Origin of the sequence: Sorangium sp. So ce204 (genome assembly GCF_051526795.1) — a bacterium.
Taxonomy (GTDB): domain Bacteria; phylum Myxococcota_A; class Polyangia; order Polyangiales; family Polyangiaceae; genus Sorangium; species Sorangium cellulosum_B.
This window is the reverse complement of sequence record NZ_CP150317.1, coordinates 8,315,690-8,373,360: the sequence shown is the minus strand read 5'-3', so window position 1 is coordinate 8,373,360 and position 57,671 is coordinate 8,315,690. Positions and strand designations below refer to the sequence as shown.

General features: G+C 70.7%; 42 protein-coding genes (2 of these 42 running past the window's edge). 26 read left to right on the top strand and 16 right to left on the bottom strand.

The genetic code is table 11. The features are described 5' to 3' along the window. The 4 genes from WMF22_RS31080 to WMF22_RS31065 all read left to right on the top strand — a co-directional run. A protein-coding gene (locus WMF22_RS31080) for a hypothetical protein (RefSeq protein ID WP_438032130.1) crosses the window boundary here: on the top strand, positions 1–458 show its 3' portion. The gene continues 358 nt to the left of window position 1, outside the view; 458 of the gene's 816 nt are visible here — the last part of the coding sequence; the start codon falls outside the window, past its left edge; its stop codon occupies positions 456–458. After that, positions 455–703, top strand: coding sequence for a hypothetical protein (locus tag WMF22_RS31075; protein ID WP_438032129.1), 249 nt, complete (start codon positions 455–457; stop codon positions 701–703). The genes WMF22_RS31080 and WMF22_RS31075 overlap by 4 nt, the downstream gene beginning before the upstream one ends. Before the next feature lie 42 nt (positions 704–745). Then, entirely contained in the window at positions 746–1,387 is a 642-nt protein-coding gene (locus WMF22_RS31070) for a hypothetical protein (protein WP_438032128.1), read from the top strand. Between the two features lie 77 nt (positions 1,388–1,464). Beyond that, a complete protein-coding gene (locus WMF22_RS31065) occupies positions 1,465–2,325 on the top strand; it encodes a hypothetical protein (RefSeq protein ID WP_438032127.1) in 861 nt (286 codons plus the stop codon). A gap of 74 nt (positions 2,326–2,399) precedes the next feature. On the opposite strand, the gene WMF22_RS31060 is transcribed toward WMF22_RS31065, so the two are convergent. Then, the gene (locus WMF22_RS31060; RefSeq protein ID WP_438032126.1) at positions 2,400–2,903 is read right to left on the bottom strand and encodes a DUF6368 family protein; all 504 of its coding nucleotides are present in this window, start codon (positions 2,901–2,903) and stop codon (positions 2,400–2,402) included. Positions 2,904–3,007: 104 nt separating this feature from the next. Between WMF22_RS31060 and WMF22_RS31055 the strand changes: the two genes are divergently transcribed. The 3 genes from WMF22_RS31055 (at position 3,008) to WMF22_RS31045 (ending at position 7,760) form a co-directional block, all read left to right on the top strand. Continuing rightward, entirely contained in the window at positions 3,008–4,153 is a 1,146-nt protein-coding gene (locus WMF22_RS31055; protein ID WP_438032125.1) for a multiheme c-type cytochrome, read from the top strand. Positions 4,154–4,161: 8 nt separating this feature from the next. Beyond that, complete coding sequence (locus WMF22_RS31050; RefSeq protein WP_438032124.1) at positions 4,162–5,661, top strand: hypothetical protein; 1,500 nt, start codon at positions 4,162–4,164, stop codon at positions 5,659–5,661. A 353-nt stretch (positions 5,662–6,014) separates the two neighbouring features. Then, positions 6,015–7,760 (top strand): hypothetical protein, encoded by a 1,746-nt coding sequence (locus WMF22_RS31045; RefSeq protein WP_438032123.1) that lies wholly within the window; start codon positions 6,015–6,017, stop codon positions 7,758–7,760. A 51-nt stretch (positions 7,761–7,811) separates the two neighbouring features. On the opposite strand, the gene WMF22_RS31040 is transcribed toward WMF22_RS31045, so the two are convergent. Then, complete coding sequence (locus WMF22_RS31040) at positions 7,812–9,236, bottom strand: proteinase inhibitor (RefSeq protein ID WP_438032122.1); 1,425 nt, start codon at positions 9,234–9,236, stop codon at positions 7,812–7,814. A 325-nt stretch (positions 9,237–9,561) separates the two neighbouring features. Next, positions 9,562–10,851 (bottom strand): CRISPR system precrRNA processing endoribonuclease RAMP protein Cas6, encoded by a 1,290-nt coding sequence (cas6, locus tag WMF22_RS31035; protein ID WP_438032121.1) that lies wholly within the window; start codon positions 10,849–10,851, stop codon positions 9,562–9,564. Positions 10,852–11,840: 989 nt separating this feature from the next. Here cas6 and WMF22_RS31030 point away from each other — a divergent pair. From WMF22_RS31030 to WMF22_RS31005, 6 genes are all read left to right on the top strand, one after another. Next, positions 11,841–12,902, top strand: coding sequence for a hypothetical protein (locus tag WMF22_RS31030; RefSeq protein ID WP_437293610.1), 1,062 nt, complete (start codon positions 11,841–11,843; stop codon positions 12,900–12,902). 666 nt (positions 12,903–13,568) lie between these two features. After that, positions 13,569–14,894, top strand: coding sequence for a chromosome partition protein MukF (gene mukF / locus WMF22_RS31025; protein WP_437293609.1), 1,326 nt, complete (start codon positions 13,569–13,571; stop codon positions 14,892–14,894). Beyond that, complete coding sequence (locus tag WMF22_RS31020) at positions 14,891–15,580, top strand: chromosome partition protein MukE (RefSeq protein ID WP_437293608.1); 690 nt, start codon at positions 14,891–14,893, stop codon at positions 15,578–15,580. The genes mukF and WMF22_RS31020 overlap by 4 nt, the downstream gene beginning before the upstream one ends. Next, positions 15,577–19,998 (top strand): chromosome partition protein MukB, encoded by a 4,422-nt coding sequence (gene mukB, locus WMF22_RS31015; protein WP_438032120.1) that lies wholly within the window; start codon positions 15,577–15,579, stop codon positions 19,996–19,998. The genes WMF22_RS31020 and mukB overlap by 4 nt, the downstream gene beginning before the upstream one ends. Next, positions 19,998–20,966 (top strand): Wadjet anti-phage system protein JetD domain-containing protein, encoded by a 969-nt coding sequence (locus WMF22_RS31010; protein WP_438037299.1) that lies wholly within the window; start codon positions 19,998–20,000, stop codon positions 20,964–20,966. Before mukB ends, WMF22_RS31010 begins: the two co-directional genes overlap by 1 nt. Positions 20,967–21,209: 243 nt before the next feature. After that, positions 21,210–21,830, top strand: coding sequence for a hypothetical protein (locus WMF22_RS31005; RefSeq protein WP_438032119.1), 621 nt, complete (start codon positions 21,210–21,212; stop codon positions 21,828–21,830). A gap of 10 nt (positions 21,831–21,840) precedes the next feature. On the opposite strand, the gene WMF22_RS31000 is transcribed toward WMF22_RS31005, so the two are convergent. Beyond that, on the bottom strand, positions 21,841–24,249 hold the full coding sequence (locus WMF22_RS31000) for an SUMF1/EgtB/PvdO family nonheme iron enzyme (protein WP_438037298.1): 2,409 nt from the start codon (positions 24,247–24,249) through the stop codon (positions 21,841–21,843). Between the two features lie 257 nt (positions 24,250–24,506). Here WMF22_RS31000 and WMF22_RS30995 point away from each other — a divergent pair, with 257 nt between their 5' ends. The 6 genes from WMF22_RS30995 to WMF22_RS30970 all read left to right on the top strand — a co-directional run bounded on the left by WMF22_RS30995 (position 24,507) and on the right by WMF22_RS30970 (position 30,260). Further along, positions 24,507–25,442 (top strand): FHA domain-containing protein, encoded by a 936-nt coding sequence (locus tag WMF22_RS30995; protein WP_438032118.1) that lies wholly within the window; start codon positions 24,507–24,509, stop codon positions 25,440–25,442. Positions 25,443–25,579: 137 nt separating this feature from the next. After that, positions 25,580–26,611: a CBASS oligonucleotide cyclase gene (locus WMF22_RS30990; protein WP_438032117.1), complete on the top strand. Its 1,032-nt coding sequence runs from the start codon at positions 25,580–25,582 to the stop codon at positions 26,609–26,611. Next, complete coding sequence (locus tag WMF22_RS30985) at positions 26,608–27,102, top strand: hypothetical protein (protein ID WP_438032116.1); 495 nt, start codon at positions 26,608–26,610, stop codon at positions 27,100–27,102. The genes WMF22_RS30990 and WMF22_RS30985 overlap by 4 nt, the downstream gene beginning before the upstream one ends. Next, entirely contained in the window at positions 27,099–28,013 is a 915-nt protein-coding gene (locus WMF22_RS30980; RefSeq protein WP_438032115.1) for an AAA family ATPase, read from the top strand. The genes WMF22_RS30985 and WMF22_RS30980 overlap by 4 nt, the downstream gene beginning before the upstream one ends. Further along, the gene (locus tag WMF22_RS30975; protein WP_438032114.1) at positions 28,006–29,223 is read left to right on the top strand and encodes an SAVED domain-containing protein; all 1,218 of its coding nucleotides are present in this window, start codon (positions 28,006–28,008) and stop codon (positions 29,221–29,223) included. The genes WMF22_RS30980 and WMF22_RS30975 overlap by 8 nt, the downstream gene beginning before the upstream one ends. Beyond that, the gene (locus WMF22_RS30970; protein ID WP_438032113.1) at positions 29,211–30,260 is read left to right on the top strand and encodes a trypsin-like peptidase domain-containing protein; all 1,050 of its coding nucleotides are present in this window, start codon (positions 29,211–29,213) and stop codon (positions 30,258–30,260) included. The genes WMF22_RS30975 and WMF22_RS30970 overlap by 13 nt, the downstream gene beginning before the upstream one ends. A 163-nt stretch (positions 30,261–30,423) precedes the next feature. On the opposite strand, the gene cmr6 is transcribed toward WMF22_RS30970, so the two are convergent. Genes cmr6 through cmr1 form a run of 6 tightly spaced genes read right to left on the bottom strand, consistent with a single transcriptional unit; the run spans position 30,424 to position 39,031 of the window. Then, complete coding sequence (gene cmr6, locus WMF22_RS30965; protein WP_438032112.1) at positions 30,424–31,263, bottom strand: type III-B CRISPR module RAMP protein Cmr6; 840 nt, start codon at positions 31,261–31,263, stop codon at positions 30,424–30,426. Continuing rightward, entirely contained in the window at positions 31,263–31,763 is a 501-nt protein-coding gene (locus WMF22_RS30960; RefSeq protein WP_438032111.1) for a type III-B CRISPR module-associated protein Cmr5, read from the bottom strand. Before WMF22_RS30960 ends, cmr6 begins: the two co-directional genes overlap by 1 nt. Next, the gene (cmr4, locus tag WMF22_RS30955; RefSeq protein ID WP_438032110.1) at positions 31,760–32,752 is read right to left on the bottom strand and encodes a type III-B CRISPR module RAMP protein Cmr4; all 993 of its coding nucleotides are present in this window, start codon (positions 32,750–32,752) and stop codon (positions 31,760–31,762) included. Before cmr4 ends, WMF22_RS30960 begins: the two co-directional genes overlap by 4 nt. After that, positions 32,749–34,068: a type III-B CRISPR module-associated Cmr3 family protein gene (locus WMF22_RS30950; RefSeq protein ID WP_438032109.1), complete on the bottom strand. Its 1,320-nt coding sequence runs from the start codon at positions 34,066–34,068 to the stop codon at positions 32,749–32,751. The genes cmr4 and WMF22_RS30950 overlap by 4 nt, the downstream gene beginning before the upstream one ends. Further along, on the bottom strand, positions 34,065–37,841 hold the full coding sequence (locus WMF22_RS30945) for a type III-B CRISPR-associated protein Cas10/Cmr2 (RefSeq protein ID WP_438032108.1): 3,777 nt from the start codon (positions 37,839–37,841) through the stop codon (positions 34,065–34,067). Before WMF22_RS30945 ends, WMF22_RS30950 begins: the two co-directional genes overlap by 4 nt. Next, positions 37,838–39,031 (bottom strand): type III-B CRISPR module RAMP protein Cmr1, encoded by a 1,194-nt coding sequence (gene cmr1, locus WMF22_RS30940; protein ID WP_438032107.1) that lies wholly within the window; start codon positions 39,029–39,031, stop codon positions 37,838–37,840. The genes WMF22_RS30945 and cmr1 overlap by 4 nt, the downstream gene beginning before the upstream one ends. A 200-nt stretch (positions 39,032–39,231) precedes the next feature. Between cmr1 and WMF22_RS30935 the strand changes: the two genes are divergently transcribed. Next, entirely contained in the window at positions 39,232–39,369 is a 138-nt protein-coding gene (locus WMF22_RS30935; RefSeq protein ID WP_437293601.1) for a hypothetical protein, read from the top strand. Between the two features lie 132 nt (positions 39,370–39,501). Here WMF22_RS30935 and WMF22_RS30930 read toward each other — a convergent pair whose 3' ends face one another. Both WMF22_RS30930 and WMF22_RS30925 read right to left on the bottom strand, forming a co-directional pair. Then, positions 39,502–41,091, bottom strand: coding sequence for an ATP-binding protein (locus WMF22_RS30930; protein ID WP_438032106.1), 1,590 nt, complete (start codon positions 41,089–41,091; stop codon positions 39,502–39,504). A gap of 99 nt (positions 41,092–41,190) precedes the next feature. After that, complete coding sequence (locus WMF22_RS30925) at positions 41,191–42,324, bottom strand: hypothetical protein (protein WP_438032105.1); 1,134 nt, start codon at positions 42,322–42,324, stop codon at positions 41,191–41,193. A gap of 492 nt (positions 42,325–42,816) precedes the next feature. Between WMF22_RS30925 and WMF22_RS30920 the strand changes: the two genes are divergently transcribed. Further along, complete coding sequence (locus tag WMF22_RS30920) at positions 42,817–44,241, top strand: peptide MFS transporter (protein ID WP_437293598.1); 1,425 nt, start codon at positions 42,817–42,819, stop codon at positions 44,239–44,241. A gap of 137 nt (positions 44,242–44,378) precedes the next feature. On the opposite strand, the gene speD is transcribed toward WMF22_RS30920, so the two are convergent. From speD to WMF22_RS30900, 4 genes are all read right to left on the bottom strand, one after another. After that, positions 44,379–44,738, bottom strand: a complete 360-nt coding sequence (gene speD / locus WMF22_RS30915; RefSeq protein WP_437293597.1) for an S-adenosylmethionine decarboxylase — start codon at positions 44,736–44,738, stop codon at positions 44,379–44,381. A 345-nt stretch (positions 44,739–45,083) separates the two neighbouring features. After that, on the bottom strand, positions 45,084–45,830 hold the full coding sequence (locus WMF22_RS30910; RefSeq protein ID WP_437293596.1) for a hypothetical protein: 747 nt from the start codon (positions 45,828–45,830) through the stop codon (positions 45,084–45,086). 166 nt (positions 45,831–45,996) lie between these two features. After that, positions 45,997–46,467 (bottom strand): PaaI family thioesterase, encoded by a 471-nt coding sequence (locus WMF22_RS30905; RefSeq protein WP_437293595.1) that lies wholly within the window; start codon positions 46,465–46,467, stop codon positions 45,997–45,999. Beyond that, a complete protein-coding gene (locus tag WMF22_RS30900) occupies positions 46,464–49,397 on the bottom strand; it encodes a 2-oxoglutarate dehydrogenase E1 component (RefSeq protein ID WP_437293594.1) in 2,934 nt (977 codons plus the stop codon). The genes WMF22_RS30905 and WMF22_RS30900 overlap by 4 nt, the downstream gene beginning before the upstream one ends. A gap of 144 nt (positions 49,398–49,541) precedes the next feature. Here WMF22_RS30900 and WMF22_RS30895 point away from each other — a divergent pair, with 144 nt between their 5' ends. From WMF22_RS30895 to WMF22_RS30875, 5 genes are all read left to right on the top strand, one after another. Next, positions 49,542–51,179 (top strand): glucose-6-phosphate isomerase, encoded by a 1,638-nt coding sequence (locus WMF22_RS30895; RefSeq protein ID WP_437293593.1) that lies wholly within the window; start codon positions 49,542–49,544, stop codon positions 51,177–51,179. A 450-nt stretch (positions 51,180–51,629) separates the two neighbouring features. Then, positions 51,630–53,867: a DUF2169 family type VI secretion system accessory protein gene (locus tag WMF22_RS30890; protein WP_438032104.1), complete on the top strand. Its 2,238-nt coding sequence runs from the start codon at positions 51,630–51,632 to the stop codon at positions 53,865–53,867. Between the two features lie 108 nt (positions 53,868–53,975). Further along, complete coding sequence (locus tag WMF22_RS30885) at positions 53,976–56,369, top strand: type VI secretion system Vgr family protein (protein WP_438032103.1); 2,394 nt, start codon at positions 53,976–53,978, stop codon at positions 56,367–56,369. A 108-nt stretch (positions 56,370–56,477) separates the two neighbouring features. Then, positions 56,478–56,933: a hypothetical protein gene (locus tag WMF22_RS30880; protein ID WP_437293590.1), complete on the top strand. Its 456-nt coding sequence runs from the start codon at positions 56,478–56,480 to the stop codon at positions 56,931–56,933. 33 nt (positions 56,934–56,966) lie between these two features. Beyond that, positions 56,967–57,671, top strand: the start of a protein-coding gene (locus tag WMF22_RS30875) for a DUF2169 family type VI secretion system accessory protein (protein ID WP_438032102.1). 1,938 nt of this gene lie beyond the right edge of the window; 705 of the gene's 2,643 nt are visible here — the first part of the coding sequence; the start codon lies at positions 56,967–56,969; its stop codon lies off the right edge, out of view.

Genomic DNA, 57,671 nt, shown 5'->3' with positions numbered 1-57,671 from the left:
TCGATCAAGCGTTCGCCCAGGCCCGCATCCCGTACTTCCCCATCGAGTATCATGGTTGGCACACGGGCCTCCAGGTCGTGATCCCGGCGCGTTTCGCGGAAGCTGCGACCGTTGTGCATCGACGGTTCGAGGAGGAGCGCCCTCGTCCTGCGCCATCCGTCGGTCGTGGTTGGACGTCGTCTGTCGAGCCGCAGCGCTTGTCCAAGCAGTACTCCAATCACCCATGGATATTTCGCCGATACAGCGAAAACCTCCCGGATGGACGGCGCTACGAAGCATTGCTATTTCGGGACGAGCATCATAAACATTTCGGAAAACGTGAATGGGTCGTGCCGGCAGCGGCGAATGGGCCGGACGCTCCAGCGTTGCGAAAGCTGGCATGGCGAATCGTCACTGATCCTGAATTTAGAAATGAACTGCTCTCGGACGACCCCGAGTTGAAGAATTTCTGGCGATGATGCTCGGCGAGGCACTGCCCAGCAACCCAGGAATTGGTGTAATCGTGGACAATCCTTCGTTCGAAGCTCCGCGGCTCGGACCTGCGGCGCGCGAAGCTGTGGCCGTTGGGCACGACATGGCCCTGGCGCCCGGCTCGCTCCTGATCATGCGCGCCAGCGTTCAAGAGGGGTGGCAGCATGCGGTCCTCGCCGTCGAGGCCGCGGGCCCGCGGATCAGCCTCACATTCCGGTTCCTGTCTCGTTGAAATGGCGGTAGCCGCCGGGGCGCGCCCCCGGAGGAGGAAGACGTGGCGAGAGGACGAACGCAGCGAACCGCGACCGTCGGCGTCGCCGAGCACGGTAACTCGGCGGTGCTCGTCACTCTCGCGCCCGGCGGCGAGCTCCTCGATCGCCGGCGCATCGACCTCACCGAGGGCTTGCCGACGCACCCGCATCACCACGAAGGGTCGTGGGCGGTGGGCCGTTACCTCAACACCCCGGGAGCGCGCTCTCTCTCGCTCGCCGACGCTGTGGCGCTCGTCGAGCGCGTGCGCGCGTCCGCCGCGCGCGGCGCGAGCGAGGGCCTCGAGGCGCTGGCCGCGGTGGTGCCCGTGCCGATCGCGCGCATCGCGATCCGCGTGTGCCCCGAGCTCCCGCCGACGACCGAGGAGCGGATCGCCGACAATCGCGCGCAGACCGTCGCCGACTCCGTCATGTATCGCGAGGCCCTCGCGGCCGCGGCCGAGGCGCGCGGCTGGTCCGTGCGCTGGTACGACCGCGAGCGCGTGTTTCGCGACGCTGCAACGGCGCTCGGCCGCGACGACGTGAACGATCTTCTGCACGCGATGGGCCGATCGATCGGGCCGCCCTGGCAGGCCATCCACAAGCTCGCGGCAGCTGCGGCGCTCGCGGCCACAGGGCATCCAGCGCCGCGGGAAACCACCGGATAGTTTCGGGAGCCGTTCCCAGAGCTTGAAATGGAAGCGCTGACCGTGCTGGTCACCGCTCAGAAAGAGCAGGTCGACCGGTGACGACCAAGAAGGCGAAGCCGCCGCTGATCAACAGGGAAATCGATGCCGAGAATGTGTTACACGCTCCCTCTGGCCGGACACGCCAGATGACCGAGACGGAATGGCTGGTGTGTACTCGGACCAACCCCATGCTCCGCTTCCTGCTCGGACTCGGTCCGAAAGAGCAGCGGGTCGTGGACATAACGACGTTTCCTGCGTGCAGGGGGAGCGACCGCAAGATGCGTCTGTTCGCCTGTGCATGTTATTACCGCGTGCGCGCCCTGCTCCCCGATGAGCTCGCAGAAGCGGCAGTGGAAACAGCGCGCCGTCACGCCGACGGCCTGGCCACGCTGGAGGAACTACAGGCAGCCGAGGCCCTGGTCCGGCAGGCGCTCGACGCTCTGGAGGGGAGGTGGCGGGCGTCGCATGGGGCCGAACGTATCTCGCTCCAGCCGACGCACGACGCGCTGGCCCTGAGCCTTCAGGTGGTTCGGTCACAGGCTCCGAAGGCGGCGTACTACGCCTCGTCCAACGCGCATCTGGCAGCTGCTGCCATTGCCAATCCAGGTGCCGCGTCTGGGGACGCTTCATTCACCGCCAGCAGCGCCGCGGAAGAGCGCGCCCAGGCCGGCGTACTCCGCGACATCTTTGGCAACCCGTTCCGCGCGGTGGCATTCGACCCGGATTGGCGGACCTCGACGGCCGTCGGGCTGGCTGGGCAGATGTACGAGAGCCGCGCTTTCGAGCCGATGCCGCTCCTGGCCGACGCCTTGCTGGACGCCGGGTGCGAGGACGCCGACGTGCTCGGCCACTGCCGTGGCGACGGGCCGCACGTCCGCGGGTGCTGGGTGATCGACTCGCTGCTCGGAAGGAAATAGGTTGAGCGCTCGATCCCGGATGGGCCCGTCTCGACGACCGGTCTAGCCAGTCGTTGGACCGATCCGAGTTGCCTCTACTTCACCATGCGGAAGCTCGCGTGCCGTAGCCAGGAGCGCGCGAGCTCCACGTCTCCGTAGTGGGAGCGTGCCGTCACGAACAGCACGCCCGTGACCCCACCTGGATTCTCGATCCTGACGGGCTTGTCGTCTTGAAGGCCGTCCAGCTGTGGACTGATCCCCAGCTGCCCACCGAAGTCGATAATTCCACCTTCCGCCTCGGCCAGGTCGATGCACAACCTGGCAAACAACCGATGGTCCTGGTCGTCGTTGCACATGGCGGCGAAGGAAACGACGTCTTCTGGCGACCATCCGAGCACCTCCGGGAGGCCTGCCTCGAGGATCTCGCATATCGCCTCAGGATATTCAAGCCCAACGGTCAGAATGAACGGGCGTCGGTCAAGCCAGAAGTCGTCCCCCCGAACCTCATCGGCGATGCGCGAGATTCCACCTCGAAGCGCGGCGACTCGCTCCACGCTCATCTTCGACGGCAGCAACACGGACGCCACGGGACCGGCCATTCCTCGAGCGTACGCCCTCGATCCATGGCGGTCCACCGAGGCGTCGCGGCCGCCGAGCTTCGAGGTTTCGTTCGTTGTCCTGAGGAGTGCTATCCTGGGCGAACATGGGCAGGTGGCGTTGGACGGCCTCCGGTGAACGGCGGACACCTCGTATCGCGGGTGCCGCCGTCGTGGCGCTGGCCGCGCTGCTGTTCGCGCCCGCGGCCGGCGTGCGCGGCGACCCGCTGCCGCCGCTGCCGGGGCCTGCGCCGCAGGGGAGGCCGCAGGGCTTCTCCGCGCGCATCGAGAACCAGCGTTGCGAGGCGTGCCACGAGGACATCGCGGCCGAATGGCGCGCCTCGCTGCACCGGCAGGCGTTCACGGATCGCGTCTTCCAGCGATCCTACGCGATCGAGCCGCTGCCCTTCTGCCGTGGCTGCCATGCGCCCGAGGCCGATCCGGCGCACCACCCCGGCGCGGACGCGCAGGCGGTGGGCGTGGGGTGCGTCACCTGCCACCTCGTGGCCGGCGAGGTCGTCTCCGCGCGCGGCCGGGACGCGCGCGGCGGCGCGCACGCGGTCCGTGGCGACGCGCGGCTCTCGACCGATGAGGGCTGCGCCCGCTGCCATCAGTTCGATTTTCCGCGAGCGCCCGGCGTGCCCATGCAGGACACCGTGGCCGAGCATCGCTCCGGGCGCTTCGCGGAGCGACCCTGCCGCGATTGCCACATGCAGATCGTTCGGGGCATCGCCGGGAGACCGCACCGCGATCATCGCTTCTCCGTGGTCGGGGATCCGGCCGTGCTGCGCTCCGCGATCGACGCCAGCGCGTCGCGGAGCGGCGCGAACGCCATCGAGGTGAGCGCGCGCGTGGTCGCGGCGGGGCACGCCGTCCCCACGGGTGATATGTTCCGCCGGCTCGAGGTCCGCGCCTCGGCCGTCGATGCCGAAGGCGCGACCGTGTCCACCGCCGCGCCTGTGATCCTCGAGCGGAGGTTCTCCGTGCGCCCGGTCGAAGGAGGCATCGAGCGCGTCCTGGCCGGCGATACGCGCCTCCCCGCCTCGGGGGCGCCGCGTGTCCTGCGGCTCGTGTTCCCGGCCGCCATCGACGGGCTCGCGGTGCGCTGGGAGGTGGTCTATCAGCGCATGGGCGCCGCGATGGGCGCGGCCTTCGGCGTCGATCCGGCCGCGGACGAGGTGGTCCTCGCCGCGGGCACGCTGGGCGCGCGCCCGGTCATCATCGGCCGACCAGCGCCCGCTCCGGTACCATGAGCGCCCCTATGCGAACCCGTCGCCTTCCCGCCCTCCCGCTGCTTGCGCCTTTCTTCGCCGCTGCTTGCCGGCCCGCGCCGCCTCCCGCGACAGCGCGCGCCGAGATCGCCGCGCTGCCGACGCTCGCCGTCGTGGCCGCGCCCCCGGCGGCCGCGCCCGCGCCTTCGCCGCTCGTCAGCGTGACGACCCTGGCGCGCGTGCCTGAAGGGTTCGTGCTCGACGGCGACGTGGCGGAGTGGGGCTCGCTGGTCCCGCCGCCGCCACGTCCTGCGCGGCCCGCGCGAGGGGAGAGCGCGCTTCCGCCGCCCTCGACGATCGCGATGGATGCGCCTTCGCACGTCGCCCTGGTGCTCTCCAGCGCGGGCGTCACCCTCGCGGCGGAGCTCGACGAGGGAGCACAGGACGGGATCTGGCTGGGCCTCGGCTTCGGCGCGCCGGAGCTGCCGCCCATCGGCTATTTCCAGCGCGGGGGCGGGGTGATGCCGCTCAACTGCGAGACCGACATGGGCGGCGAGCCGCTCCCGGCCGACGTGCAGAGGGCCTGCCATGAAACGCTGGCCCAGCATGACGCGTTCATCGCCGGCTACGAGGCGCGCTTCGTGCGGTTCTTCCGGCTGGATCGCGGCGGCCTCTCGGGGATAGGCGAGGACGGGAAGGGACGACCGATCGAGGGCGCGAAGGCGGCGGTGAAGGGCGGCGACGGGAGGCTCACGATCGAGGCCACGCTGCCGACCTCGGCGCTGCCCCGCGCCTCGTCGGCGCCCATCGACAGCATCCGGCTCTTCGCGCGGGCCGCGGACGCGCCGCGACCGCCGGCGCCGGCGCCGGCGGACGACGCGTGGGTCTGGCGGGAGATCCCGGAGCCGGTGAGCTACGAGCCCTTCGCAAACCTCCGCGCCCTGGCGTTCCAGGCGCCGGAGCCGATCGGCCGCGTCCCCATGTCGTACCAGCCGGGAGATCCGCTCGAGCTCGAGGTCATCGGCTATGCGCGCGGCTCGGACGGTACCGCGCTGGAGCCCACGCGCCAGGGGCTCTACAGCCCGATATCCACGATAGGGGACGTCGAGACCGGCGAGCTCTTCCTGCGGCGGCCTGCGCTCGCCATCCTGCGCAAAGGCGAGATCGTCGACGTCATCGAGACCTCCGGCGCGCCGACGGGCCTCGTGAGGCGCAACAAGGATCTTCACATGTTCTTCTACGATCAGTACACGTCGACGGACATCTGGGCCGAGAGCGCAAACTGGCGGGTCATCGCCGTCAAGCCGAGCGGCGAGTACACCGAGCTCCTGGAAGGGGCCGCGGACAACGGCCCCTGGGCCAACGATGTCGAGGAGTTCCATTCGACGCGCTTCGACCGCTTCGGGATCCGCGGTACGCCGTGGCGCCAGGACGCCGAGGGTGAGGTGCCGCGCGCCGTGGAGATCACGTGGCGCTACGACGCGACGACGGGGATGTATCGGCCGAGCTCGCGCGCGCTGCCCGCGACGAAGGCGAAGAAGGCGCGGTGAGGCGGAGAGCGCGCGACGCGCGCTCGACCGGCTGGATCAGGGCACCCGGATCGAGCGCCGGCACGCGGTGCGCGCCTGAGCGCGATCCTCGCCCCGATGGATCGACGCCGCGTCGCGGCGTTGGCACACAAGGACGAAGCTCCCGGGCGGTGTGCCAGCCTCTGACCCTCGTGTCATGAGGGGGCTCCGGCGGCGCGTCCACGCACCGCGGCACGGACGGCGCGAGCTCCTCGACAAACTCGCCGGACCCGCAAGGGCCGACCTGTCTCCAGGGCACCGACACCGACGCGCTACAATTTCGCCGTGAACGGTACGCTCTTTGCAATGGGCGTGAAGCGGAAAGGTTGCGCTTCATGTCCAATCAGCTGCCGTCGTCTTCCTCTGGTCGATCATGGTCGTCCCGCACGCGAGCCATCTCGCTGTTCGCCCTGCTTGCCCTCCCGTCTGCCGTCGTCGCGGCGGGGTGCGCTGACAAGCCGGACAACATCTACAACTACTACTACACGAACGGGGAGGGCGGCGCCGGGGGCGCCGGTGGGGCCGGCGGCGCCGGTGGGGCCGGGGGTGCCGGCGGCGCGCCCGAGCCGTATCCGGGGGCGCCTGTCGCGGACACCGAGGTGGCCGAGCATGCGCTCGACGTCTTCGGCACCGTCGGCAACCGCTACTGGTTCGCGATCTCGGAAGAGCAGCTCGAGATCATGAACGAAGCGCTCGGCGGCATCGGGGGCCCCATCAAGAGGGACGCATTCGGGGACATCTACTCACCGACCGGGGAGGACACGACCTTCGTGGATCATCTGTGGGTGACGACGGCCGGCGCCGAGGGCAAGACGGCCGACTACGGCAAGGTCCAGGTGGGGATCGCCGGCCAGTCGACGCAGCGGCCCTGGACGAAGCGAACCATCCCCAACCTCAACATCGACGCCGACGAGTTCGTCGAGAAGCAACGGCTCGGCGGCTTCGAGCACGTGCGCTTCAACAACGGCCAGGTCGGCAGCATCTTCCGCGAGCGCCTCACGCTCGATCTCTATGCTCGCCTCGATTATCCGGCGCCCCTCTCCAGCTACGCCTGGCTGTCGAGCAATGTCTGGGGCGCGGAGGTGGCCGTCCCCTACATCGTGGTCGAGCGCTACAAGAAGGCGTTCTGCACCCGCCTCGAGAGCAAGTTCGGCGGCGGCTGCGCCAACATGTGGGAGTTCGCCGGAGACTTCGCCGTCGAGGTCCCGGGGGGCGGCGGGATCCCGCTCCCCATCGACATGGTGCCGTTCGGCGGGAGCGTCTTCGACGATTCAGAGAGCTGCCAGCTCAAGGAGTGTGACAACACCCGCGCGAAGGAGCTCGAGGAGCTGATCGCCGAGACGCCGCCTGGCGAGGGCTTCAAGGCCGCGCTCGAGGGCTGGATCGACTGGCCGGCGTTCCACCGGTTCCAGTGCCTGTCGTGGGTGCTCGCCACGGGCGACGACGCGATCCACAACAGCAACAACGTCGTGCTTGTCGAGCGGGCCGATGGCCTGTTCCAGTACCTGCCGTACTCGGTCGACATCAGCCTGGGGCAGAGCTGGTATCCGGTTGTCCCGCTGGCCGGCATGAACACGCTGGCGCGCGGGTGCCAGAGCGAGCCGGCCTGCTGGGCCGACACGATCGCGGCGTGCGAGGAGGTGATCGAGGAGTTCACCGCGCTGGACCCGAACGCGGTGCTGAAGGGTCTCTACGAGCAGCTGTCGGACGAGGGAATGCTCCGCCCGGGCGACGAGCAGCGGTACGAGGAGCTGGACGCCTGGCTGACCAATCAGCTCGAGGTCCTGCCGGTGGAGCTGGAGAGGAACCGCGAGCAGCCGCAGCTCTGCATGCCTCCCCAGATCGACTGCGGCGGCTACTGCGGCTTTCCCCAGGACTGCGGCCTCTGCGTTCCTCCCCTGGTCGATTGCGGCGGCTACTGCGCCTATCCCAAGGAGTGCGGCGGCGGCGTCGGAGCGGGCGGCGGAGACCCGGGTGAGGGAGGCGCGGGCGGAGCCGGAGAAGGCGGCGGTGACGCGGGCGTCGGCGCAGGCGGCGGCGACGTGGGTGCGGGCGGCGCTGGCGGCAAAGCGGCGGACTGACGCCGGCTGACCGGTGGGGGGTGGAGGGGGGCTCCGCCGCGGAGCTCCCTCTCAGGGCGAAACCTCGAACAGGCACCGCGTGATCGGGATAGCGACGTCCTTCCAGACATACAGGTAGTATCTCGTGCCCGGGACGAGCTCCTCGGGGCTGCCCTCGGCCGGATAGCCCTGCTTCGTGCCCGGTGGGACCTCTCCATAGGTGATCCCGCTCTCGACGGGCGCGGCGCTCGAGGGCACCTCGAGCCGCCAGATCGTCCCCTCGGGCAGGTCGAGGTTGGGCGGAGCGCCCGGGTTCTCGGCGTTCGCCGACAGGACGTAGACGTAGCGGGCGTCGCCGCCGCTCCACGTGATCTTGCCCGCGGCGTCCACGCCTTCCCCTGCCGCGCAGTCGCCTGGCACGTAGAGGCTCTGTTCATGGAGCGGCCCGCCGAACGGGGTCTCGTCCGCGAAATCCTCCTTCGTGAATCCGCGGCGCAGGAGCTCGCCCTCGAAGAACGCGACCATGCGCGCCGGGTCCGTGGAGGGCAGCCCGCTGACGTCACGGGAGAAGCCGTTGTTCTGGTCCGGCGGATACGCGCCGAGCGCCGCCGAGGAGACCCAGCCGGCGGCCAGCGCGAGGCCCGTTGGATAGAAGCTGTCGGTCCAGACCGGTCCGGCCTCGATATACCAGTTCGACGGCCCCGCGGCCGGCGCGGCCTTCTCCGAGTGGCAGCACACGCACCCGCACGCCTCGGTCTGCTCCGTGACCCAGGCGAGCTCGCCGAGCCATTGCGGATCGGACAGGCGTGGATCGTCGCTCGGCGTCTCGTAGTCGGAGGGGGGCGCCGGCCAGTACGGGCGCTGCGTGAGCACCGGCTCGCACGACGCGTAGTCGGTGAACAGGCGGCCCGGCTCGGTGCAGCCCGAGATCGCGCCGAACGTGCAGACCTTCCCCCCGCTCTGCCCTGCCGGCTCGCCGGCCTCCGGGTCGACGCAGACCTGCTCGGGCCACTGGAAGACGGCGCCGCCCGTGCCCACGCCGCCGCCGGGCGCCTCGGCCGCGCCCTCGCAGGCGTCGGGCTCGAACCGGCCGCCGCCGAACATCTCGCAGCCGCGCTGGGTCGAGGCGCACTGGCTCGTGTCGCCGCCGGGGAAGATGAGGGTGTAAGCGTCGTCGGTCCCGCCGCCGAGGACGCATCGGCCGAGCGTCTCTGGATAGGCGCAGCCCTCGTCCCTGGTGAAGGTGGAGCCCTGGAGCGCCTTGCAGTCGGCCTCCGCGGCCTCGGCGGTCCAGCCCGCGCCTGTGTACTCACGGCACTCCTCGGCCTGGCTGAAGGGGCTCGTATAGACGCAACGACCGGGCGACCCGGCGGCCTCCGGAGCCCCCGATGCGGCGTTTCTCTCGGTTTCCTGGCAGGCGCCCAGCCCTCCCAAGGCCGAGACGAGGAGCGCTGCGCCCAGCATCACGTGCGGTGAACGGAGGAGCTCTTGCTTCACGGTGAATCTCCTGAACGTGGATCTTTGAGCAGATGTTGATGTGTTCTAGCTCACGTTTTTCTCGCGGAGAGCGCGTTGATGTATATCGTTTGTTAAACATTGTTCAATCTTGGTGCATAGTTTTGTGACAAAATGTAATCCATGATACATTTTTATCCAGTGACGATGCGCGGGAGGGGGGCCGAGGTGTGGGCGGGGACCGGAGACGGCAGCTCGCAGGTGCGTGAGATCGGCGCGGGCTGTTCGAGGCGTCTCGGCTACGGGAGGCCGGGGTCGCCGCGATCCGTCCGTGGGACGTGCGTGCTCGAGGACTTCGAGGCCGGCGTCAGCGAGGCGGGGAGAGCTCGGGGGCGTCGACGTGGAGCCGCCCCAGGCCATGGCTCGTGCACTTGCCGATGAGGGTGAGCGCTGCGGCCTCCAGGAGAGGGCGGAAGACGCCGACCGGGCCCTCGAAGCGCAGCGATCCGAGGAGTCCCATCATGGGGTGACGGGCGTCGAGCTCCCGGGAGTGCCGCTCCCACCGGGCGGCGCGGAGGCTCGCGCCGGTGGTCCGCACGGAGGCGGCGAGCCGATCGAGCTCCGGGAAGCGCGATTCGTCCTCGGGACCGAGCTCGCCGTAGAGCGCCGAGAGCGTGGTCAGCCGGCGATAGACATGGCGGAACAGCGCCCGGAAGTCGAGGTCGCCGGCGGTGTGGAGTCGGCCCTTGTGCGTGAGCCATGCCGGGGTGTCGAAGGTGAGGTGAAGCCGACCGTCTCCTGGTTCGCCGGGGACGATCTCCAGGGGGCGATCGGGATCGGGGAGTCGCCGGACGTGCTCGAGCTCGACGTCGGCCCCGGAAGTGCCGAACCGGAGGGCGGCGATCTCCTGGAGGGCTGCGAGCAGGCGCTCCGTGTCGTCGGCGGACAGCGTGCCGAGCACGCGGACGCCGAGGACGATGGGATTCGCGACGGATCTTCCGGGACGAGGGATGAGCGGGAGCAACGGCGGCGGTGCCTCGGTCGCGCCGCGCAGCAGGCGGTGGGGGAGCGGCTCCGGGAGCGGAGGATCGAAGAGGCGCGAGTAGGCACAGCGCCCGCGACGAAGGCACGCGGCGGGGCAGGGGTCGCACGGGGTGGAGCAGCCGGTCTGCCGCAAGGCGCGGCCGAGGACGCCGCGAAGGAGGCTCCCGCTGTGTTCGGGAAGGCGGAAGTCGCCGGTGGGGCGGTAGGCCGCCTCGAACTCGGTCACGGGGAGCTTCATGGGTGCGAGGGTCGTGCATCCGGGGAGGCGCGGGAAGGGGGGAGAGGCGACGTCGCTCGACTTGAGCGACCCACCCCGTCGATAGAGGCGCCCGTCGACACGGCGTCGAACCCTCTCCTTCATGTAGGTGCGGGGGCCCGGTTCGAATGGAGAGGCCGTGGTGCCGAGTACCCCCGCGCGAACGAAGGGAGCGAGCCGTTCGAAGGCCGGGAGCCCGAGCGGGTGATTCAGGAGGGCGCCAGGCGGCACGATGACGACATCGTGGAGCAGGCAGAGCATCGCGAGCACGCGGACGACATCGTCGATGCACTCGCAGCGTCGGTCGACGCTGCCGCTGAACGGATCGAACTCGCCATCGTAGCAGACCGTGAGCATGTTCGTGGGCTCCTGTGCTGTCACGCGCGCCGTACGTAGTGCTGAAGGTCGCCGCCGGGAGCGGGGGAGGTCGGGGAGGCGAGGCAATGTAAGGCGTTCTCCAGCCGGGAGCAGCTCAGCGGGATGGCGGTCGAACGCCAGCGAGCGGATGCCAGGGTGCCGGGTGGTCCGCCGAGCGGGCGGGCAATGGCGGATGATGACGGGACGATGACGGACGAGCGTGACAGCAGGGCATTGACGGGCGAGCGCTCTCCGGCGAAACTGGCGAGGCACCCGCGGGAGCTGCTCTTTGACAAGGTGAGAAGGCAGATCCTGGCTGCCGGCGCTAACCGCGAAGGAGGCCGCTGGGGGTGGGGGGCTAGCGAATCGTGTAAGTGGTTGAATGTATTGCGTAAATCGGGGAGTTGTCCGGCGTTGATGGTGGGAAGCGAAGCAGGCGAGCGTGTCGCGTGGGAGGGGTTAGCGGAACACTGCGTCTAAGTTGTCGGAATTGTTGTGGATCTTGATGTGGCTCCTGAACGGGACATGCCTACTCAAAGGGCATTGAAACGCGCTCCTCGTGTCATCGCCACCTGACCCACCGGTACCCCGAACGGGACATGCCTGCTCAAAGGGCATTGAAGCCAGTCGTCATCGATCCCGTTGCAGAACTCGACTCCGTCACCCCGAACGGGACATGCCTGCTCAAAGGGCATTGAAACAGTATCCGCTTCCGCGGAGCATGCCAATCATGGTACCCGCCCGAACGGGACATGTTTGCTCAAAGGGCATTGAAACGGGAAGAGGCACCGAGTGCCGCTTCTCAACACCCAGCCCGAAGTGGGCATGCCTGCTCAAAGGGAACCGCCCGGCCGCGATCATGCAGCCGCTCCGTATCCGACGGTGATCGTCGCCCGGACACCTGGTCTGGGAGGGAACGACGCGGGGCGCGGCGCTGCGCCGCCCGCGTCACCGCTTCACGCCATGAGCTCGCCCGTCGGCGGCGGGTCGTGGTAGCGCTGCTCCTGATGGCGAAGGCCGCGCGCACGGCGACGAAGAGCGGGACGCGATCCCCGCAGCGGCGACGTCGCGCTCGCGTCTACACGGCGTGGCACCCGGTGCTCGTCGCGCTCCTCGAGCGCGTGCTACCCGAGGGCTGGTATCAGTGCATCTCGGAGTTCCAGCTCGCGCGCGAGCCGCTCCGCATCGACCTCGTCGTCCTTCGGCGAAGGCGTCGCGGCGCCCCACCCAGGCCGAGCCTGCTCACCTGCGTCGTCGGCGAGCTGGCCGAGCACACCCTCGTGCACTTCAAGGGGCCGACCGACGAGCTCGAACGGGACGACGCCCGCATGCTCGTCGCCTACGCGATGCAGTACCTCGTGGTCGCAGAGATCGAGGACCCCGCCTCCGTCGCCGTCCGGGTGCTCGCGCCCCGCCTGACCCCGCGCTTCGCCGCGGCGCTGCGGTCGCTCGGCTGCGCGCTCGCGCCGACGGGACCGGGCACCCACGAGGGCAGGCTCGGCGTCTTCCCGCTGCGGGTGGTGGAGACGGTCCCGGCGACCGCTCGCGAGGGCGAGCATCTGCTGTACACTGTGACGCCTGGGATGGTCGCCGACCCCGGCGGCATCCCGGCGCTCTCCTCGGCGGAGATCGCGGTGTTCTGGGAGCTCCTGGAGCACGTCGAGCAGCTTCGACGTCCTCTCCCGGGGCAGAGGAAGCGGCACATGAAGGACGAAAAGCGGGTGGTCGAGAGCTTCGAGCAGGCGCTCGCGCGCCTCGTCGCGCGGGTGCCGCCGGAGCAGCGGCTCGCGGGGCTGGCGCCGGAGCAGCGGCTCGCGGGGCTGGCGCCCGAGCAGCGGCTCGCGGGGCTGGCGCCCGAGCAGCGGCTCGCGGGGCTCACCGAGGCGCAGGCGGTGCTCGCCCTGCCCGACGCGATGCTTCGCGCGCTGTCCGCGGACTACATCGCGACGCTGCCTCGCGAGACGCAGGCGGCGGTCCAGAAGCGCCTCGGCGCGGCCTCGCGGCGGCGGCCGGCGCGGCGGCGGACGCCGCGCAGCCCTGCGAAAGGATGACAAGAAGTGGCTCCTGCTCCGGTCTGGCGTGCCCGGCGCCCCACCTGCCGGTGACCGTCGTGCTGTCTCACCTCGACCGCGCTGCCCGGAGCAGGGCATGACGACGACGGACAGCGAAAAGGTGATGGCGTAGGCTCCTGCGCTTGTGGGGTGCGCCTCGATCTGCTCGCGCAGGATGCGCTCTGCCGCGGGTCGCTCGCCCGCCATGTACAGCACCTCGGCACGATCGCCAGCCATGGGCAGTCTTCATGACTCCTCTTCCGCGGACAACTGGGTGAGAGCTCTCCTTGCACCTCGGCCGCACCACGTTCGAGCGCCACGTCGCGCGGTGCTGCGTGGCCAGGGAGGTGGACCCGTCAAGCGGTTCACGAGGCTCGAGCGGCGCCGGAACTGCCGAGGTCATGCATCCCCAGGAAAGAGCACGAGCTCGCCTCCCTTCTCCATCCGGAGTGATGGATCGAGCCCAGCGCGCCGTATTTCTTGCATTGCGTTTACATGCTGAAAATTCTCACTGAGACATTCAGTGGACCGCTTTCTTGTGTGTGCGTGTCTCCTCATCGATTGCGCTCTCCCTTGGGCCCGAGGCGCGCTGCGGTGTTGCATGTTCCACCTCGAACCGCTCGGCGGTTCGTAGTATGAGCGTCCCCCATCGTCAGTAACGGCTACGTGGAACCAGGACACGACACGAGGCCTCCGGCCGACCCCAGCCGCGTCATCGCCTCCCTTGCTCGCGATCGGGTGACCCTCGACCTGAAGACGGTCGACCTCTGCTTCCTCGCGGGGCTCTACCTGCGCGCCGACAAGGCGGCCCTCGCGTCGTTCGAGGAGGACGCGCTCGTCGATCTGTTCGAGCAGATCTGCGATGTCGTCGACCCCGGCGCCGAGAACCCGCGCAAGCGCGCGACGCACGCGATCCAGCGGCTCCGCGAGCAGCGGATGCTCGCCCGCGTCGACGGCGCCGGCCTCGTGCGCGCCGGCGAATATGCGCTCACGAGGCTCGCGGCGGCCGTCGTCGAGTACTTCCTCGCCGACGAGGCGCTCACGCGCGAGAGCCTGACGCTGCTCACCGGGACGCTCCGCGCGCAGCTCGCCGAGATCCTCGCCGCCGCGAGGAAGGCCGAGGACGACGGTGCCTGGCGCGCCACGGTCGCGGGGCCGCTCCGCGTCACCGTCGCCGACCTCGTCTCGGGCATCGAGCGCAGGCAGCGCGGCCTCGACGCGCAGCAGGAGGAGGTGCAGGCCGAGATCGCGACGCTGCTGTCGGCCGACTGGTTCAGCGCCGTCGACCGCTGCCAGGGCCTGCTCGACGTCATGGCCGGCACCCTGCGAGAGCTCAACGAGATCCTGCTCAGGGACACGCACCACTTCATCGCGCTCTTGCAGGAGATCCAGGCGCTCGCGACGGCCGCCTCGAACGCCGACGCCGAGGCCACCGCGCAGCGCGTGATCGAGCACGTCGACCGGATCGCGGCGTGGGGAGCCGCGCGGCAGCGGGCGTGGTCCGAGTACTACCAGTACGTGCACCGCTACCTGCGCGACGTGGTGCGGCTCGACCCCGAGCGCGCGCTCAGCCAGCGCCTGCGCGACCAGCTCGCCGTGTGGACCTCGCGCCCCTTCCACCTCGTGACGGCGCGCGCGCCTTCGATCCGGCTGCTCCGCCCGCTCGAGGCCCGCGTCGAGCGCCCGCCCGTGGCGCGGCCTCGCGCCGACCGAGAGGCGGCCCCCGCGTGGGTCGAGCCCGAGCGCCTCGCCGCGGACATCGAGGCGCTCGTCGAGCGCGCCCTGGACGAGGGCGCGGCGACGCTCGCCGAGGTGACGTCGCGCGTCCTCCCTGGCCTGCCGGAGCCCGTGCGCTACGCGGCGACGGGGCGCATCGCCGACGCGGTCGCCCATCGCGCACGGGTGCGGAGCGAGCGCGAGCGGCCCTGGGCGCCCGTCCTCGATCGGATCGAGATCGAGGAGTGGGCCGTCGACAGGCGGGGCGCGCCGTGACGGACTCGACCTTCCACACCCTCGAGGCGGCGATCGCGGACGACCACTTCCCCGAGGTCGACCTGATGCTGCGCCGCGGGAGGCACGTCGGTCGCGATGACGGCACGGCCTACGACTACCTCGTCGATGCGCAGGCGCTCCTCGAGGGGTTCTACCGGCGGTTCGGGTGCGAGCTCGTCCAGCAGAGCGACGGGTACTTCTACCTCCTGCCCTCGGGAGATCGGCTCGGGCGAAGGCAGCTCTCGGCGGGGGAGATGCTCGTCGGCCAGGCGCTCGCGCTCCTGTACCTCGACCCGGCGACGCTCCAGCACGGCGGCCTGGTCGCGCGCGAGGCGCTCCTGGAGCGCCTCGCGGGCCTGCTCGGCACGGAGGTCCTCGTTCGCACGCTGAGCCCCCGCAAGCGCAAGTACGACGAGCGCGTCGCCGCGGAGACGGTGCGCGCGCAGGTCGGGGAGGCCCTGCGCCGGCTCTCGGACCTCGGCTTCGTGGACCTCCTCGACGAGGCGCGCCTCCGGCTGCGCCCGGCCTTGATGCGCTTCGCCGAGCCCGTGCGCGGCCTCGCCGACCGGAGCGCCGCGCTGGAGCGGCTCGTCGCGAGGGGCGAGGTGCTCCTCGGCGACGCGAGCGGCAGTGACGAGCCGAGCGCCGACGACGACACGGCCCCGGACGAGGAGCCCGCCCGATGACGCGCGCCCATGCGGCGGCGCTCGCCCTCGTCAACTGGAAGGGGGTCTTCTACGAGCGTTATCTCCTCGACCGCCACGTCACGGCGCTCGAGGGCGCCAACGGCGCCGGCAAGACGACGGTGATGATCGCCGCGTACGTGGTCCTCTTGCCGGACATGTCGCGCCTTCGCTTCACGAACCTCGGCGAGACGGGCGCCACCGGCGGCGACAAGGGCATCTGGGGGCGGCTCGGCGAGCCCGGTCGCCCTTCGTACGCCGCGCTCGATTTCACCCTCCCGGCGGGGCGGCGCCTCGTCGCCGGCGTCCACCTGGAGCGCAAGGGCGAGCCCTCCGTCGAGCCGACGCCGTTCATCGTGTCGGGGCTCGCCGAGGACGTCCGCCTCCAGGACCTGCTGCTCGTGAGCCAGGGCGACAGCGAGGTGGTGCCCGAGCTGCCCGAGCTCCGCGAGAGCGCGGCGCGCCTCGGCGGGCGGCTGCAGGCGTTCCCGTCGGCTCGCGAGTACTTCGCCGAGCTCTTCGATCGAGGCGTCACGCCGCTCCGCCTCGGCACCGACGAGGAGCGCAGCAAGCTGAACGAGATGCTCTGGACGAGCATGACGGGCGGCATCTCGCGGGCGCTGACCTCGGAGCTCCGCGCCTTCCTGCTCAAGGAGGATGGCGGCCTCGCGGACACGCTCCAGCGCATGCGCGCCAACCTCGACGCCTGCCGGCGCACGCGGACCGAGGTGCAGGAGTCGAGGCGGCTCGAGCACGAGATCGGCGGCGTGTTCGAGGCGGGCCAGGCGATGTTCGCGGCGGCGTTCCTCGCGACGCGCGAGCGCGCGGACGAGCTGTCGCGCCGCGTGGCCGACGCGGAGGCCGCGCGCGCCGCAGCCCTCGAGGCGCGCGCGGCCGCGCGAGAGGCGCTGGAGGAGACCGTCGCCGAGCTAGCCGCGCTCGATCGCCGGCGCGGAGAGCTCGGCCAGTTGCTCGAGTCCGCACGCGCGTGGCACGCGCGGATGAGGGAAGCGCTCACGGCGGCGGGCGCGCTCGAGCGGTGCGCCGCTGCCCTCGGCGCCGCCGATGAGGCGGCCAGGACCGCCGCGCAGGCGCGCGCAGAGGCCGACGAGGAGCGGGCACGACGGCGCGAGGAGCTCCGCCGCGCACAGGAGAGCTACAAGCGCGCAGCGGGCGGGCTCGCGGATGTGCAGCGGGGCATCGAGGAGCTGCACCGCCGCGCCGGCGCCTACCACCAGGCCGTCCGGCGGTTGCGCGAGGCCGAGGGGTGCCTCGGCGCGGCGCCGCTCGCTCCGGAGCGCTTTGGAGACCGCCTCGCGGCGGCCCGCGTCGAGCTGGCCGCCGTCGACCAGGAGCGCCGCGACGCGGCGACGCGCCTCTCGGACGCGGACGAGCACCGGACGCGGCACGCGGAAGTGATGGAGGCGCTGCGGGCGCTCGTCGTCGGCGAGATCGAGGTGTCGCGGGCGCATGACGTCGCCGTCGAGGCCCTCCGGCGCCATCGGGAGCTCGTCGCGCTCGCCGGACGCCTCCCGACGATCGACGGAGAGCTCGGGGAGGCGCGTCGCCTGGAGGCGAGGCAGGCGCGCGCTCGCCGTCACGCGGAGGCGCTCGGCGTGCCGCTCACCGACGAGCCGGCCGCGGCGCTCGTCGGGCGGCTCCTTGGCGACGTCGAGGCGGAGCGAGAGGGCCACGAAGACGAGGCGCGAACGGCGAGATCGGGCGCCGCCGCGACGGAGGCCCTCCTGAAGGAGCTCGAAACCCGTCGCCGCGAGCTCTCGACACGGGAGCCCGAGTGGCGGGAGCTCGACGCGAGGACCGCTCGGCTGGGAGCGCACCTCGGCGTCGCGGTGGTCGACCGCGCCGCCCTCGATGCCGCGCGCACCACGCTCGCGGAGCAGCTGACGGCGGCGCGGAGGTCCGAGGAGCTGATCCGAGAGGCGCAGGAGCGGCTGGTGCGGGAGGCCAGGGAGCTCCTGGCAGCAGGGGGGCCGTTCGCGCCCGAGCTGCTGCAGCTCAAGGACCGGCTCGGCGCGGAGCTGGTCGCCCTCGGCTTCGAGGACGTCGCGCTCGACGAGGCGCCGGAGCTCGAGGCTCGCCTCGGAGGCCTCGCGCAGGCGCTGGTCGTGGACGATCCGAAGAGCGCCGCCCGCGCGATCGCAGGGCGCCCGGACGCGCTCGGCGACGTGCTGCTCGTCTCGCGTGACGCGGACCTCGATTGGCTCGCCTCCGCGAGGAGCGCGGTGGAGGTCGGCGATCGCGACGTTGCGGTCGACGAGGGGATCGCGCTGCGCGTGTCGCGGATCCCGTCGCACCCGCGCCTCGGACGGCGCGCGCGAGAGGAGCGCGCGGCCGAGCTGCGCCGCCAGGGCGAGGAGAAGGCGCGCGAGCTCCACGACGCGAGGGCGCGCCGGCGCGAGCTCGAGCGCCTCGTCGTGGACGGCGAGGCCCTCCTCGCCGGACACGCCGTGTGGCTCGCGGGGGATCCCGCGCCGGCGCTCGCGGCCGCGAGGCACGCGATCGCGGAGAACGAGGCGCACCTCGAGCGCCATCGCGGCGCGATCGTGCGCCACGCCGAGGCGGCGCGGGCGCTCCGGCCGCGCGTCGACGGGCTCCGCGCGTTCCTGGGCGAGGCGATGCTGCTCGATCCGCCCGACCATGGCGAGCGCGTCCGCGCGCTCGAGGCCGAGCGCGCGGCGGCGCTCTCGGCGAAGGCCTCCGTGACCGCGCAGGGGCAGCGCGCGGAGCTCGTCGATCGGCAGCTCGCGACGCTGCGCCAGGCGCCGCTGTCCGACGATGAGCTCGCGCGCCTGCGCCAGCGTGTCCTCGAGCTCAAGGCGCGGAGAGAGCGCCTCGACGCTGGCATCGACGCGCTCTCGTACGTGCGCGCGAACGTCGAGGCTCTCGGCTGGGAGGAGGCGCCGGGACGGCTCGCCGACAACCAGGCGCTCGTCCCGGCGATCGAGGCGCAGCTGCGCGAGGCCGAGGAGCAGCAGCGCGTCGCCGAGGCGGCAGCCCGTGGCGCGGACGAGCGCCACGACGAGGCCACGGCGAGCTTTCAGGACGCTGACGGGAGGCGGCGCGTCGCCGCGCGGGAGCACGCGGCGGCCGCCGAGCGCTTCGAGGAGCTCGGCGTGCCGGCGCCGAGCGAGGAGGCCGCTGCAGCCGCGGCCGCAGAGGTCTCGCGGATCGAGGAGGAGCTCCGCGCGCGCGACGGGCGGCGCGACGCGCTGCTGACGACGCGCGGCGGCCAGGAGAGCGCGCTTCGGGATGCAGAGGGCCGGGCAAAGGACGCGGACGAGAAGCTCGCCAGCGAGCGCCGAGAGGCCGAGCCGGCGGTGAAGCGGTGGGACGACCTCCGCGAGCATGCGACGCGCCGAGGGCTCCTCGGCGGCCTGGTCGCCGGAGGTCCGAGCGAGCTGGGGGACGTCCGTGGCCACGTGAACCTCGTGCAGGAGGCGAGGACGCGACGCGAGGTCCTCCTCGAGCGGTTGCGCATCGCGCAGGGCGGCGCCGCGCTGCTCACGGAGCTCCAGGTGCTGCGCGACACCTCGGACGCCGCGTTCGCCGATGCCTACCTCGGGCTCTGGCTCGCCGTCCGGGACTGGCTGCGCCGGCGGCTGCCGGCCCAGGTGGCCGAGGTCGACGATCCGCGCGAAGCCCTGCTCCGCCTGCGTGACCAGCTCTCCACCCTCGAGGAGCGCCTCGCCCGCCAGGAGGGCGACCTGCGCGGCGCGAGTGAGGACGTTGCCCGCGGCATCGACGTTCAGATCCGCAAGGCGCGCGGACAGGTCACGCGCCTCAACAAGAACCTCGAGGGCGTGAGCTTCGGCAGCATCCAGGGGATCCGTGTTCGCCTGAAGCCGGTGGAGAGGATGGAGCAGGTCTTGCGCGCGCTGCGTGAGGGCGCGGCGCAGGGGCTGCTGTTCCAGGCGGACATGCCGATCGAGGAGGCGCTCGACGAGATCTTCCGCCGCTACGGCGGCGGGCGAACGGGCGGGCAGCGCCTGCTCGACTACCGCGAGTACGTCCACCTCCAGGTCGAGATCCTTCGCAAGGCGGGGGCCGACTGGGAGATCGCGAACCCGACGCGGCTATCGACGGGCGAGGCCATCGGCGTCGGGGCGGCGCTGATGATGGTCGTCCTGACCGAGTGGGAGCGCGACGCGACCCTCCTGAGAGGGAAGAAGTCCCATGGATCGCTCCGCTTCCTCTTCCTCGACGAGGCGAACCGGCTCTCGCACGACAACCTGGGCGTGCTCTTCGATCTCTGCCAGACGCTCGATCTGCAGCTCCTGATCGCCGCTCCGGAGGTCGCTCGCGCCGAGGGCAACACCACGTACCGCCTCGTGCGTCGCACCACGCCGGACGGGCGTGAGGAGGTGCTGGTGAGCGGTCGGCGCACGAAGGCCGAGGCGTGATGTGGCAGACCGCGGAGGAGCGGCTCGCGCTGCTCGAGCTGCTCGTGCGCGGCACGCTCAAGCGTCGTCGCGCGCAGGCCGCGGCGTGGGACGCCCTCGGCGAGCTGCCCTGGACGAAGCGAACGGGACGGCGGGACGAGCTGGGCCTCGTCGAGAGCCGGCGCGGCGAGCTCGCCGCGCTCCTCGATCGGGTCTGGCCCGCGTGGGGCGCAGCGCTCGCGGAGCTGATCGCGCGCGGCCTCCCGCCCACGCCGGACGGCTGGGCCGCGCTCGAAGACGCGCAGCGCGCCGAGGGGCTCCCGGCGCTCCCGGACCAGCTCAACCGGCGGACGGCCGCGGCGCTCGTCGCCGCGCACTCGAAGGCGGCGCTCACCGGGCGACGCGCCGCCGCCCTCGGCGGGATCGTGACCACGCACGACGGTTCGGTGCGGCTCCGACCGCCGGAGGGCCTCGTGGCCCGGACGCCGCGCGGCGCGGTCGACCTCGCGGCCGTCGCGGCCGTGCTGGGCGAGGTGTCCCTGCCCGAGCGTGCCTTGAAGGGCGGACTCGAGCTCGAAGGGACCGTCCGCGCAGCGCTCCTCGTCGAGAACCTCGGGGCGTTCTGTGATCTAGCGACGATCGAGGGCTGGCTCTTCGCGCACGTCCCGGGGTGGGACACGGCGACCGTCACCCGGCTCCTCGACCGTCTGACGCACGTCCCCGTGGTGCATTTCGGCGACCTCGATCCCAATGGCACCCGCATCTTTCAGCACCTCCGCGGCGCGCGCCCGGATCTCCGCTGGTTCGTGCCGCAGTTCTGGGAAGAGCTCGTCGAGACGAAGGGCCGCCCCTGCGCCTGGCCGGTGGATCTCGACGTTCGCGACGCCCCCGAGCTCGTGCGGCGGCTCGCGGCGCGCGACATGTGGCTCGAGCAGGAGCCGGTCGCGGTCGATCCGCGGACGCCGGCTGCGCTGGAGGGGATGCTGTGATGGCGGCGGCCGCATGAGAGCGTATCCGTGTCACGAGCGTCTTCCGCCCGCGTAAGTTGGCTAAGTTATTGGCGCATTCTCGGTGTGATCGACGCTGGCGGAGGACCAGGCACCCTCGTGAAATGAGATGAAATCGTCACGCACTCGAGCTTGTCGTAATCTCCCGACCGGCGATGGCGACGCGGTCGCCGTTGCCCGCGTGTCGATGGGTCGGCGCGCCCCTTCAACCGAGGATGACGAACCATGCACAAAGGTCGCTCCGAGAGCAATGACAGCAAAGACGTCCTGGAGAACCCGGGGAATGAGCAGTTTCCAGTCGACACGCGGGTCGTGACCCGGATCCGCCTCGTCGCCGACGGCGCCGGAGTTGACCTCGCGCGGATCGTGCTGATGAATGACCAGGCGACGCCCCAGCACTCCCCCTATCGCGAGTATCACCATGGAAATGCCGGTGTCCTTATCGATGGGGTCACCTCCCTTTCCCTGCACGCCGACGCGATCGCGTGCTCGCAGCAGGCGATCGAGGGCTTCGTCGGCACCATGCCGATGCACCTCGACCTGTTGCAGTCGGCCAAGTGGCGCCGCGGGGTGTGCAAGCCCTCGGCGGCGCACAAGCGCCTCTTCAAGGCGATCGACCCGGACGACAGCACCAAGATGATTGGCCTGCTCATCGAGCAGGACCAGCAGGGCAGGCTCGAGAGGGTCACGTGGTACAAGACCCGCGACGCGCGGGCGCTGTTCCACGCGACGCCCGACAAGCTCACGTTCGAGATGGTGAAAGACGAGAACGGCGCGCCCAGCCTCGATCCGAGCGACATCGGAGGATGGACTTGGTTCTACACCACGAGCCCCTTCGGCTCGTGACCCCGGCGAATCACGGCTCGATCGGCCTCGCGAGGCGAAATCCCAGCACGCCGTGGCGCTTCGTGGGAGGCTCGGCGTACCGGACCGCGAGGCGGACGAGCTCGCCCGCCGAGATCCAGGCGCCGCCGCGCACCGGACGATCAGCGGGATCGTCGGTCGGTGCTGCCTCCACGCGCACGATGCCGTGCTCCGCGTGCGGACCAGCGAGACGCCACCGTTCGACGCACCAGTCGCGTACGTTGCCCGCCATGCCGCGGACGCCGTAGGGGCTGACATCGGTGGGATACTCGTGCACCGACATGACCCGCTTCCGCTCGGGGTGGCTGCCCGACACGCACGCCCACGTGGGCTCGATCTGATCCCCCCATGGCATGAACCGCCCATCGACGCCGCGCGCGGCCTTCTCCCATTCCAGCTCGCTCGGGAGCCGCCACGGCAGGCCGGTCCGGCGGGCCCAGTACGCCGCATAGGCCATCGCCGCATGCCAATCGACGAAGACCACCGGCAACGCATGCTCGATCTCGGGCGCCTTGAGGCGGTAGCGCCCTGAGCGCTCGTCGAGCGCGTAGGCCAGCGGCGCGTCGTCGCTCAGGGTTGCCCCCGGCGCGTGCGTCGGACAATGCCGGCGCGCCTCTCCCGCGCGCCCTTCCTCGACCAGCGCGTTGAGGAAGTCGACATACTCGGCGTTGGTGACGGGGTATTTCTTCATCACGAACCCGTCGAGCCAGACGCGTCGCCGCGGGAGGCTCTCCCCCGCGCGCGGATCGCCGCCGGCGATGAACCACCCTGCCGGCACATAGACGTCATCCGGCGCGAGCTCGTCTTCGCGAAGCAGGCGGATAGGATGCGGCGCTGTCCCTCCAGGGCGGACTCCGTCCCAGTGTTCGTCGCCCCCGAGCGCGACCGGGTAACGTGCTTCGCCATGGCCAGGCGCCGCGAGAAGCAGGAGATAGCTGCCGCGCTGGAGGTCGAGCTCTTGGAGCGGCGCGATGGCCGTGCGCGTTCGCTCGTCGCTGGCCATGAGATAGCGGTTGACCGGCTCGTACGGCTTGATGGTGACACGAGCGCCCTCCGGCGCGGTCACCAGCGTGAGCCGCGCGTCGCCTCGGAGGAGCGCCTCGTAGCGGGCACGTCCGCCCGCGGGCAGGTGCCTCGCGTGGTCTTCGACGAGCGCTGCGAGGCGCGTCGCTGCGGGCCGATCGCGCTCCGCCTCGGCCCGCACGAGGCTGTCGGCGTAGTGCTCGGCCAGCGCGCCGTGCGCCTCTTCGAGACCGGGCACATCGTTGAGCGCAGAGCGCAGCTTCTGTGTCCAGTAGATCTCTTCGCGCAGCGCCTCTTGATCGAACGCGGCCGCGTCGTCCGCGAGCTTCCAGCCCTCCGCCTTGTCCTGGGCTCCATCGAATGAGCGCAGCCTGTCGAGGATCTCCCGGGAGGCCGTCCTGTGGTGGTCGGCCTTCGCTCGCAGCCGGGCGATCCGCGCGCGGTGCTCGCGGTGCGCCTCCTCCACGATGCGCACCGCGCGCTCCTGACGATCCGCGCCGTCGAGCCAATCGCGCACCGCCTCCATCAACGCGCCGGCGTGCGCGTAGCGATCCGCAGGTGCGCGCGCCATCGCCCGGCGGCACAGCGCATGGAGCTCCTCGGGGACCTCGCCCCGCGCGACCTCCTCGATCGCGCGCGGCGGTCCGCTCCGGACGCGCTCGATGGTCTGTTCAGCGGTCTCGCGCCTTCCCTGCGGCGGCGTATACGGCGGCTCGCCGCTCAAGATCTCGTAGAGCACGGCGCCGAAGGCGTAGACGTCGCTCGCCGGATCCATCGCCGCGATCTCGCCGTGCGCCTGCTCTGGAGACATATAGAACGGCGTGCCTGCGACCCGCGTCCGCACGCTCGCCTCCGACGGATCCGGCGCGGGCAGCCATGACGGCCCTGACACTGTATCCTCACGCCGCGCGGCCGCTGCGATGCCGCCGAGGTCGCGGGCGAGGCCCCAGTCCATGACGTGCACCTCGCCCAGGTCGCCGACCATGAGGTTGTGAGGGCTGATGTCGCGATGGATGATGCGCTGCGCGTGGGCATGGGCCACCGGCTCGCACAGCCGGCGAAAATCGTCGAGCAGCCGGCGCAGCGCCCACATGAACTCGGTGCCTCGCTGCCTGTGCAGCGCGGCCGTGCGCCTGCCGATCGTGTCGCCGCGGACCCGCTTCATGGTGAACCAGATGCGGCCGTCGGGCAGCTCACCCCAGTCGTAGAGCGGGACGACGCCGGGGTGCTGGAGCCGGGCCGTGAGGGCGACCTCTTGCCGGAAGCGCGCGCAGTCGTCCGGCGAGCTCCTCGACGGGAGCTGCACCTTCAGCGCGACACACCGTCCGATGCGCCGGTCCCAGGCTTCGCGTACCTCGCTGAACCCGCCGAGACCGATGCGCCCTCGGTCCCTCGTACCGGTGCCGGAAGTCCTCCGGAGCGGACGGCGCCGGAGCGTCGCGATGGGGGTCTCCGACGCGGTGCGTGGGCACCCGCGGGAGCGAGCCCTCGTAGAGCTCCGTGAGCTCGCGGAGCGCGTCGCCGCCGATCCCGTGCACTTTCGCGATGAGGCGCAGGCGCTCGATCATGGTCCACGTCCGGCGATCGCAGTGTACAGGACGCCGCGTCCGGCGGGCGCATTGAACTGGCTCAGCGATGCCGTTTATCCTGCGCGCGATGGGAGTCGTCCGGCACGTCTCGTCAGGAAGGTCGGTGGTGCTGGCCGCCCATGCCATCGTGGGCCGCGCGCCTAGCTCTGCCGTGCGTCTCACCGATCACGCGGCGTCGAACGATCACGCCGCGGTGTCCTGGAAAGGCGAGCGATGGCAGGTGCGCGACCTGGCGAGCACCAACGGCACCTCGGTCGACGGGCGCCCCCTCGAGGCCGGGACGAACGTGGACATCAAGCGGGGATCCGTCCTCCAGTTCGGAGGCAGCGCCGAGCGATGGGAGCTGACCGACGATGGAGGTCCCGTGGTCGTCGCCCGCGCGCTCGCCACGGGCGAAGAGCGCCAGGCGGTGGACGGGCTGCTTGCGCTCCCGGACGCGGACAGCGTCCTCGTATCCATCTTCGTCGACACCGCGGGGCGGTGGCTGATCGAGGGCTCGGACGGCTCGCAGCGCCCGGTGAGCGACAAGGAGGAGATCACGGTCGCGGAAGAGCGATGGATGCTTACGGTGCCGCCTGCCTCGCCGATCGCAGGAACCTACAAGACGGCCCCGTCTCTCTCGCTCGTCACATGCACCCTGCGATTTCACGTGAGCCGCGACGAGGAGCACGTGCGTATCGAAGCGGTGGATGGGGGAGACGCGCTGGAGATCGGGCAGTTTGCTCCCTTCTACGCCCTGCTGTTGCTCGCCCGCGCGCGGCGGAAGGACGCCGCTCGTGGGGAGCTCCCTGAGGACGAGCAGGGGTGGATCCATGTGGTCGACCTCGCGAGACAGCTCCGCGTCGAGGAGAAGTACCTGAACGTCCTCCTCTTCCGCGCGCGCCAGGCATTTGCCAAGGCCGACCTGGGGAGCGAGATCGTGCAGCGGAGGCGGCGGGAGATCCGGATAGCGACCGGACGTGTGGAGGAGCTCAAGGCGTAGCGCTTCTGACGGGCCCGCCGTGAAATGACATGAAATACGGCGAGCCTTGCGGGAGGCGGGCTCGTCCATATCCTCCGGGTGCTCTGCCGCGCCGCCCGCCAGGGGCGGACCCGCGGAGAGGGGCATCCGGAGGATCGATGGGCAAGCTGAGCACCCAGAGCGCGTCGCATCGCTGGCTGACGGCGTTCGTGGACTGGATCAAACCCGAGGAGGCGACGCGAGAAGCTATCTGCAAGCAGGCGGAGGAGATCCGCGACCGCATCGGCGCCAAGGCGTCGCGCGACGGCCTCGTGGTGCGGTCCATGCCGTGGTCCGGGTCATTCGCCAAGAAGACCGGACTGCGGCGCCACATGCGCGGCGACCACGAGGTCGAGGGGCAGGACGTCGATCTCGCGTTTGTCATCTCCCCGCAGACGTCGGAGGGGGAAGATATCGAGAGCCTGCTCGATCGGTTCGAGCGGTACGCCCGGGCGAGCTACCCGAACACGCGCCGCAACCCGACGAAGAGCTCCGTCCGGCTCGACTTCAAGGGGACCAAGCTCTCCTACGATCTGGTCCCGATGCTTGCGGTCGAGGGCGATGACGAGGCGCAGGTGCTGCTCCGGCGCGACGGGGAGCGAAGGCGTACCTCGGTTCAGCGGCACATCGATTTTGTGAAGAGGCGCACCGATCGGAGCAACGAGCTGAAAGGTCGGGTGAAGTTCAACGAGGGGGTGCGCCTCGTCAAGTGGTTGCGCGAGATCCGTCAGTCGAGGAGCCAGATCCTGGACGACGTGCCCACGATGCTCATCGATCTGCTCTGCGCGAAGGCGTTCGATCAGCACGGGGTCGACGAGACGTACACGGAGACGTTGAGCCGATGGTTCGGGCGGATCGCTCACCTGGTCGGAACGAGAAAGCGCGTAGATTTCAGCGACTTCGGGGACCCAGCGGGTCATGCGGACAGCGGCCTGTGGCCGGTGCTCGACCCGGTGAACCCGGCGAACAACGTCGTGCCGCCCGCATGGGGGAACCTTCAGCTGCAGGAGCTCGCAGGGTGGTTCGAGGACGCCCGTGACGGCATGGCCCGGGTCATCGCCGCAGACACGGCAGGAGACGAGGGAGAGGCCCGTGAGGAGCTCGCCGCGCTCTTCGGTAACGCCCTCGTGGACCACGGGGGCGCCCCGTGACCACGGCCTACACGATCGCGCAGACCAGCACGTTCTCGGAGGCGCGGGCGCGCGCCGTCATGCGGCAGGTGCTCGGCGACTTCATGAACGCGGCGAGCGCGAACCTGATCGCGCGCGAGACGATCCAGAGGTGGCACGAGGACCTGGAGTACGCGGTGCTCCACGAGGTGGTGGACACGTTCCAGCTTCAGTTCACGAAGCCTGACGGCGCGCGCCTGGCTATCGGCTACACGGTGCGCGATGACGGCTCGGTCATGGAGGCCTCGAAGGCGGGCGGGCTCGATTTCCACGGCCTGCCCGCCGGCACCCGGGTGAACGTCCTCCTGACGTACCGGACGGGAGCTCGGAACATCGAGGCGGTGCGGGCGCACCTGCGGGCGCGCGGGTGGGCGGCGGGCGGCAGCCTGGTCGCCGGCGCCACGAGCCGCGACCGGGCATTCTCGAAGAGCGGTTTCGGCATCGAGCGCAGCAAGGTAGGAGACTGGGAATGAGCGAGCTCCAGCTCCTCGAGGTGATCCATCCGCAGAAGGATGCTGCCGCGCGCTACGAAGCGCTCGTCGGCATCGACACGCATCAGACCCTGTTGCTGGACGAGCTCACGCTGCTGCTCGACGTGGAGCGGACGGCCAGGTGGCTGAAGAAGCACCATCCGAGGGGGTTGCCCGTCGCGGGTGCGCTCACCGGGGGCTCGCCCCTCATCCTCCTGTCTGGCGAGGTGGGTTGCGGGAAGACGGCGCTGGCCGCGTCGGTGGGGACGCCGCTCGCGAAAGCGCTGGACCGCAAGGTCGCCGGTCTTGAGACGCCGTCCAACATCCGGGGATGGGGGCGCGTCGGCGAGATTTCGGCGCGGATCACCGAGGCGTTCGAGCAAGCGTGCGCGCGCGCGAAGCAGATCGGGTGCGGGCTCTTGATCATCGACGAGGCCGACGACCTCGCGACCGCCCGAGGGGAGATGCAGGCGCACCACGAGGATCGCGCGGGGGTCAACGTGCTGATCAAGCAGATCGACCGGATCGCTCGGGAGCGAGCGCCGCTCGCGGTGCTCATGATCACGAACCGGTCCGGCGCGCTGGACCCGGCGGTGACGCGGCGGGCGTCCCTGCACCTGCGGTTCGACCGGCCCGATCCGGCGCAGCGCCGCGCGGTGATGGAGCGGCTGCTCGCCGGCACGCGGCACACCGACAAGGAGCTCGAGGAGCTGGTGAGGGCGACCGAGCCGCGGCGTGGGGTGAGGTTCAGCTTCTCGGATCTCACCGTGCGCCTCGCGCGCGCCGCGCTCCGCCGCGCCTGGCGCGCCGATCGGCCGCTCGGTCCGGCGGTGCTCCTGGAGACGCTCGCGGAGATCGAGCCGTCGCCGCCCATCGGACTGCTGTCGAGCAAGGAGGTCTGTGACGATGTCTGATCCGAACCGCCTCCTCGTGGTGTCTCATCCGGTCCTGGCGTCCATCGGTCGTGACCAGATAGAGCACGCCATTCCGGCATCGGCGCGCGCCGGCGGATGGGATCATATGGAGATCTCGCCTGTGCGCGCGGAGCTCGGAAGGCTCCACGAACTCGACTGGGCGGCGGCGCTGGCCGAGCAGGAGCGGCTGTTCGCCGAGCAGTTACGCGGCGAGATCGCCGGCCGCCAGCGGCTGGCGTACTTCGGCTTCGCACCGATCCCGCTCGCTATTCACCTTGGCTATCGTATGACGCGATCCATTAATGTGGATGTCTACCAGCACAATCGCTTCCGGTTCGATTGGGTTTGGAGCTCGGACGACTCGGCCCCGGCAGCTCCCCCGTTGAAGCTGCACCTTCCGGAGCACGGCTCCAGGGACGAGGGGCCCGTGGTGATCCGCGTCTCCACGTCGCACCGCATCCCCCCGGCCGAGACGGCCGAGGTCGTCGCGTCCAGCGTGGCCGAGGTCGACGTGATGCTGGCAGTTCCAGGCGAGGAGGCGCTGCGCACCCGGAGTGCGCTCACCGAGGTCGTGGCGGCCTTCAACGAGGCGCTCTCTCGGGTGAAGAGCATGTTCCCCAGGCTCACCGCCATCCACCTGTTCGCTGCCGTTCCGGTAGGCCTCGCGTTCCGGCTGGGGGCGCAGATCAACCCGACGATTTACCCGGAAGTGATAACGTATCAGTACTGGAGGAAGGGAACGCCACGTTACCGGCAGGCCATCGTGCTCGCCGAACGCTGCAGGGCCGCCCTCTCCGAGCCGTGCCTGGATCCGGCCGCGTCGCCTGGAAACGATGTTGTTGCAGATGCTGCGTTGGAGGCCGTCGTGAAGCTGTACGACGCGCCGAGCCGCTTGCTCGACGCGGCGAGTTGCAGGTGGGAAGAGGAGGAAACAAGCTGGTTTTGCGCCGTTCTGGTGCGCGCGTACAACTCGCCATCTCGCGCGCGAGAAATCCTGGCGAGGTCCGGGATTCCCATCGATAGCGTCTACTTCGAGCAGCCGGCGTGGGACATCTGGAAGCAAGCGCTCGATGTCGCCGCCCGAGCAGGTCTCACCCGCCAGCTCGCACGGAGGGCCCGGATGGACAAATTGATCGCGGCGTACCACCTCGAACTCGACAGGATTATCGAGGCGACCCACGCCACGGAGGAGAGCACATGCCAGCCCTGACAGGACATTTTCTCGACGACGAGCGGTACGATTGGAGCAAGCCCGAGTCTCAGGAATTTTACGACACGATGCTTGGCGGCTACCCGAAGGCGTCCAGCGCACAGAGGCTCCTCGCCATCTCGGGCATCGACAATGACAGCATCGACTTCGCGCAGCCGCCACGGGATTTCTGGATGCAGGCCCTCGAGGTCGCTGCCCGGTCCCGTCGCACGCGCAAGCTCGCGCAGAGCGCTCGAGCGGATCGCCTGGTCGCCGCGTATCACGCCAGGCTGGATCGGCTGATGGGGGTGAGTCCGGCGCTGCCGGAGGCCCCTAGCCCGGGGAAGGATCCCGTGGTGTGGCGCGGAGAGGAGGTCGTGACGGGCACGCAGGAGACGTTTCTGGACGTCGCCTTCCTGCACCACGGGTTGCGCGCCGCCGAGTCGGTGGTGCGCCTCACTACGGTTACTGAGGAAGAGAAGTCGTTCCATGGGACTGGTTTTCTGATCGCACCAGACACGTTCTTGACGAACCACCATGTCCTCCATGACCGTAACGGCCGCCCCGTGAAGCGTGTCGACATTTGGTTCGACTATGAGATCGGTCCGGAGGGACAGCTGCGCCGCGTCGGGCGCTACGAAGGGGATGTCGCGACCATCGTGGGCGATGCTGCGCACGACTGGGCGATCCTGCGCTCCAAGGAGCCCCTCGGGCGCCCATGCCGCCCCCTGAGCCTCGTGCCCTCGAAGCCGGTAACGAAGGGAGACTTCGTGTACATCGTCCAGCACCCCGAAGGACGCCCCAAGAAGATCGGCCTGCTGCACAACGAGGTCGTCGACGTGAGCGCGGACCGGGTCCAGTACCTGACCGATACCCTCCGGGGGTCGTCAGGCTCGCCTGTCTGCAACGAGCTCTGGGAGGTGGTCGCCCTGCACTACCGCGGGATCGAGGGGGACCCCGTGAAGGGGACCGTTTGCAAGAATGAGGGCATCCTCATCGATCGCGTCGTCGATGGGCTCACGGCCGTTGGGATCCTGAAGCCGTCCGCGGGCAGATAGCGACCTGCACACGGAGCAGCCGAGGACGCCGCCCTTCCGTCGGCTCGTCGATGCGCCCAGCCGCTTTCGCCGGATATGAGGCACCCCGGCCGTCGAACCGGGGCGCCTCGCGCCATCTCCCACCGAATCCACACTGCTCGCCCCTGCCAGACCTCCGTGGGGATCACCCCGCGAAGGCGCCGTACCCGACCGCCGTCTTCGCTCCGGCGCCGAGCTCGCTCAGCCCGAACCGCAGCAGCTGGATGGCGCTCCCGGCGTTCTCCGCCGCACCCGAGCGGCTCAGGACACGGAACGCGAACGTCGTTTCCTTGGCGACCGTGAGGAAGTACACAGGGATGGGATCCTCGGTCTCCGACGGGTAGCCGGCTTTGCCGCCGTAATACGCCGGATGGTGGCAGTTGATGACGTCGACCTCCAGCTGAGGCCAGGCCGCCGGGTACGCGTCGAGGAACACGACATCGCCGGCCCATGCCTTGCTATCGGCTCCGATCTTCTCAGGGCCGAACAGATCTTCTTGCCGCGGTCGTTCGAGCAGCCTCGCCGCGGCGCGGGCGATCCCTTTGACGGACGAGCCAGGCAGGTACGGCACGCCGATGCTGCGGTCGAACGTGAAGCCGATGTCGGTGGGGTGGGGGCCGCCCAGCCCGGTGGCGAACCGGGTCTCCAGCGCCGTCTGCAAGGTCGCCCCTGACCCACTCAGGCGCTCAATGGCGCGCGCTTGCCGCGCGTGAACCGCGTTCAGCAGCTTGATGGGCGCGGACGTGGGCAGCTTGCCGCGCCCATTGAAGTCTCTCGCAAACGTCGTCAGCGCGCCCCGGGAATCGGCGCTGCGGGGGATGTCCGGCGGGAGGCCGTCTCCCCAGACGTCGAGGTACCGGATCCACACGAGCCCCGCGTTGGAGGCGCTCCGCATGCGCTCGATCCCGACTCGCTTGTCCTGCTCCTTCGCCCCGAGGAGCTGCTCCACGGCCTCGCGCTGGTGGCAGAAGATCGCGGGGGCCATCAGCCGCTCCTCGGGGCGGCCTTGCCGGCCCGCGGAGCGGCCTTGTCGCGACCGCGCGGCTCAGCCGCCTTCTCGCTGCGCAGGACGGCCTTGCCGATGAGCTTGATCGCGTCGGCGAACGCGATCGCCTCGCTGTCGGCGGCGAGGTACGCCGCCCGCGACGCGCGCGACAGCCGCCGCAGCAGCTCCTCGGGAGAGCGGTCCGCCTCGTCGGCCTGGCCGAGCGGCGCTCCGCTCTCCCGCGAGAGCACCCAGTCGGCGATTGCGCCCGCCAGCGCCCCGTGCCCCGCCTCGGCCTTCCCCATCGAGAAGGCCAGGGCCTGCATCGTGCCCATCGCCCGCAGCTCCACCGGGTACCCCTGCGCGAGCTCGACGGCGCTCTTACGGACAGGTCCGGGCCACGCCATCACGCGCTTGTACGCCCGCTGATCGCGCGCCAGGCTCTTCAGCGCGCACCGTTGCCGGTCGTCGCCGGCGTCTTCGCCCTCAATTGGCTTCACGTGGCCCCCTTTCCGTCCGTCGCCGGCGCGCAGCCCACCCTCCACCAGCAGATCCCTTCGCCGACGGTCTCGTTGCCGCCGATCTGCGAGACCTCCAGGAGGCTGCTCTTCGCCTGGAGCTTGTCGAGGAGTGCACCTTGGCCGCGGCGTGCTCCGATCATCGATACGAAGAGGCAGTCTGACGGCACCTGCTCCTCGTACCATAGGTTGCCATCGTCCCCGCTCGTCGTCTTGTTGTCGTCCAGCCGGATCCGCGCGCGCACCGGAAGGCGCCGGACGAGCACGGAGAAGTCGCCGTCGGGGATCACGACCAGCCCCTTCTCGACCCGACTCCGGGTATCCTCCTCTCCGTCGGGGAGGAGGCGCGCGAGGCTCCCGGCGATCCTCTTGAGATCCGCGCTCTCGGCGATCGCGTCCAGATAGACGAGATCTTCGATGACGAGCGGCGCCTTGGCGAGCGCCTTGTCGGCGACCAGCACCTCGGCCGACCCCGCGGGGAGCGAGAGCGCGCCGAGATCGCCGATGCCGGCGGCGCGCAGGTCGCGGCCCAGCCGCTCCAGGACGAGGCGGCACGTCACGTACAGAAAAGGGCGGTTGAGCGAGCGCGCCGCGTAGGCCATGAGCCGGGCCTCGGTGAACACCAGCGCCCCGGCGAAGAGCGAGGACGTGGGCGCGGCGCCGGCCGAGCCTTCTCCTCGCTGTTCCTCTCGGTCCGCCCCGTTGCTGCGCTTCGGCTTCGGACCGAACAGCGTGTTCACCTCGTTGTTGACCTCCGGCTCTCGCTTCGTATCGTCCTTCCCCTTCTTCGCGTCGTGCTCGAAGGCGTCCCTCGCCACTCCCTTGAGCGAGGACGCCGGGATCATCGGAAACCCCGTGTGCGGCTCCTTCGTCACCGGCAGGTCGATCGCCCCTTCCGCCTGGCCGGTGCTCACGTGCAGCGGGCTCACGGTGTAGATGCCGCACACCACTGCTCTTCCCCATGCGCTCACGATCGAACCTCCCGGCGGCGCTCCGCCGCCTGCACGAGCCCTCTGTCCACCGTCGGTCCCACGGCGACGAGCGTGTGACCATAACCGAACGACGCTTCGCCCCGGTCGCCCAGGACGTGCGCATCGTTCAAACGGCGCAACGCCTCGCCGCGCGCGGCGGCTCCGGATGCGCCCGCGCCACCGCCGCGCAGGACGAAGAACCAGCTGCTCCCGGCCTCCCAGTACGAGCGGTTGGGCCGGGGCACCTTCGACGCTGCCAGGAGTCCGCCGATCACGCGCGGCGGCCCGGTGAGCGCGGCGAGGACGCGCACCTCTACTCCCTCGGGCAACCGCGCGTTCCGTCGCAGATCCTCCTCGACGGACGCGGCGGCGGACAGACCGTCTCCCTTGCACTGGACGGGCGTCGCCGCCACAAGGAAGAACCCTTGATCCTCCGGCACCTCGACGGGCAGGTGTCGGCCTTCGAGCAGGTGCGCGAAGTCCAGGTCGACCGGCGGCAGCTCCTCCAGGACCGCAGGGCGGCTCCGCCATCCGCACGCCGCGAGATCTCCGCGGGTCAGCGCGTCGCTTGGGATCCTCGGCGGTAACGGCGCGGAGAGCCAGCCTGCGATTCCGCTCCTGTCGCGGAAGCGCAGCACGTCCGCGAAGAACAGCATGCCGTCGCGCGCCGTGCCCGTGCCTGCGTCGATCTCCAGGCCGGCGAGCGCTTGCCGACCCACGAACCGCGGGAGAGCATGCGCATGATCGCCCGATCGCCACGCCGCCAGGCTCTCCGTGCCGGCGAGCGTCCACCGCAGCCCGCGCGGCGAGAGCCACCCGCCGAGCGGCTTGCGTTTGGCCGATTTCTGCGAAGGAGCGCTGAGCAAGAGAGGAGACGCGTCTGGCGACGAGTCGTCGAGCGCGGATGGGCCGCCATCGATGTCCGGTGATCGAAGGAGGCGAGCGCGGAGCGGCTCTCGATGGCTACCCATGAGAAAGCGCGGCGTCGTCACCCACGGCCGCGCCCTGGGGCCGTGGGGCGTCTCCACGATCTCGGTAAGGAACGGTCCCTTGAGCTGCCAGCCCTTGGGGAGCGCGTCGGGCCCGCCCACCAGCGCGTCGCGGGAGTCGCGCGCCGCGCGCGAGCGGTCGGAGAAATCATCCCCCGACGCCGCGAGCAGGGCCGTCCGCACGATGCCCTGGAACGTCGTGGGTCCTGGCAGCTCCGTGACGCGACGGTGCGTCTCACCCGCGGTGTTGGGGCGCGGCGGGCCGAAGGCCACCCAGTCCACCGGTCGAACGAGAAAGCCTTTCGATCGAGCCGAAGCGTCGGTCATTGCGCGTCCTCCTCCCCGCGGGCGAGCGCTCCCAGGAAGCGACACACAGCGAGCCCCTGCTCCGAGCCGAGCCCGCGTGACGACGCGTCGTCGTCGATGGGGGTCGCGCCAGGGGGCGCCGCGTCCGACGCCCTCCATCGTCGCTCATGCGCGCGAAACGCGCTCAGGAGCCCTTGCCACCAGATCTCGAAAGCTCCCTCCACGTCCGTCGCGCACTGCGTCTCGAACAGCCCTCTGGCAAAGGGCTCGACGCGGTGAGCGAGCTCGCGCCGGGCCTCGCTGCTCGTCAGGCCGCCGGGAAGCGCCTTCGCCTCGGCGAGCCACGCGGCGAGCACGGCTCCCTCGACCTCGCGCAGCTTGTACGGGAGCCTTCCGGGGAGCGCGCCAGACGTGAACCCCTCGATGACGGCCTTCACCCGCAGGTAACCTGCGAGCGCCTTCCCGGGAGCGGCGCAGCGCCGTCCCCAGGAGAGGCGCAGCCGCGCCTTCTCGCCCCCGCGCGTGTGCCGCCGGATCGAGAAGGCGTTCTTGACGGCAACGTCCTCCCTCGTTGCGCGGTCGCGCTCCTCGTCCTCGCCCTTCATCCGATCGCGCTCCTCGTCGTCCTCCTTCGGGCCATCGTGCTCCTCGTCCTCGCTCTTCACCCGATCGCGCTCGTCCCAGGCGGCCTTCACCAGGCCGCCGAGAGAGGTCTTGTAGTGGCCGATCGCGATCCCGGCGGAGAGCGTCTGGCCCGCGCCCATCATCGGGAGCAGGCGCTCCTCGGCTGTTTTTGCGGCGCTCGTCGGCGCGGCGTCCCCGGCTGCGATCGGGCCGCGCCTTGACGCCCCCGGGATCGGCCAGGGGAGCGGCTCTCCAGTCTCGCTCGGCGCGACCACGACGAAGCGCTCGCTGGCCCTTGTGGTCGTGGTGCTCGTCCAGGTCTTCGTGCGCCACGCCCACGGCCCTTCGCCGGGTGACGTGTCGAGGACCCACGCGGCGCTGTAGAGCTGCGCGAGCCGCGCGCAGAGGTCGAGCGCCTCGCCCGCCGGGGCGATCGCGAGCACGTCGTCTCCGCCCGCGTAGATGAGCCTCCCCCTGAACTCTCGCTCCACCACCCACGGGACGATGGTGTGCGCGAACTCGGCCAGCACGCGGTTGACGAATGCGTGCGTCGACGGTCCCATGAGGCGTTTGCGTTCGAGGAGCTCCGGCCAGCGGGCCGCGCGGGTGACCTCGTTCTTCTTCATCGCCGCGACGGTCTCGGGATGGATGACGTCGCGCCAGCGGGCACCGATCTTCTCGCCCATCAGGATCTCGGTGATCCGGTCGCCGTCCAGCGCGATCAGGGCGACCTGGCTGCCCGGGGCGGGGACGCGGTCCTCGTCTCGCTGGGCCAACCTGGCCGCTCGATCGACGCTCCTCGCGGCCTGGCGCAGGCTTTCCACGGCGCGCCGCAGGGCCTTGACCTTCGACCGGGGGACGCGTCTGCCGTCGCGATCGCGCAGCCCGCCGTGCTGCGCGGCGCCGCCGCCGTGCTGCGCGGCGCCGCCCTCCGGGGCGCGCTCCTCGGCCGCCGCGAGCACTTCGGGGAAGACCGTGAGCTCCGCCTCGTACTCGAGGAAGCGCAGCCTCGTGCCGTCCGTGCTCTGTGCCGCCTCGGCCAGCGATCGCAGCGACCGCACGAAGCTCGTGCGCGGCAGCTTCGCGTCCTCGCAACACCGCACCACCTCGGCAACCTGCTCCTCCAGCTCCTGGCGGGTGGCCACGGCGCACAGGTAGCCCTGGGCGGCGATCGTCGCCGTCGACGGGAACGGCACCCGCAGCTCCCCATCGCGATCACACACATCGTCGAGCAACGTCGCCGGCCCAGCCCACGCGGCGGTGAGGCCCGCCTTGCGACGAGCGCCGCGCTCGTCCGTGGCGATGCCGGCGCGAACGAGGACGCGCTTCATCGTGCACACGGCGCAGAGGCGCTCGGCCCCGTCGTCGCTGTTGCGGTCGAAGCGACGCCAGAATGCGCGCGCGGTCTCGCGTTGAGCGTCCACGCTCGCCCCCGCGTCCCCGGCGCCGAGGGCCTGGCGCAGCCCGCAGAGCGTGCACTTCTCTCCGGACTCCTCCGTGATCGCCGCGCCCTGCGCCTCTTCCTTTCGCAGCGCGTGGCGCGATACCAGCGCATGATGGAGGAGCGGATAGTCGAACCCGCGCTCGCACTGGTGCATTGCGCGGTTCGTCCGCGCGTAGACATGGCGGGCCTCCGCGTAGCGCGCGAACGTCTCGCTCGGGATCCATGTCGTGTGGCGGTCGCGCCACGCCGCGAGCGCCGCGGCATCCTCGGGTGAGAGGGGCGGCGCGGGCCGCTGCGCGACCAGCGCCTCACGGATGGCCAGCGTCTCCGGGTCGTTGACGCGCTCGATGCTCGGCCACGCCGCCGCGGACCAGGCCGTGAAGAGCACGCCCTCGTGCTGGCGAGCCCACGTGGCCTCGAAAGCCCTCCGCTCGGGGTCGCTCATGGCCTCGGGGCGCCCCGTGGCCTGCTCCAGGAAGTAGCGTCTGGCGAGGTCCGCCAGCTCTCTCCAGCGCTCGCGAACGGCGCGACGCGCCTCGTCCGCGAGCTCATTGAGCCGGACCAGGTAGCGCTCGCCGCCGAGGGGGACCAGCGCGATGAACGTGTTGGGGAAGATCCCGGCGTAGGAGCACGGGTTGAGCTGCTCGGGCAGGACGCCCTTGTACCGCTCCGCCTGCGCCGGCGGCGCGGCTCCGTCCAACCCGTTCGCTTGCTCCCAGAGCCACACGTCGGCGCGCGGGTTGGCCCGCAGATCGGGGTACACGATCGCCTCCGGGCCATACCGCTCGACGAACGGCACCATGGCGTGCCACACGAGATCCGAGAGCAGCATGGATGTCGTCCAGAGATCGGTGGATGTCCGTGACTGCGCGATGAACCGCTGCACCGGGCCGAGGCTGAAGGCGAGGAGCCATGGCATGACGGGCCCCTCGTGCCTTCTCCCGCTCAGGAACGAGAGCGACGACGTGACGCGCACGTGATCCCAGAGGCTGTGATCCGGGGCCCTCGAGTCTGCGGGCTGGTGCCGCCAGACCACCTCGGCCACGCCCGGCGGCGGTTGTTCGGGAAGGCGGCGCCAGAGCTGCAAGCACGCCTGCTGGAGCCGCGCGTCGTCGTGCCAGCGGGGCAAGGCGGCGAGCTTGCCTTCCACCTCGCTGGCGCGCTCGTCGAGGAAGCGCTCTCGCTCCTCCTCGGGGAGGTCGTCGAGCTCGTCCTCCTGCGATTCTCTCGGCTGGAGCAGCTCGCGGAGCGTGCGGCCGACCTCTCCGGCGAGCGTGCGTGTCTGCTCGCGCGGCGCCGGCAGGTCCTGACGGCCAAGGTCGATGGCGACGGTCCCGAGCGCCCCGGAGGCGAGGGGATGCGTCAGGATTGGGCTCTTCACCCAGTCCACCGAGATCTGCGCTGGGCGCGGCGGGGAGCCGACCGGCCGATCCGCGCCCGAAGCAGCCCTGTCTGGTTCGGGCCGTACGTATTTGAGCGGAACGCCCGTCGTTGCCTCGAACAGGTCCGCCGCAACCGCCTTGTGTCCGCCCGCGCCCTGCCGGAGGAAGAATGCCTTTCCCGGGGGATCGTGCAGGAGTTGAAGGAGCTTTTGCTGCCAGAAGCGGGTCCGATCGGTCACCGTCCCCTGTCGCGTGTTCTCCGCCATCGGGTGAGCGCTCCGCTCCGTCGCCGCCCCGGGGGGGCCCGGGATGGAGAGGATTCGGTCTCGATCTCGTTCCTTCATGGCGTGAGCTTCCCCTTCAGCTTGCGGATGAACTCATCCATCGCGTTCTGCGCCGCCGGAGCCAGCGAGCGGCCGCTTCCGCGGAGCCCTACCGGCGTGTCGATGCCCGGAACGTCGCCGTCCAACCGCAGGAACAGGCTGGAGAGGGAATCTCCCACGAGCACCGGCCGCAGCAGCAGCAAGCTCCCGTGCCGCTCTTCGTCCACGGGCGCGAACGTGACCGACTTTCCCCGTGGAACCGAGCCGAAGCGAAACGTGAGCGGGAGCCCGAACGTCGCGCGCGCAGGGGCCCGCTGGATGCGGAGGCCGCCCTCCCGGACTTCGAAGAGCACATGGTTCTTGACCTCGCCGTAGTCCGGCGGCGTGCGCTGCCGGGCGTCCTGGAGGGCGCGCCCGAGCGAAAGGACCGCGCCGCGCCAGTCGTCGCGCCGCGCCTTGTCGGCGCCCAGCACGAAGTCGGCTTGTGGACCGAAATGCGGGTGGCGTGAGCGTGCCTTGCCGGCGCCGCCCGCCGTGAACTGCCCGAACCAGCCTCGCACCACGTCGATGCCGCGCCGCGCGCCTGCCGCCCACTCCGCGGCTCCCGCCGTCCGGTGGAGGAGCGGCAGCGCCTCGAGGTCGCCGTCGGCCACCGTCTGCCCGTCGCCGGCCAGGAGGCGCCAGCCGGTGAGCGTCACCGCGCCGAATCCACGGCGGGCGCGCATCCCGAGCGACCCGAAGTGCCCGAGCGCCCACACCGAGGCCAGAGCGACGCGCAGCGGCTGGCGGTCTTCCGGCGCGGGCCGGTGCCAGCTCACGTCCAGCGAGAACCGCGCGCCGGGCCGGAGCGCGGTCCGTTCTTCGTTCCCTCGCATCGAGAACGGGAATCCGAGATAGGTCAGGCCGTTTCTCGTCTGTCGTCCGCTGCCTTCATCGAACTGGTCGGCCCGTGCGTCGCGCCACCGCATGTGCTCCTGGATCCGTTCCCCCGGCCGGCACCGCAGGCGGAGCAGCGACTGACGGGCGTCGTTGCCGCCATTGCCGAAGAGGATGGGCTCATGCTTCGCGAACTCCGGATCGAGCGCCCGGTACCAGAACCGCATCACCCCTTTGATCGACGGGGCCCGCAGCTCGGCTGTCTGGGAGGCGCCGCCGAGGAACAAGGGGGTTAGAACGTCGAAATCGCACGACAATCGGTGGAAAGGGTTCATCGGTTCCTCCCGAGACCCGGGGTACGACGCCTGTGACGAGAAAAGGCATCTCTGGTCAATCGAGCACGCGCCCGACGAGCCGCACGAACGCCGCGAGCATCGCCTGTGCGCCATGCCTCGACCCGACGACCCCCGGCGGGACACCAGAATAGCGAGGGCGCCGGAGATGATGCAACCGCATCTCGTTCGCAGGAGCCTGAATGAAATATTTCTACCGCCGACGCGGGCCGGCGAGAGAAGAAGCAATGCGTGCCGGCACCCGGCGTTCGCTGCACCGGCGGGTCGTGCCCGTGCCCTGGCAGGCTTCCGCGAGCGTCGAGGCGACCGTGATCGGCTGACGGCGCCGATGGTCCGCGCGACCTTCGCGCGCCTGTCAGGCCCCGCGGCCGTCGTATCTATCCGAGCTGAACCGCCCCCGCTCGCCCGGCCAATGCTTCGCCCGCGCGCCTCACCCCAGCCCCCGCGCGCGCCTACCCTCGGAGCACCGCCACCCGCCTCCCGGCCGCCGTCCTCGCCTCCTCGATCCGCGTCCGCTCCTCGATCGCCCCCGCCGCATTCCTGCAATCGAAGATCGCCAGCACCCCCTCATCGAGCCCCAGCCGGCGCAGGTACTCGTCGAGCTGGCCGAGCCCTTCCCGCAGCGGATCTCCCTTCTTGTCGCGGTCGCGCCACACCTTGATCTCCACCGCCAAGCGCTGCTCCGCGCGCCGGCCCTCGCCGTCGACAAAAGGCCACCGGACCAGCACGTCGATCCGCTTGCGCCCCCCGCCGACCTCGCGTTCGATCACGCCTCCTCCGTTCACCACCCGGTGCAAGAACGCCATCAGGACGAGCTGCGGCGCCGCCTCCTGGTAGTCCACGCGCTCGACGACGATCTCTCCATGTTGCCGCCAGAACTCGGCGAAATCACGGAGCAGTCGGTCCACGTCGAGGCGCCCCTCCGGAGTCCTGTAGCGCTGCGGCTCCGCGTCGATCGCGGCCTCAGCGGAGCTCGCGAGCACGCGCAGGATGATCTCGCGGTAGATGGGGTTGGCGATCCTCACCGGCAACCCCGGAGCGACCAGCCCGAGGTCGATCGCATGCTCGAAATCCGAGTCGAACGTCTTTCCCCCGGTCAGCTCGCCGGCGAGCACCGGCTCGAGCACGCGGCGTACCCGTCCTTCCTCGAGGCGCGCGAGCAGCGAATCGAGGTGCGTGGCCCGCGCCAGGATGACGCGCTCCTTCGCGGCGTCGATGTGCGCGGCCGTGATGGGCTGGTCCACGGGGATCTGCATCTTCTCCACGACCTCCCGCGCGAGCGCGTTCGTGAGCCACGGCTGCCCCTGCGCGAGCGCGAACGCGCGCGCGAGCGCCTCCTCCGCGAACGGCTGGCCTGTCTCGTCGGCGTGCTGTCCATAGAGATCGCGGACGTCCGCCTCCGTGAAGTCGCCGAGGCGCAGCGACTCTTCCTTGATGTTGAATGGGCTCGACGAGCCCATACGGACCGGTCCCCCGCCGCTCGCGGCCTTGTAGTCGCGGACGTCGCGCGCCCCGCAGAGCACGAGCGACCAGGGAAAGGCGGCCGGGCGGTCCGGAAAGCCGGCGCGGAGCTGGCTCAGGACGGAGATCAGGCTGCTTCCCGTGAGCGCGTCGATCTCGTCGAATACGAGCATCAGCGGGCGGGGGCACGCTTCCGCCCAGCGCGTGAGCTGGGTCTGGAGGTATCCGGCGGGCGGGACCTCGACTGGCGCCGGCGGCCGGAGCGCCGGGGGGAGCTCCAGGCGAGCTGCGCCCTCGACGGCGAGCCATATCCCCTTCACCGCCTGCTCGACGTCTTCAGGGAAGGCGCGCGCCGTCTCGCAGGAGAAGTGCAGCGCCGCGTAGCGCCCCTCCTCCGTGAGGCGCCGGGCCAGCGCCTTCATCGTGGTCGTCTTGCCCGTCTGGCGCGGGGCGTGGACGACGAAATACGCTTGCTTGTCGACCAGCGCGCGGAAACCAGGCAGTCGCTGCCCGGCTGGGACCATGTAGTGTCGGTCCGGACGGCAGGGGCCAGCGATGTTGAAGGTTCGCACAGTCTTCATGTACCGCAGGCCGCGCCCCATGGCGAGCGACCGGAGCCTGGCTACGACTCGCTCCCCGACAGGTCTCGGCGCGCTCGTGCCGAGCGGCGACGAAGCTCCTCACCGGAGCGCGCCGAGGCCGAGCGAGATGCACGGCTCCCCGTCGCGCAGCGAGATCCCCGCCAGCTGCTTCTCCGGCGGGTACATGTACCCGAACAGCATGCACATCTCGTTGTCCCCGTAGCCGAACGTGAGATCGTGGTCCGACGTGTTCCGGAACCTGCACGCGTACCGGAGCGAGTCGCCTTCGCCGAGCGCGAGCGCCGGCCGGAAGACCTCGATGTCGCTCTCCAGATCGAACGCCCCGCCCTCGTAGACGCGCGCCTCGCCCCCGTCCGCGCGGACGACGTCGACGTCGAAGGCATCGGCGTAACGGTGCGTGTGCGGCATCAGAGAGACGATGTTCCCGCCGAACGTCGAGCACGTCGCGCCGACGGTCTGCGTGGCGCGCGGCGGGACGAGGAAGTCGTTGACGCTCAAGACGAACGGCGCGAGCTCTTCCGTCCGCTCCGAGAGAGGCATGGTGTAGAAGTCGTAGGCGAGCTCCACGAGCGCGGGCTCGGGCGACGTGTTGAGCAGGTGCACGCTCGTCGCGATCTCGCGGGACGTATCGAGGGTGAAGCCCATCCCCTCCGGGAAGACGAGCGTCTCCTCGCCGACGACCTGCGTCGAGCTCGCGAAGAGGACGTCCGGGATGGCCGCCGGCAGCGTACCGAAGGGATCGTCGGCGCCGGGATGGCAGCCCGGGTAAGGGTTCAGCCCGAACGATGGATTGACCGGCTTGGCGATCACGTTGCTGTGATGCAGCCCCGCCGTCGCGTAGACGCGCGCCGCGTGGACGGTCTTGCTCTCGATCGCCGGGAAAGGCCATGACACGCAGAAGGTCGCCTCTTCGCCAGGCGCCATGAGCCGCGGCGGCGCGATGATCCTGAAGCCGCTGCGCGGCGGCTCCGGCAGCGCGAGCCGGGTGAGCTCGGCGCCGAAGGCGACGACGTTGTCCCGGTCGACGCGCTCCTCGGGCTCGTAGCGGGCGGCGGGCTGGACGCACCGCCCGCGAAAGCGCTCCTCGCCAGGAGCGCACGCCTCCGGCGGCGACGGCTCGACGCCCGCGCAGGCAGGGAGAAGCAGAATCCACAGGAGACCCGTCGAACGTGCGCTGTCGCTCGGGACATAGCGAGTTTGAGGATGTTGCATCACAGATAATCTGCGGCCGACAGCCTCTCACCGGAAGCCTCGACTGCGGATCTCGCCTTCAGAGGGAGGGCGCCCTCGCGCGGCCAGGGCGGAGCCCGGGGCGAAGGGGACGCTCCCGGCACAACCGAGGACGACGCGGGCTTATGCGGTCCATCCGCGGCGGCCGCCGTCGCCGGGCGGCGTCGGCGCGGCGGCTGGTCCGCCCACCACCGGCGCTCGCTCCGCCAGCAGCGGCGTCCGCTCGCCGGCCCACGGCCGCTTCGCCTATCGCAGCGCCGACCGGAGCGTCCCGCCCACCTGTCCTCCGGCCGTGGCCGAAGGGCCGCCTACGTGGACACCCTGTTCACCCGGCTCGACGCTGTGCGCAACAAGGGGGTGACGTGGTCGTCGCGGATCGTCTAGCATCCCCGTGCCGAGGGGCAGCGCGCCCCACGATCCCCCGCATCGCCCGACCACCACGCAGCGTGGTCCCAGCTCGTGGAGAAGACAGCATTGAGCGAGCAAGCAATCGAGCCGGCCCTCCCCGTCACCGCTTTCGAGAGGCGCTTCAAGCACCCGCCGGGGCTCGTGATCCTCTTCTTCGCGGAGATGTGGGAGCGCTTTTCCTATTACGGCATGCGCGGCCTCCTCAAGCTGTATATGGCGAACTACCTGTTCGTCACCGCGCGAGAGGCCTACCAGGGGTGCCGGCAGCACACGCCGCCATGCGATCTCGTCCCTGGTGATCCGACCACGGTGTTCGCCTGGGAGTTCATCAAGGGCCTCCTCCCGAGCGCGCCCGGCGAGCAGGCGTCCATGCTCTACGGGCTGTACACGGGCCTCGTGTACCTCACGCCGTTCTTCGGCGGCATCCTCGCCGACAGGGTGTGGGGGCAGCGCAAGACGGTGGTGATCGGCGGCGTCTTGATGGCCATCGGACACTTCGTGATGGCGTTCGAGAACTCGTTCTTCATCGCGCTGCTCCTGCTCATCCTCGGCAACGGCGCGTTCAAGCCCAACATCTCGACCCAGGTCGGCAGCCTGTACCCGAAGGGTGATCCGCGCCGCGACGGCGCCTTCACCATCTTCTACATGGGCATCAACCTCGGCGCCTTCATCTGCAACTTCGTGTGCGGCACCCTGGCCGCCGTCTACGGCTGGCACTACGGCTTCGCCGCCGCGGGCGTCGGGATGTGCCTTGGGCTCGTCGTCTACCTGGCGGGGCAGAAGTACCTCGCCAAGGACAACCTGATGAAGACGGCGGAGGGCGCCGGCGAGCAGAAGCAGCCGCTCTCCAGCGACGAGTGGCGGCGCGTCGGCGCGCTCGTGGCGCTCTGCGCCCTCAACGTCGTCTTCTGGGCGGTCTACGAGCAGCAGGGCAACACGATGCAGAGCTGGGCCGACGAGAAGACGGTGTGGCCCACCGTCCTCGGCTTCCAGATCCCGTCGACGTGGTTCCAGTCGGTGAACCCGCTCTGCATCATCCTGTTCGCCCCGCTGCTCGACGTCTTCTGGCGCTGGCAGGCGAAGCGCGGCGCCGAGCCGACGAGCGTCTCGAAGATGGCCCTGGGCTGCACCATCCTCGGCCTGTCGTTCATCGTGATGATCGTCGGCGCGCAGGCCGTCGGCGACGGCAAGGGCAGCCTGTTCTGGCCGGTCTTCTGCACGCTGCTGCTCACGATCGGCGAGCTCTACCTGTCGCCCATCGGCCTGTCGCTCGTGACCAAGGTCTCGCCGGTGCGGATCGTGTCGATGATGATGGGCATGTGGTTCGTCTCGAGCTTCCTCGGCAACACGCTGAGCGGCTACCTCGGCATCTTCTACGAGCGCTGGTCGAAGGACATGTTCTTCCTGATGCTCACCCTCCTCGGCCTGAGCGCCGGCGCCGCGATGTTCGCGTTCAACAAGCCGCTCCGCCGCGTGCTCGGCCAGCACTGATCCACACCGCGCCCGGCGCGGCCGCGCGCCCTCTCCGCGAGGGCGCGGCGCGGCGTCAGGGCGCCCGCGCGCTCTCCGTGAGGGCGCGGCGCGGCGTCAGGGCGCCCGCGCGCTCTCCGTGAGGGCGCGGCGCGGCGTCAGGGCGCCCGCGCGCCGGCGGGGTCGACGATGCGCTCGTCGAGGGTCGCGAGCCGCCCCTCGGGCAGCGCGCTCCCGATGGCGGCCACGGCGCGGCGGACGCTCTCCAGCGTGCTGCACGAGGCGACGTCGACGAAGAGCCGCCCCGACTCGGGCCAGGAGTGCAGGGCGACGTGCGACTCGCCGACGACGGCGCACGCGGTGATCCCTTGCGGAGAAAACGGAACGACCACCATCTCGAGCAGGGTGAACGATCCCGCGGCGACGGCCGCCTCCAGCGCCCCGCGGAGCGCGGCCGGGCTGTTCAGGAAGTCGGAGGGACAGCCCTCGAACAGGGCAAGAGCGACGAAGAGCTGCATCGGTGAGCGAGCGCGCGCGGCGGCCCGCGCCGGCCGCCTAGGGTAGCCGAGCCTGGGCACCGCGGAACCTGAATCGGCTTCACGAAGGGGGTAGGCCCGCGGAGGGCGTGTTCGCCGCGCTACACCGCCCTCTGCACATGCCGAGCAGAGCGGCGGTCTCCTGTGCGGGAGACCGTCGCTCTAGAACAACGATCACGTTGAAACCCGGAGAATTTTCACAGGGAGGCGGGGAGGCGGGGAGGAAGAATAAAAATGATCTTCTCCCTCTCGCCGTCTCTCGCTCCCCGCCTCCTCGCCTCCCTGTGAAAATTCTGCTTTTCTCGTGGTTTCAACCCGTTTGTCGCTCTAGCGCCGCCGCGCGACCTGGACGACGCCTTGCACGCGCTGCCCACCCAGGTCGAAGCGCCCCTCGAGCCCGGCGAACACGAAGCTGTTCACGCGGCTGCCCTGGACCTCCCAGCCGCGGATCGACCCCCCGGTGTTCTCCCAGAGGAACAGGTTGAGCCCGCCGCCGATCGTGGGCCCCAGCGCGACGCTCTCGGACATGCGGACGTCGATCACCGCCTGGAGCCGCCCGAGCTCGATCCCGTGGGTCACCGTGTCGCCCCACACCCCCGGCCGCGCCGCGGCCCACACCCCCGGCCGCGCCGCGGTCCACAGCGCCCGGTAGCCGCCGCCCAGCGAGATCACCGGATCCACGCGCTCGAACGGCGCCAGGTGAAAGCTCGCCTCCGCGCCCAGCGTCACGCCGCGCACGTCGGCCCCGCCCTGCTCCGCGCCCTGCGCCGTGTACTGCTCGTAGCGCGACGTGAGCCCGAGGCCGACCTTCGGCATCGCGCGGTAGACGAGCTTCACGCCCACGCCCGCCCCCGGCCCCGCCACGTCGCGCAGGCGCCGCTCGCTCCCGATGTCGCCGAACCCCTGCGCGTACCCGAGGTTGAGGCCGAGCTCGAGCGCGTTGGCCGGCGCCCTCAGCGGAGAGCGCAGGTAGCTCGGCGGGACGTCGCCCTCGAAGTCCTGCGCAGCGGCGACGCTCCCGCAGAGCACGGCGGCCGCTCCCGCGGCGATCGCGACCCCGGTGTTTGCCTTCATTGCGGATCCTCCTCGCTGCGCGGCGCCGCGACGACGGCGGATCCGATCCGCGCGCCACGCCGCGAACGCCGCGCGCCGGGGCGCGAGCATCGCGTGTGCCACGGAGGCGGCGAGCAACGCCTTCCCGGTCGCGGACGGGCCGCCCGCGCCGCGCGTCAGCCGGCGCCTACCAGCGGTGGAAGGCCGGGTGCCCTTCCTTCACCGCCACGAACGTCCCGCGGCACGTCGCCGTGACCCGCCCGCCCGCCTCCAGGGTCGCCTCGACAACGACGCGGTCGCCCTCCGCCTCGGCGACCTGCGCCCGCAGGTGCACCGGGCCGCCGAGCGGCGTCGGCTTCTTCAGCTTCACGTGGAAGTCCGCCGTCACCGTGCACGGCGGCGCGTCGGCCCCCCGCGCCTTCATCAGGTGGTAGGCCGCGGTCCAGTTGGAGTGGCAGTCGAGCAGCGCCCCGATGATGCCGCCGTTGAGCATCCCGGGGAACGCCTCGTGGTGCGGCTCCGGCGTGAAGTCGCAGACCACCGCGTCGCCCTCGACGCGGCTCTTCAGCCGGAGCCCCCTGTCGTTCGCCGGCCCGCAGCCGAAGCAGCGGCCCTGCGGCGAGTACCTGTCCTGCAGGCTCGCCGCGCCGCCGCTCACCGGGTGCCCCCGACGAACGCCTCGTCCATCAGCATCTTCTGCTCGAGGAGGTGGCTCGCGCGCGAGCCGGTCGCCGGGCTCGCGCTCGGCGCGCGGCTCACGCACGAGAGCGGCAGCCGGTCGCCGATGCGCTGCCGGAGCACCGCGAGGATGTAGTACCAGGCGCCGTAGTTGCGCGGCTCCTCCTGCACCCACACGAGCGGCGTGCCGTCCTTGTAGGGCGCGAGCGCGTTCACGATCTCCTCGTTCAGCGGGAACAGCTGCTCCAGCCGCAGGATCGCCACGTCCTTGAGCCCGCGCGTCTCCCGCGCCAGCGCGAGGTCGTAGTAGACCTTGCCCGAGCAGAGCAGCACCCGCTTCACGTCCGCCGGATCGACCCCGCTCGTGTCGGGCAGCACGCGGTGGAACTTGCCCTCGGAGAGATCCTTGATCGTCGACACGGGCCGGTGCGGGCCCTTCGACGTCGCCGGGACGCGCAGCAGGCTCTTCGGCGTCGCGATGATGAGCGGCTTGCGCCACGGCCTGTGCACCTGCCGCCGCAGCACGTGGAACAGCTGCGCCGGCGTCGTCAGGTTGCACACCTGGATGTTGTCCTCGGCGCTGTTCTGCAGGCAGCGCTCGATGCGCGCGCTCGAGTGCTCCGGCCCCTGGCCCTCGTAGCCGTGCGGCAGGAAGAGCACGATGCCGCTCAGCCGGTGCCACTTGTCCTCGCTCGACGTGAGGAACTGATCGACGATGACCTGCGCGCCGTTCAGGAAGTCGCCGAACTGCGCCTCCCAGATGACGAGCCCGTCCGGATAGTCGAGGCTGTAGCCGAAGTCGAAGCCGAGCACGCCCGCCTCGCTGAGCGGGCTGTTGAACGCCTCGAAGCGCGCCGGCCCCTCGGCCACGCGCGACAGCGGCGCGTAGCGCGCGCTCGTCTCGACGTCGCGCAGCACCGCGTGCCGGTGGCTGAAGGTGCCGCGCTGCACGTCCTGACCGGAGAGCCGCACCGGCGTCTTCTCGGCGAGCAGCGACGCGTAGGCGAGCATCTCGCCCGTGCCCCAGTCGAACGCCTCGCCGGCGACGAGCTTGTCGTGCCGCTGCTGGAGCGTCGGCAGCACCTTCGGGTGCGCCTTGAAGCCCTCGGGCAGCTCGAGGAGCCTCTCCGACAGCGCGATGAGCCGCTCGGCCGGCACGCTCGTCGGCACCTCCGGCGTCGCGTTGTCGGCGCCGCCGCGGTAGTGCGACCACACGCCGCCCATCGAGTACAGCACCGGCGCGAAGCCCTTCTGCTTCACCTCGTCGAGCGCGGCGGCGAGCGCCTCGCGGCGCCGCACGACGATCTCGTCGGCCTTCTCCTCGGTGACCTGCCCGAGCTCCATGAGGCGCCGGACGTACACCTGCCGGACCGTGGGCTTCTTGTCGATCGCGGCGTACATCCGCGGCTGCGTGTAGCGCGGCTCGTCGCCCTCGTTGTGGCCGTACCGCCGGTAGCAGTACATGTCGATGATCACGTCGGAGCCGAAGCGCGTGCGGTAGTCGATCGCGAGCTGCGCGACGTGCGCGACCGCCTCCGGGTCCTCGCCGTTCACGTGGAACACCGGGACCTTGAGCATCCGCGTGATGTCGGACGCGTAGCGGGTCGAGCGCCCTTCCATCGGATCGGTCGTGAACCCGACCTGGTTGTTCACGATGACGTGGACCGTGCCGGCCGTCGTGTAGCCCTTCAGGTTCATCATGTTGAGCGTCTCGGCGACGACGCCCTGCCCGATGAACGCCGCGTCGCCGTGGATGAGCAGCGGCATCACGCGGCGGCGCGCGTCGGCGGCGCCGTCGGCGAGCCGGCGGTCCTGCTTCGCGCGGACGCGCCCCTGCACGACGGGGTTCACGAACTCGAGGTGGCTCGGGTTGAACGTGAGCGTGAGGTGGACGTTGCGCCCGTTCTCGAGCGTGCGATCGGTCGAGTAGCCGAGGTGGTACTTGACGTCGCCGCTGCCGAGGTGGCGCTCCGCGTTCTTGTCCTCGAAGGCCGCGAAGATCTCGCGCAGGCTCTTGTCCATGATGTTCGCGAGGACGTTCAGCCGGCCGCGGTGCGCCATGCCGACCACGATCTCGTCGACCTCGTGCGCCCCCGCGCGCTCGATGATGAGGTCGAGCAGCGGGATGAGGCTCTCGGCGCCCTCGAGCGAGAAGCGCTTCGTCCCCGCCTCGTAGGACTTGTGGATGAACTGCTCGAAGATCTCGGCGTCGGAGAGCTTCGTGAGGATCCGGAGCTGCTTCTGGCGATCGAGCGTCAGCCGGTTGCGCGTCGACTCCATCTGCTGCTGGAGCCACTGGCGCGCCTCGGGCTCCTCGATGAACGTGAACTCGACGCCGATCGAGCGGCAGTACGTCTCCTCGAGCCGGCGGATGATCTCGCGCAGCGTGAGGACGGGCGGCACGCCGGCGAGGTCGGTCGTCGGGAAGGGCAGCTCGAGGTCCTCGACCCGGAGCCCGAAGTTCGTCAGGTCGAGCTCGGGCGGCGTGGCGGGCGGCAGGCCGAGCGGGTCGACGTGCGCGAAGAGGTGGCCGCGCACGCGGTAGGCGTTCACGAGGGCGTAGACGCGCGCCTTGATCGCGGCCTCCGCGAGCACCTTGAGATCGCGCGAGGACTCGGGCGAGCTCGGGTGCTCGCTGAGCGTCCGCGCGAACGCGGCCTCCAGCGTCTTCGCGGCCTCGCCGTTCGTCTTGCCATTCCCGTTCCCGTAGCCGTGCCCGTTGCCGGGCCGCAGCACCTGGTGCGGGATGGTCGGCGTCGCCGCCGGAGCGGGCAGCCTGCTCGGCGTCGCTCCGCCGTTCTTTCCCTCGAAGAACGAGCGCCAGCCGGGGTCTACCGACTCCGGGTTCTCGAGGTACTGGGCATAGAGCTCCTCGACGAGCCCTGCATTGATTCCGAAATCAAGCTGCATCGTGGTCGGGCTGCAAATAACGCGTGTCGGGCCGGCACGCTAGAGTCGTTTTCCGATGGCTTCGCCTCGTGGGGCGGAACATCGTCCGGGCAAGGGGTTCGACCGCCTGGAGAAACGGTAGGGAGAAGCGGTAGAAGGGGGCCCATGGAGCAAGACCGCAGAACCCCGGGTCGAGGACCGGCGCCCGCCGTCCTCCCCTTCGATCGCTTCCGGGACCACCTCTTCCACGATCCCAGCCTCGGCCTCTGGCTGGACGTGAGCCGGATCCGCTTCGGGAGCGACTTTTTTACCACGATGGAACCGCGGATTCAGGCGGCGCTCGCCGAGATGGCGGCGCTCGAGGGCGGGAGCATCGCGAATCCCGACGAGGGCCGCCGGGTCGGCCACTACTGGCTGCGCGCGCCGGAGCTCGCGCCCGAGGCGGCGCTGCGCGCGGCGATCGAGGAGACGAACGCGCGGATCCTGGGCTTCGCCGCGGACGTGCACGCGGCGCGGGTCCGGCCGGAGCGGGCGGCCCGCTTCAGCAGGGTGCTCGTCGTCGGGATCGGCGGCTCGGCGCTCGGGCCTCAGTTCGTCGCCTCGGCGCTGGGGACGCCGGCCGATCGGATGCAGATCCATTTCTTCGACAACACGGATCCCGACGGGATCGATCGCACGCTGGACGCCATCGGGGACGATCTCGGCGCGACGCTCGCGGTGATCATCTCGAAGTCGGGCGGGACGAAGGAGACGCGCAACGGGATGCTCGAGCTCGAGGCGGCGTACCGTCGGCTCGGCCTCTCGCTCGGCGCCCACGCGGTCGCGGTGACGGGGGAGGGCAGCGAGCTCGACCGGTATGCGACGAAGCACGGCTTCCTTGCCCGCTTCCCGATGTGGGACTGGGTCGGCGGCCGCACGAGCGAGCTGTCGGCGGTCGGCCTGCTGCCCGCGGCGCTCCAGGGGCTGTCGATCGTCGAGATGCTGCAGGGCGCGCGCGAGACGGACGAGGTCACGCGCTCGAAGGAGGTCCCCCGGAACCCCGCGGCGCTGCTCGCGCTCGCCTGGTACTCGGCGACGGGCGGCGTGGGCCGGAAGGACATGGTGCTCTTGCCGTACAAGGACAGGCTCGAGCTCTTCTCGCGCTACCTCCAGCAGCTCGTGATGGAGTCGCTCGGCAAGCGGCTCGATCGGCAGGGCAAGGAGGTCTTCCAGGGCATCGCCGTGTACGGCAACAAGGGCTCGACGGATCAGCACGCGTACGTGCAGCAGCTCCGTGACGGGCTCGACAACTTCTTCGTCACGTTCATCGAGGTGCTGCGGGATCGCGCGCCGTCGCGCGGCGTGCTCGAGGTCGACCCCGGCGTCACGACCGGCGACTACCTCGACGGCTTCCTCCAGGGGACGCGCAAGGCGCTGACCGAGAGCGGGCGCGAGTCGATCACGCTCACGATCGACACGGTCGACGCGCGCGCCGTCGGCATGCTGATCGCGCTCTACGAGCGCGCGGTGGGCCTGTACGCGTCGCTCGTGGGCATCAACGCGTACCACCAGCCCGGCGTCGAGGCCGGCAAGAAGGCCGCGCAGGAGGTGCTCGACCTGCAGGCCAAGGTGCTCGCGGCGCTCGGCTCGAGCGCGGGCCGCGCGCTGTCGCTCGCCGAGGTCGCGAAGGCGGCGGGCGCGGACGACGTCGAGACGGTCTTCTGGATCCTGCGTCACCTGGCGGCGAACCCGGAGCGCGGCGTCGCGCGGGAGGTCCCGCAGGGCGGCTCGCCGTTCGACGCGAAGTACCGTCTTTCGCGCTGAGGGGCCTCGCGGAGCAGGCCCCCGGGCATGTCGGACAGGGTCGGGGGCCTCGCGGAGCAGGCCCCCGGGCATGTCCGACATGGGCAGGTGCCTCGCGGAGCAGGCCCCCGGGCATGTCCGACATGGGCAGGTGCCTCGCGGAGCAGGCCCCCGGGCATGTCCGACATGGGCAGGTGCCTCGCGGAGCAGGCCCCCGGGCATGTCGGACAGGGTCGGGTGCCTCGCGGAGCGGTCGTGTTGGATTGACATGCGACCTCTCGAGTCGATCGCGACACGCCTCGTGGTTCGGGATTGGCCTTCTTCACCGCGCCATGCTCCCGCGAGAGGGCCCCACCGCGAGCCGCCTCCGGTCAGGTCCCGCGCTTGCGCCCGATAGGCGAGCGGGGCTATGTTGAGCGGCTCAGAGCCCTCCGCTGCCGTCGAGGTGCGTGGGCCCCGTGACCACGCGTCGTGCAATCGCCCTGGCCCCTCCCCGTCGTCGCCCTGTCGCCATCCGCCTGCGGCGCCGTCCTGTGGCGCATGCGGGGCGCAGAGCGGCTCACCGTCCTCGTCAAGGCCACCTTTGCCCTCGTGCACGACAGGACCGCAGAGCTCGCTGCAGCGGCCGATCTGGTCCGCACCGACCAGCTTCGGGAGGGGTGGGGCAGCCTCGAAGAGGCCAGTGAGACAGCACCCTACCTGCCGGGCGCCGGGGTCGTCGTGCGCGGACACGCCTGCGCGCCTGTGGGGACGACCACCACGGCCCTCCCGGTGCGGGTCGCGCTCTTCCGCGATGGCCGCTGGATCCTCAACAAGGCGCTTCATGTCTTCGGCGACCGCACGCGAGAGGCGCCGAGCCCCCGCCCGTTCAGCCGGATGCCGCTCGTGTACGAGCGCGCGTTCGGCGGCCCACATCTGGATGGGAACCCGGTGGGCGTGGGCTCCGACGCGGTGCTGCCGAGCATCGTCGATCCGGGCGATCCGATGCGGCCGGCGGGCTTCGGCCCGATCGCGAGGCACTGGGCCCCGCGGCGGCATCTCCTCGCGCGGGATCAGGCGGCCGACCCCCTGGCGCTGGATCTCGACGGCAGCTTCGACTTCCGGTACTTCCACGCCGCGCCCGCCGATCAGCAGATCGACTTCCTCCGCGGCGACGAGTGGATCTTCCTCGAGGGCCTGCACCCGCACTGGCCGTGGCTCCGGTCCAGCCTGCCTTCGGCCCGCGGGCTCGCGCGGCTCTATCGGGCCGGGCCGAAAGGAGAAGACCACGGGCAGGCGATCGAGCTCGTCGCCGATACGCTGACCATCGACGCCGACCGGCTGCTCTGTTCCGTGGTCTGGCGAGGGAACGTGGCCCTGCTGGCAGGCGACACGCCGGCCCGCATGCGCGTTGTCGCGGGCGTCGACGTGTCGGGGCAGCCCCTGGCATGGCCTTCTGCTGCGTCCGCGCCTCCGCCGTCCCATCGCTGGCATGGAGCGTCTGGCCCCGCCGCGGGCGAGCGACCGATCGCCAGGACGCTGGTGGTCGAGGACGACAACACGGTCGATGTCCGCGACAGCGGCCTCGTCGTCGACATGAAGATGAAGCCGCCGTTCGCGCTCGCCGCGCCCGGCAGCGGGCGTGCTTCCCCGGTGACAGCGATCCCGGGGGCGCCCTGGAGCGCCCGTCCGCACCTGGCGCCGCTGCCTCCGCTGCCCGCCGTCGTGGCGAGCGGCCCGACCAACCTCTATGCACCGCGGCTCGATGCGGCGCCCCTCGACCTTACGGTGACGGCGATCACCGAGAACACGGCCGAGCCTGTCGCACCACCGCACGCCCTGGCCTCGCCCGCCGCGCCCTCGTCGCCCGCCGCGCCCTTGTCCGCCGCGCCCTCGTCGTCCGCCGCGCCCTCGTCGTCCGCCGCGCCCTCGTCGTCCGCCGCGCCCTCGTCGTCCGCCGCGCCCTCGTCGTCCGCCGCGCCCTCGTCGTCCGCCGCGCCCTTGTCCGCCGCGCCCTCGTCCGCCGCAATGTCGCCTGAGCCGGAGATCCGGGGCCTCCGCGCGACGTTGCTCGCCCGCCTCAGGAGCGGCCAGCCGCTCCACGACCTGGAGCTCGCGGGCGTTGAGCTCGACGGCATCGACTTCAGCGGCGCCTCGCTCGAGCGCCTGAACCTCTCCGGCTCGACGCTCACCCGATGCAACTTCGCGTCTGCGCGCCTCTCCGGCGCCAACATGAGCGGTACGGATCTGACGGACGCGAGCCTCCACGCGGCCGATCTGACGCGCGCCGATCTGTCCCGCGCCACGCTGGACCGCGCGCAGCTCTCCTCCGCGCTCCTCAAGGACGCCGACCTCGCCTTCGCGAAGGGGTCGCGCGCGCGCTTCGAGGACGCGTCGCTCGAGGGCGCCGACCTGCGGCAAGCGCGCCTGGTCGAGGCCGTCTTCGATCGGGCGTGCCTCGCGGACATCAACGGGACCAAGGCCGACATCTCGCGCGCGAGCCTCGCGGGCGCCAACCTCGCGGGCGCCGTCCTGCGCGCGGCGAAGCTGAAGGAGGCGAGCCTGCCGTGCGCCAACGTCGAGGGCGCCGATCTGCGCGACGCGGACCTCGCGGGCGCCAACGTCTATGGGGTCAAGCTCGCGAGCGCGAAATCGAGCGGCGCTATCCTGCGCGCGCTCGTCGAGATCCCACCGGCCGACGCCGGCATCGACGGCTCTTCGGCAGGTTGACCATCCGACGGATTCTGCCTAGTTCTATCAGCGAGCTCCTCGGGACGACCGGCGAACGATTCACCCGGTGGCATCGGGCGCGCGTCCTCGAACAACGCAGGGAAGGCCATGGACGACCTCATCAAGATCTCATCGGGCGTGCTCCCCAGCTCCACGCGCGTCGTCGGCTTTCGGGGCGTCGAGGCCATCTCGCGCCCGTATCAGCTCGAGATCTTCCTCCTGCTCCAGGGCGAGGACGCGGAGTCCCTGGACCTGCCCGATGCCGTCGGCGCCAAGGCGTCGCTCGTGCTCGACTGGCCCAAGGACAACGTCCCGCCCTTCGTCTTCGCCGGCGTCCTCGCGACCGTCGGCGTGCTCCACGAGCTGGACGGGCGCTCGCTCCTCCGGGCGGTGCTGGTCCCGAAGCTCTGGCTGCTCGGCCTCTCCAGGCGCAGCCGCATCTTCACCAAGCTGTCGCTGCCCGACGTCATGAAGGCCGTCCTCGAGGAGAACGGCATCGGACCCGACGAGTACGAGATGCGCCTCGGCAGCTACGAGGTCGAGGAGCACATCTGCCAGTACCGGGAGAGCGATCTCGACTTCCTTTCGCGGTGGATGGAGCGCGAAGGCATCTTCTACTTCTTCGAGCACACGCCCGACGGCGACAAGGTCATCTTCTGCGACACGAAGTCGTACGAGGAGGACCCGATCGGCGAGCCTGTCCGGTACCACCCGCAGCTGGGGTACGACGTGAGCGCGGGGATGGCGCTCCGCACGTTCACCAGCCAGCACACGACCTTGCCGGCGGTGATCAAGCTCAAGGATTACGACTATGCGCGGCCCAACCTGAGCGTCGCCGGGTCGGCGCGCGTATCGCCGAACGGCGCGGGCGAGGTGAGCCTGTACGGCGAGCGCTTCTTCACGCCGGCCGCGGGCGATCGGCTCGCGAAGATCCGGGCCGAGGAGCTGCTCGCGCGGCAGGTGCTGTACCAGGGGGCGGGCACGCGGCTGCACCTCCGGCCCGGCTACACGTTCGAGCTCGACGAGCACCCGCGCGCGGCGTTCAACGCGAAGCACCTCACCATCGAGGCGCACCATCACGGCAACCAGCTGGCCGGGGCCGCCGGGTACCGCGAGCTGCTCGATCTGCCCCACGAGGAGACCTATTTCGTCGAGATCACCGCCATCCCCGCGAAGACGCAGCTCCGCGCGGAGTCCCGCACGCCCTGGCCCCGCATCTACGGATACGAGAACGGCAGCGTCGACGGCCCGGCCGAGAGCGAGTACGCCCAGATCGACGATCTCGGCCGCTACAACGTGAAGTTCAAGTTCGACGAGAGCAACCTGAAGAGCGGGAAGGCCTCGACGTTCGTGCGCATGATGCAGCCGCACGGCGGCGGCATCGAGGGCTTTCATTTCCCGCTCCGCAGGGGCACGGAGGTGGTGCTCAGCTTCCTCGGCGGCGACCCCGATCGGCCGGTGATCGCGGGCGTGGTGCCGAACGCGCTCACGCCGAGCCCTGTCACGAGCGGCAACCACACGAAGAACGTCCTCCAGACGGGCGGGCGGAACCGGCTCGAGCTCGAGGACAAGACAGGGCAGCAGCGCGTCACCCTCTCGACGCCGTACTCGAACACGTACCTTCGCATGGGCGCGCCGAACGACGATCACGAGCTCATCGTGAAGACGGACGACAACACGCTGCTCGACGCGGGCAAGAACTTCGACCAGACCGTGGGCCTGAACGGCGGCGGCTCCTGGGTCGCCACCATCAAGGACAACTGGATCACCCACGTCCAGTCCGGGATCCACGAGCTCTTCGTCGACGCGAGCACCTCGTACACCGAGGTCAAGGGCGACACGGCGCTCCACGTGCTCAGCGGCAACCTCTTCACCGACGTCGACACGGGCGTGATGACCACCACGGTGAAGGGAGACACCACGACGACGGTGAAGACCGGCGATTACACGGTCAACGTCGAGGCCGGGGACACCCTCGTCGACACGAAGGCCGGGACCACGACCGTCAAGAGCAAGGGCAAGATGACGCTCGAGACGCAGGACCAGTGCGAGGTCAAGGTCAAGAGCAACATGATCCAGACGGTCGACGGCAACCTGATGGGGCAGATCAAGGGCGCCGAGGAGCTCAAGACGTACGGCCCGTTCAAGAAGCTCTTCGTCTCGAACAACGTCAACGTGACGGCCGGCATCAAGTCCGACACGTTCCTCGGCCTCTCGAACACCAACGCCGTCGGCGCCACCGTCGCCACCTTCATCGGCGCGAAGGCGACGCTGGAGCTCTCGGCCGCGCTCACCGCGACCTACGCGGCCAAGCTCGACATCACGGGCGGCGTGGCGCTGGCGTTCAAATGGGGCGCCTCGCTCGCGATCAACAGCGCCGTCGAGGTCACGGTGAAGCCTGTCTCCATCCAGTCAGGCGCGGCGAAGATCTCCCAGCTGCCGACGCGGCTCGCGATGACGGCGCTGCGTTATCACCTCTCGGGCGTCCATGTGCTCAGCTGAGAGAGCGAGCAAGGTCATCTCGTCCAGGAGCTCGGCCTCGACCGCCGGCCCCCGCGGCCAGGCCGCGGCTCGGCGCCCGTGAGCCCGAAGGGGAGATCGCGCAGCGACATGGGTACGATCATCGTCCTCTCTGCCATCCTCGTGCCGCTCCTCGTCCTCGCGGCCATCCTGTTCTTCGTCTTCCGCAGGGAAGATGCCGGCGTCCGCGCAGGGCAAGAGCGGATGACCCAGCTCGCCGCGAGGGCGGCCCGCGCGAGCCTCGCTCAGGCCACGGTGGTGTCGAGCCGGACCCTCGGCACCTTCGAAGACGGCGCCATGGCCTTCGTCGAGCTCCGGCTGGAGGTGCAGCCGGCCGGCGGGGCCGCGTACCTCGCGAGGACGGAGTGGGAGCTGAACATCAGCTCGCTGTCGATGGCGGAGCCGGGAAAGCGCGTCGCCGTCAAGATCGATGGTGACGACCGCGAGCTCGTTTATCCTGACGTGAGCTGGGCCAACCTGTCTCGCTCGTACATCGCGCGCGGCGCGGCGGACAATCGCGCCAATCGCGCCGGGCGCGTCCAATGAGCGCCCGCCCGGCCTGAGCGACCCTTATCCCCCATGCGTGTCATCAAACCTCAGCGTCTCTCCGTCCTGCAGCGCGTGTTCGAGCTGAAGCAGCAGCGCTTCCTCGCGCTCGGCCTCACGGCGTACCTCCCGCTCGACGCTCCGGAGCTGCCGCTCCCGGAGATCGCGATGTGGCAGGAGATCCCGAGGCAGCTCGGCAAGGACGTCGCGCTCGACGAGGGGCTGCCGAAGCCGCGGAGCGAGGTGCTCGCCTTCGGCAAGGCCTTCGCGGCGGGCGGCACCCCGCGCCCGGCGTTCCGGGCCCGCGTCCAGGTCGGCCCGATCGACAAGGCCGTGTACGTCGTCGGCAAGCGCCGCTGGGAGCGCGGCGTGCCGAGCGAGCCCGAGCCCCTGACCGAGCTCGCCCTCGGCTGGGACAAGGCCTTCGGCGGGCCGGGCTTCGCCCCGAACCCGATCGGGATGGGGGCTGCCCCGGCCGAGGAGGACGGGAAGAGCCACCACCCGCTCCCGCAGCTCGAGCACCCGAAGCACCTCATCACCTCGCCAGGCGACAGGCCGCCTCCCGCGGCGTTCGGGCCCCTCGACCCCACCTGGCCCGAGCGCCACGCGAAGCTCGGGACGTACGACGCGGCGTGGCTCGAGAGCGACTTCCCGGGCTTCGCCCGCGATCTCGACCCGGAGTACTTCATGGTGGCGCCGCCCGATCAACGCCTGCCCGGCTTCTTCCAGGGCGGGGAG

Bases quoted from the DNA above. Each gene is read 5' to 3' on its own strand.
- WMF22_RS30935 (WP_437293601.1), top strand. From the start codon at position 39,232: ATGAAATATTTCTACCGCCGACGCGGGCCGGCGAGAGAAGAAGCAATG.
- WMF22_RS30885 (WP_438032103.1), top strand. From the start codon at position 53,976: ATGGACGACCTCATCAAGATCTCATCGGGCGTGCTCCCCAGCTCCACG.
- WMF22_RS30980 (WP_438032115.1), top strand. From the start codon at position 27,099: ATGAGCGAGCTCCAGCTCCTCGAGGTGATCCATCCGCAGAAGGATGCT.
- WMF22_RS31050 (WP_438032124.1), top strand. From the start codon at position 4,162: ATGCGAACCCGTCGCCTTCCCGCCCTCCCGCTGCTTGCGCCTTTCTTC.
- WMF22_RS30880 (WP_437293590.1), top strand. From the start codon at position 56,478: ATGGGTACGATCATCGTCCTCTCTGCCATCCTCGTGCCGCTCCTCGTC.
- cmr1 (WP_438032107.1), bottom strand. From the start codon at position 39,031: ATGAACCCTTTCCACCGATTGTCGTGCGATTTCGACGTTCTAACCCCC.
- WMF22_RS30910 (WP_437293596.1), bottom strand. From the start codon at position 45,830: ATGAAGGCAAACACCGGGGTCGCGATCGCCGCGGGAGCGGCCGCCGTG.
- WMF22_RS31060 (WP_438032126.1), bottom strand. From the start codon at position 2,903: ATGGCCGGTCCCGTGGCGTCCGTGTTGCTGCCGTCGAAGATGAGCGTG.
- cas6 (WP_438032121.1), bottom strand. From the start codon at position 10,851: ATGCTCACGGTCTGCTACGATGGCGAGTTCGATCCGTTCAGCGGCAGC.
- WMF22_RS30925 (WP_438032105.1), bottom strand. From the start codon at position 42,324: ATGCAACATCCTCAAACTCGCTATGTCCCGAGCGACAGCGCACGTTCG.
- WMF22_RS31005 (WP_438032119.1), top strand. From the start codon at position 21,210: ATGCACAAAGGTCGCTCCGAGAGCAATGACAGCAAAGACGTCCTGGAG.
- WMF22_RS30995 (WP_438032118.1), top strand. From the start codon at position 24,507: ATGCCGTTTATCCTGCGCGCGATGGGAGTCGTCCGGCACGTCTCGTCA.
- WMF22_RS30900 (WP_437293594.1), bottom strand. From the start codon at position 49,397: ATGCAGCTTGATTTCGGAATCAATGCAGGGCTCGTCGAGGAGCTCTAT.
- WMF22_RS31075 (WP_438032129.1), top strand. From the start codon at position 455: ATGATGCTCGGCGAGGCACTGCCCAGCAACCCAGGAATTGGTGTAATC.
- WMF22_RS30895 (WP_437293593.1), top strand. From the start codon at position 49,542: ATGGAGCAAGACCGCAGAACCCCGGGTCGAGGACCGGCGCCCGCCGTC.
- WMF22_RS31055 (WP_438032125.1), top strand. From the start codon at position 3,008: ATGGGCAGGTGGCGTTGGACGGCCTCCGGTGAACGGCGGACACCTCGT.
- mukB (WP_438032120.1), top strand. From the start codon at position 15,577: ATGACGCGCGCCCATGCGGCGGCGCTCGCCCTCGTCAACTGGAAGGGG.
- WMF22_RS31010 (WP_438037299.1), top strand. From the start codon at position 19,998: ATGTGGCAGACCGCGGAGGAGCGGCTCGCGCTGCTCGAGCTGCTCGTG.
- cmr6 (WP_438032112.1), bottom strand. From the start codon at position 31,263: ATGGCCCCCGCGATCTTCTGCCACCAGCGCGAGGCCGTGGAGCAGCTC.
- WMF22_RS30930 (WP_438032106.1), bottom strand. From the start codon at position 41,091: ATGAAGACTGTGCGAACCTTCAACATCGCTGGCCCCTGCCGTCCGGAC.
- WMF22_RS30945 (WP_438032108.1), bottom strand. From the start codon at position 37,841: ATGAAGGAACGAGATCGAGACCGAATCCTCTCCATCCCGGGCCCCCCC.
- WMF22_RS30970 (WP_438032113.1), top strand. From the start codon at position 29,211: ATGCCAGCCCTGACAGGACATTTTCTCGACGACGAGCGGTACGATTGG.
- WMF22_RS30975 (WP_438032114.1), top strand. From the start codon at position 28,006: ATGTCTGATCCGAACCGCCTCCTCGTGGTGTCTCATCCGGTCCTGGCG.
- WMF22_RS31045 (WP_438032123.1), top strand. From the start codon at position 6,015: ATGTCCAATCAGCTGCCGTCGTCTTCCTCTGGTCGATCATGGTCGTCC.
- WMF22_RS30990 (WP_438032117.1), top strand. From the start codon at position 25,580: ATGGGCAAGCTGAGCACCCAGAGCGCGTCGCATCGCTGGCTGACGGCG.
- speD (WP_437293597.1), bottom strand. From the start codon at position 44,738: ATGCAGCTCTTCGTCGCTCTTGCCCTGTTCGAGGGCTGTCCCTCCGAC.
- WMF22_RS30950 (WP_438032109.1), bottom strand. From the start codon at position 34,068: ATGACCGACGCTTCGGCTCGATCGAAAGGCTTTCTCGTTCGACCGGTG.